Raw genomic sequence first — 57,671 nt, forward strand, 5'->3', positions numbered from 1 at the left:
ACGTACTATAGCAAAAAAATCTTAAATGGATGTGAGAGCAATGAATCAACCAAAAATTGTTATCCTAGGAGCAGGATACGGAGGCTTAACTACTGTTAGTAAGCTGCAAAAAGAGTTAGGTGTAAATGATGCACACATTACATTAGTCAACAAGCATGATTATCACTATGAGTCTACTTGGCTGCATGAAAATGCTGCAGGAACACTTCACCATGACCGTAGTCGAGTTAAAATTAGTGATATCATTAATTCTGCAAAAGTTAACTTTGTACAAGACACTGTAACTGCAATTAAACCAGACGAAAAGAAAGTAGAACTGGAAGACAGTGTTTTGGAGTATGATTACTTAGTAGTAGCGCTTGGTTTTGAAGCAGCAACATTTGGTATTCCAGGCCTATTAGAAAATGCCTTTACAATTGGAAGTATTAATAAGGCACGACTTATTCGTCAACATATTGAGTATCAATTTGCTCAGTATAATAATGAGCCAGAGCCGAAAGCAGAGCGATTAAATTTCGTTGTCGGTGGTGGTGGTTTTACAGGTATTGAATTTTTAGGAGAGCTTGCGAACCGTGTTCCAGAGTTATGTGAAGAATACGATATCGACCGCAGTAAGGTTCGTATAATCAACGTAGAAGCAATGGACACGATTATGCCAGGATTTGATCCAGAGCTAATCGAATATGCGATGAACTCATTAGAAGCACGTGGCATCGAATTTAAACTAGGTGCTTTCTTAAAAGAGGTCAGAGAAGATGGTATTACCATTGAACAAAACGGTGAGAAAGAAGATATTCCAGCAATGACAACTGTTTGGGCAGCTGGTGTCCGTGCTAACCACTTAGTTGAAGAGTCTGGATTAGAACACAATCGTGGTAAAGTCGAAGTGAAATCAGACTTGCGTGCACCTTCTCATGAAGATGTATTTGTAGTAGGGGATTGTGCTTTAATTTGGAACAAAGAAATTGATCGTCCATATCCGCCAACTGCACAAATTGCGATGCAAGAAGCTGAAGTATGTGCACATAACCTAACAGCATTGGTTAAGGGTGGCGAACTTAAAGATTTCGCATTTATTAACCGTGGTACAGTATGTTCATTAGGTGAGAATGATGCGATGGGATCTATCTTTGGCGGTAAAAAGCTATTTGGATGGTCTGCAAGCTTTATGAAAAAAGTCATCGACAACCGTGCTTTATATAAAATCGGTGGCTTAGGTCTAGTATTGAAAAAGGGAAAGTTTAATGTTTTTTCATAAATAGAGCTTAGAAAGCAGAGGCATTTCCTCTGCTTTTTCTATTAAAAAAACTGTGTTATATATCGCTGTTAATATGTTGCAAAAATGAATGGAAATAAGCTTAGAGAAATGAATTCGATATCATGAACTATACCTATAAGAAGAGGTTAATAGAAGCTATTTTTATAGTTGCAACGAGGCAGAGGGCGTAATAAAATATGATTGTTATAGTATTTCAAAATTGAGGGAGAAATATCATGATTCAGTTAACTATATCTGTATTATTGTTTTTCGTGTTGTTTTTTGGTATTAGCTTTATTTTAAACATGATTTTACGGCAAACATGGTTAATGGCAGGCGTGTTTCCATTAATAGTTATATTAATAGTTGATAAACTACCGTTTTCTACATATTTCACTGATTTTCCTTATTCGGTCCAAAAAGTATGGAACGAAATTCTCTCATTGGGGATTCAAGATATCATCATTCTTTCTTCTGGATTTATCGGGACTATTGCAGCAGGAATGGTTATTAAATTCTTAAGGAAAAATGGTTATCAAATGTTTTAATGATGTATAAAAAGTATTCAAGTGGTTAAGATGACACCTAGAAAGGTGTGATCTTATATGAATCTGTTAAAATGGTTGAAAAGAAGCCTTTTTATCATTTTATTTGGTATGGCTGCATTAACTAGCTTTTCATCTGTTTCAAATGTGTCAGCAAAAGAAGTGGCTGAAAGCATTGGTTCCAATGCAGACAACCAATGGCAAGCTTTTCATCATTCGTTGGACAAATGGTTAGCAGGGAAGAAAAAATTTGTGAAAGATATTCAAAGTAGAGTAACTTATATTTCTAGTGAACAAGTAACAGAGCCAACGACACTAGAAGAAACAATAGACTTCTCAGAATATGAAACAAAAAAAGTCGTAGCGACTGGTTATACAGCAGGTGTTGAGTCTACGGGTAAATCTCCTGACCACCCGGCATATGGTATTACCTATTCAGGGGTTAAGGTTACCCGTGATTTATACTCTACCATTGCTGCAGATTTAAGCGTTTTTCCAATCGGCACCATTTTGTTTATTCCAGACTATGGTTACGGAGTAGTAGCAGATAAAGGTGGAGCGATAACAGGAAATAAAATTGATTTATATTATCCAACGGTAGAAGAGGTCTATGAGAAGTGGGGTAAAAAAGAAGTTTCCGTTTATGTGATTGAATATGGAGATGGCAACTTAACAGAAGAGGCTATTACCGATCTAAATGAAACGGAAGCATTACAAGTATTCAGACACCAATATAAGTCAGAGTAAGAACAGCTCCTTAACGATAAGTTAAGGAGCTGTTTTATTATTTTGTACGTTGTTCTTTTATTAAAAAATAGGAAAAAGTAGAAATGCGAGAATAATGCCTGTTAGTCCGCCAAAGAAAACTTCAATTGGTTGGTGGCCAAGTAATTCTTTCAATTCTTTCTGTTTTTCATATTCCCCTTTTTTCTTCCAGCCTTTTGCTTCTGATACAAAATGATTAAAATCTTTTACTAGCATATTAATTAAAATAGCTTGTTCACCAGCTTGTCTTCTGATTCCAGTCGCATCAAACATAATAATGATGGCTACTACACAAGAAACAGCAAACAATCCGGATGAAGCTCCGTGCTCTATACCGATACCAGTTGCAACGGCAGTCACAGCAGCAGAGTGACTACTAGGCATTCCGCCAGTGCTAAATGCTAAGCCGGGTTTAAACTCCTTTGTTGCAATAAAATGTAAAGGGACCTTAATTGTCTGTGCAAAGACAATGGCAATTAATGCGGACCATAGTGGAAAATTAGCGAAAATCTCCAATTAGAACATCCTCTCTATATGTAAACTGGCAAAAAACCAGTCGATGTGTATGGTAGTGATATATATTGATCAAAATGATATGTATGTTATGTTTATTCAAGTATTTAAATAAAGGCTGTTTTCTAACAGATTGTTGCTTTTTATAAAAAGTCTAATTGCACAATGTCCATATAATACGCAATAAACTTTAAAAGTTTTCCTCTCACTCTGTTCACGATGAGTGCTTAATCGACGCTGCGGGAAAAACACTCGCTTTCACCCAAGGGTACAAGTGTGACATCTATTCAAGCTTCCTTTGGTCGCTTTCGCAGTGTCTTCTTTGCCGTGGGGAACGCTTCAGCCTCCTCGGAAGCAAAGGACGCTTCCTGCGGGTCTTCAGACTGTTCCTTTCCCACCGGAGTCTCATAGTTTTCCGTAGCTTGGATGGTGCTCGTTTTTAGTAGAAAAAATACATTTTCCTACTACTCACGAGCAGAAGAAATATACGTAGACTCCTGGGGGAACAGCGCGAGCTGAAGATCCCGCAGGCAGCTTGCTGCCGAGGAAGCTGAAGCCGTGCCCCCGGAAAGCGAAGTATATTTCTGGAGCGGTATTCAGAGCTTTTTTAAGGCTTATGTCGCAGTATTGTTCAACTGTGTAGTAAAAAAACAACAAAGAATACGAAAAGAGCCAATGAAAAATTCATTAAAATGAAAGTTGCTAATATTGTAAGTATTTCCTTTATTATAGCATAGCACTTTTGGAATTTATAATGTAAACGATCTTTTTTACAGCACCTTATCATGAGATAAGAAAAGGTGAGATCAGTCAGATCATCACCTTTAATCGTCAAAGGAAAGCCGCGGTGTTGCTCCGAGGCTTGTCCGATATACTACTTTTTAATCGCAGCGTCGAGGGATACTTCGATCATATCATTAAATGTTGTTTGTCTTTCTTGTGCAGAAGTTTCTTCTCCAGTAATAATATGATCAGAAACCGTTAGAACAGATAAAGCTTTTCGATTAAATTTAGCGGCAAGTGTATATAGAGCTGTTGTTTCCATTTCTACTGCTAATACATTATACTGATCTAATAATGTTAATAACTCTTTCATATTATCTCGATAAAAACTATCACTTGTAAAGACGTTTCCAACACGAAGGGAAAGGCCTTTGTCTTCTCCTGTTTCATAAGCCTTTTTTAGTAATGAAAAATCGGCTGTTGGAGCAAAGTCAATCCCGCCAAACACCATACGATTCATTTGAGAGTCTGTTGATGAAGTACTTGCTAAAATAACATCACGTACATGAACGTCTGTAGAAATAGCTCCACATGTGCCAACACGAATCAAGTTTTGTACATCATAGCTTTGAATCAATTCATTCACATAGATCGAAATTGATGGTACACCCATTCCGGTACCTTGAACCGAGATTTTCTCCCCTTTATATTGACCTGTATAGCCATACATTCCACGAACTTCATTATAACAAGTCACATTATCTAAAAAATTCTCTGCAATATATTTAGCTCGAAGCGGGTCACCCGGTAATAAAATAGTATCTGCAATATCACCCTTATTGGCGCCTATATGTACACTCATCTGTTCGACCTCCTTCATAATATAAAGAGAAACTTCCATCAGTGGGGGGCTTCATCCCTAACTGATGATTAGCGAAACTTATCAGGGTTCTAGCGTCCGTTCTGCCCACTTCTACTTCTTTCATTATTCTAAGTCTTGAAGTGAGGGTCTTACGACGGTTGTTCACCGTGATAAATTGAAAATACCATAAACAATAAGGAAATACAAATGTAAAAACATTTGAAAAACATTAGCTTATTAGTTTCTAAATCACCTTTAATCGTATATAATGTATCTAGTTAGTTTATTAGAATTGTATAGGCTTTCACAAGATGGTAAGTCTTTTGATTGGAAGGGGAGGAATATCGATGAAAGAACAGACATTTACTATTCAAAGTGATACTGGTATACATGCTCGTCCAGCTACATTGCTTGTTAATAAGGCGGGTCAATATGAATCACATGTTGAGTTGCATTATAATGGGAAAACAGTCAATTTAAAATCTATTATGGGTGTTATGTCACTAGGTGTTCCAAAAGGGGCAGAAATTCGAATCACGGTTGATGGCAGTGATGAGGATCAAGCGCTTGAAGGAGTAACAGAAACGATTAAAGAGCACTTAGGAGAATAACGAACGGTTTAGAAAGGGGTTGTCTCATAAGTTCAGTTTACGAGTGTTAAATTCCAGTTATTTGTACAGTGAGCTGACTTTTGGACAGCTCCTTTCTTTATACTATCAGAAAGTATTGGGTTAATGATTTGCTTCTCATTTGAGAAAAAGCTTTGAAGAGGTGTTCTGATGAATATACAAGTTTCACAGCTCCCAGGAATTGGGCAAAAGATTAGTATGCGTACAGCAGAAGAAAATATGCTGGTGGTTGTGGTTCACCATTCTGGAAAACGAGAATTATATTTTTTTCATGACGCAGATGATGATGAAGCTGATTTTGCAATGGATTTAACTCCTGATGAGACAAGAGAGTTAGGTGCTCAGTTACTTGGGGCCACTTATCAACCAGTGAATCCAGAGCAATTACGAATGTTTAAAAAGCAAATTGTGATCGATTATATTACACTATCCTCCAAGTCTAGGCTAGCCAATAAAGCCATTGGTGAAGCAGAAATTCGTAAGCACTCCGGTGCAACGATTATTGGTATCATACAAGGAGACGAAATGGTGGCTGTACCTGATATAAATCATGTCATTCAACCTGGAGATGTTTTAATGACAATCGGAAAAAAGGAACAAGTAGCAGCATTAGAAGCACTCTGTAAGGGAGAGGACTGAATATATTGCTAGGAGATTTTCCCACACTGCTTGGTGCAGGATTAGTATTATTAGGTATTTTTTATCTTGGATATCTAAGCCTGAAAATTAATTTTCCCAATGTCATCCTATATATTATTTTTGGTGTCATTTGTGCAGATATTTTAGTGGATAATGAAGTTTTACATTTTGCAAGTGAAGTAGGAATCGTTTTATTATTCTTCATTTTAGGTCTTGAGTTTAGCATAAGCAGGCTTGGAGATATTGCTAGAAAAGCATGGTCTTCAGGCTTGCTTGATGTTTTTTTAAGCTTAGGCGTTGCCATGTTTATATCCATTGGCTTTGGTTTGGATTTGCTTAGTTCCTTTGTTGTGGGCGGTATCGCTTATGCGACCAGTTCATCGATTACAGCCAAAATGTTAGATGACAAAGGAAGAATGGCTAACCGCGAAACAGAATTTATACTCGCTATTCTGATATTTGAAGACCTTGTTGCACCAATTGTTATTGCTGTTTTAATTGGAATAACCAGTAGTGGAGCATTTTCTGTCACCGATTTATCTATTGTGTTAGCCAAAGTTATTTTATTAATTATGGCCGCTGTTACAATCAGTAAAATAGTGCCAGAACCTTTAGAACGGTTCTTAAATAAAATAGATGATGAAGATTTCCGCTTTGCCTTATTAATTGGAATTGCGATTAGCTTTGGAGGCATTGCGTTGTGGTTAGAGCTCTCCGAGGTTTTAGGAGCGTTTCTAGCAGGCATGATGTTGGCAGAAATGAGCAAAATTGAGAGGGTGGAACAGGCTGTTATTCCGATTAGGGATTTAATGCTGCCAACCTTTTTTGTTTATTTTGGTACCACCATTCAATTTGGACAGGGTATACCGATGCCTCTGTTATTAATTAGCTTAATTATTTGGTCCATTATAGCTAAAATACTTGTGGGAGTAATCGGTGGTAAATGGTACGGTTTATCGAAAAAAGTTTCGTTCCGGGCAGGACTATCTCTTTGTGCTAGAGGAGAATTCTCCGTTGTCATTGCAAGCATTGCATCTGGACCAATTAAATTGTTAGGTGGATTCTATGTGATTGTAGTTGCCTTTATCGGTATGTTATTATTTGAATATGCTCCAAACATCGCAGATAGATTTTACGGGAAGAAAGTGAACAAACAGAGAAAGCTAAAGGTTCCTGGATCCTGATAAAGAGAGGTTTCCATCAGCGGGGAGTGGGGGCTTACGGACGATTGTTCACCGTGATAAACGAATGCTGACAAAAAGGAAGTGTATTTTAGTGGAATTTCTTTATTTTCCTGAAGACAAAACGCAATATATTCCCTCTGTCCTCATGTTGGTCGTCTTCGTTATCGGTGCCATTGTTGCTATGTATCTTGTTAAAAAAGCATCGAAAAAAGAAGAAGAAAAATTTAATAATGAATATAAGGATTTATAAGATAAAAGGTTTATGATTAATCTCTCATCTTTTGGTCTATACTATGGATGGACACATGAGGAGAGGTAGATTATCAATGAAATTTCATAAGTATTGGCTTTGTTTAATATTATTAGTTTTGGTGTCTTGTCAAGAAGAGGAGAGGTCGCCATTAGATGTAAGATTGTATAATAGTGATGACGATGCCGTTGGAACGGCTACCTTAAATGATCAGGATGATAAAGTGACAGTAAAGGTAAAAGTAGAGGGACTGGAACCAGGGATGCATGGAATACATATTCATGAATATCCTAAATGTGAAGGTCCCGACTTTCAATCTGCCGGTAATCACTTTAATCCTGAGGGAAAAGAGCACGGGCTTATGCATCCAGATGGGGCTCACTTAGGTGATATGCCTAATATTCAAGTAGAAGGTGATGGCACGGCTGATGTAGAACTCGAACTTTCTGGTGCTACTTTAATGGAAGGCACAAAATCTTTATTAAGAGAGGATGGCACTTCTATTATTATTCATGAGAAAGTAGATGACGGTGTTTCACAACCGGCAGGTGATGCTGGTAAGCGAATGGTTTGCGGCATTATCTCATTGGATGAAGCCACACAAGATGAAAAGCCTACTGATCCAACCGAAACGAATAAGAAAGAAGAAGAGTAAGGGTGTAACCCTTACTCTTCTTCTTTTATTTTATCTAAAGCTTGGATGATTCGATGGATGCCCTCTTCCACTCTTTGCGTTGGACAAGCGATATTTAAGCGCATAAACCCTTCTCCATCTTCTCCGAATGAAGCACCATCATTTAGTCCTACTTTGGCCTTTTCTTGTAAAAAGCTTTTGACCTTTTGATGAGACCATCCGAGACCTCTAAAGTCCAGCCAAATAAGGTAAGTGCCTTCAGGTTGAATCACTTTTACGTCATTCCTGTTTTGCAGAGCTTCTAAGACATATTGAATGTTAATTCGCAGATATTCCGTCAACTGATTTAACCATGTCTTTCCTGATGTATAGGAAGCTTCTAATGCGGTAATACCCATTGTATTGATCATATGCATACCTTGTTTGTGAAACATTTCTTTCAAAGTATCACGCATCTTTTTGTCCGATACAATGACATAAGAAACTTGCAGTCCTGCTAAATTAAAGGTTTTTGTAGGAGACATGCATGTGATAGTATTTGGTTGTATTTCCTCATCTAAAGATGCGATTGGAATATGTTGATGAGGTTTGTAAACAATATCTGCATGAATTTCGTCAGATATAATCAGCACCTCATATTTTTTGCATAAGGTGATGATATGTTGTAATTCTTCTTTTGTCCATACACGTCCAACTGGATTATGTGGATTGCATAAAATAAATGCTTTAACGCCTTGCTTTAATTTTTCTTCCAAATCTTCAAAGTCAATCTCATACTTCTGATCATTTAATTGGAGAGGATTTGTTACTAGTGTTCGTTCATGTTTTTTTATAATATCATAAAAAGGAGGATATACTGGTGTTTGAATAAGCACTTTATCCCCTTTATTTGTAAATGATTGAATGGCCATATGTATAGTGGAAATAACACCTGGACTATATAAAATCCATGCTTTCGATAGTGTCCAATGATGTTGCTCTTTTACCCAATCTACTACTATTTCATTTAATTGTTTATCTGTATACGTATAACCAAAAATGCCATGAAGGGCACGTTCACTTAATGCGTTTGATACAGCTTTAGGTACTTGGAAGTCCATATCGGCTACCCACATGGGAAGAACATCTTTTGATCCATAAAGTGTTTCTACTAAATCCCATTTTACAGAACGAGTATCTTGACGATTGATAAGTTGTTGAAAATCATGCTCCATAATTCCACTCCTTTTTGCCAATTCCTTCTACTCTATCTAACCATATTGTTTTAGAGATGTAAAAGCTCATGCACCACTTTTACTTATAACTCGTAATAAATGTGAGGCGACGAGTTTCGGAGACTCTTCTGGTATTAGATGGCCTGTTTGATTTAAAAGGATAAGATTTGCATTTGGTAAAAACTTCAGCAGTTCATAGCCTAAAAGATAAGGAAGGATTAAATCCTCTTTCCCCCAGAAAATGGTGCAAGAAGTGGTGAGTTTTTGTAATTCATCTTCATCTAAATCCTTTTGGTGATCCTTTAAAATATTGACGAGACAAGGATATATCATTTTATTATGAACAAAGGGCTTTTTATAGTGTTCTAACATTTCCTCGGTGATGAGATCATCGTCATACATAGAATGACGCAGCATCTCATAGACACCCTTTCGCTTTAATAATTTCCTAATGAAAAAAGGAGCGAATGGGTTTAAGGAAACAGATTTAGCAAATATCTGTGATTGATTCATAAAACTGCATGGGGAGAGGACTGTTAGAGAATGAACGCGTTCTGGATAATAATAAGCACATCTCAGTGCAATTTGCCCTCCCATAGAGTGTCCTAAAATATGGGCTTTATCAATATTCAATTGTTCCATTAAAAAGATGACAGATTTAGCTATATGATCAAAGGTGTATGTACATTGTTTGTTTTTGGTACTGTCACCAAATGGCGGGATATCAAGAGTTACAATCTGACATTCCTCTTTTAATAAATGGATGAGGTGTCTAAAACAATATCTCGAAGCTAAAAATCCATGTAACATAACGATTGAGAATGGGTTATTGTTTTGGGTTGTAGGTGAATATATTTCATAACAGATCGTATGACCTTTGAAGGGAATTGTTTTCTGCATTTTTCTTAACCTTTCTCTGGATAAAGGTAAAAAAGAAGCAAAGCGAATGGATTCGCTTTGCTATCCAGGGGGAATACGAGAAAGTCTTACGTTTTTATATATTACCCATCTCGTTATTTTTTAAACATTTTTTTAAAAAAACTTGTCGATTGACGAGTCTTTAGTGAAGTTAGAGACATAGTTGCACTTATCTATCTTCCTAATCGTGGTATCTGCGTTGAATTCGGCTCATCTATAACACGATATAAATAAAAAAAAGATAAGAGATAAATCTTTGCGCTAGTTAGATGATCTATGCTAATATTACTTATTGTTCAAAGCGAGTTTAAATTTAATTTTTTACTGTACAGATTATAATTGCAGGAGGTGGAACTGTGTCTGATAAACCTGAAATTGGCGATGTTTTAGAAGGAGTTATTACGGGGGTACAGCCTTATGGTGCATTTGTCACTATTAATCAAGATGTACAAGGTCTTATTCATATATCAGAATTAACTGATGGTTATGTAAAAGATATACACGATTATGTTAGCGAGGGGGATAGTGTAAAGGTAAAGGTTATTGAAATCCATGAGGAAGATCAGAAATACGCACTATCGATTCGAGCGCTTGAGACAGAGAAGCTCTCTTTTAAAACGAACAAACATACGATACATCCAAAAGAAGGAGAAAATGGTTTTCATACATTGAAGGACAAGCTAGCCGAATGGATTAAACAGTCAGAGTAAAACGAGTAACGGGAATATCCTTGTTACTCGTTTCTTCTTTTATTTAATAGTGGAATACAACTTATCCCAGCAATTCCCATTAGACTATAAATAATTCTCGGCAAAATAGTATCCATATTTCCTGCACCAAACAAAGTGGCTACTAAATCGAATTGGAAAAATCCAATTAATCCCCAATTTATGGCACCAACAATGGTGAGAATGAACGCAATTTTTTTCCATCTCTCCATATAAAAGCTCCTTTCAACTTTATACTGTGTCATAAAAAGGAAAATATGTGGTGTTTTTATAGGGGATATGTCGGAATTTTCATTTAATTTGGATTTTCTCTACGCGATTGGCTTGATTTAAACGACAGGATTCGGTACATTAAAATAGTGATAAAAATTTTTTGGAGGGTAAAACATGACACATGTACGTTTTGACTATGAGAAAGCGTTAGCCTTTTTTGGGGAACATGAATTAGAATACTTAAAAGAACCGGTTAAGCTTGCCCATGAAGCAATACATAATAAGACAGGCGCTGGTAATGATTTCCTAGGATGGGTAGATCTGCCGACTGATTATGATAAAGAAGAATTTTCTCGTATTAAGAAAGCAGCAGAAAAAATTAAATCTGATTCCGATGTTCTTTTAGTTGTAGGGATTGGTGGTTCTTATTTAGGTGCTCGTGCAGCGATTGAAATGCTGAACCATTCTTTTTATAATGAATTATCGAGTGAACAGCGTGATACGCCACAAGTATTTTTCGTAGGTAATAGCATTAGTGCGCCATACATCAATGACTTATTTGATGTATTAAAGGATAAAGATGTTTCTGTAAACGTTATTTCTAAAAGTGGTACGACAACAGAGCCAGCTATTGCTTTCCGTATCTTCCGTAAATTTTTGGAAGAAAAGTACGGTGCAGAAGAAGCAAAAGGTCGTATCTATGCTACTACAGATAAAGCAAAAGGTGCATTGAAAACTCTTGCAAATGAAGAAGGTTATGAAAGCTTTGTTATTCCTGATGATGTAGGTGGTCGTTATTCTGTCTTAACAGCTGTAGGTTTGCTACCGATTGCTGCAAGCGGAGTGGATATTGATGAAATGATGAACGGTGCACAAAAAGCACAAGAAGAATTAGCAGTAGCTGATCTTGACCAAAACCCAGCTTATCAGTATGCAGCGGTTCGTAATATCCTTTATAACAAAGGAAAAACCATTGAAATGTTAATTAACTATGAACCATCATTGCAATATTTTGCTGAGTGGTGGAAACAATTATACGGCGAAAGTGAAGGGAAAGACTTTAAAGGGATTTATCCTTCTTCAGCTAATTTCTCTACAGATTTACACTCATTAGGTCAGTATGTTCAAGAAGGACGTCGTGATATTTTGGAAACAGTTCTACACGTAGAAGAACCAAGGTCAAATATTACGATAGAGAAAGAGGAAAATGATTTAGATGGCCTAAATTATCTAGCAGGGGAAACTTTAGACTTTGTAAACGAAAAAGCTTTCCAAGGTACTCTTCTTGCACATACAGACGGACAAGTACCTAACCTGTTGGTACATTTACCTAAACTAGATGCTTACACATTCGGTTATGTGGTGTATTTCTTTGAGAAAGCATGTGCGATTAGTGGATATCTATTAGGTGTGAATCCATTTGATCAACCTGGTGTAGAAGCATATAAAAAGAATATGTTCGCTTTATTAGGTAAGCCAGGATTTGAAGACGAAAAAGAAGAATTAGAAAAACGCTTATAAAGAAAAGCTAGGCTTAATCATGCCTTTAGGCGCAGTGCGGTAGTCTAGTTACACTTATCTACATTCCTAAAAATAGGGCCTCGTTCCATTTATGGACGAGGCTTTTTCTATGTATCCTTTTACATATTTTCAACTTAACAGGATAAATTATGTGCAGAGGTGATAAGAATGCATGAAATTGATTCAGTAGTGGAAAATAAACGATTTCCTTTTAGGCATATCAACGCTCTTTTGAGCAATCAGGGTTTCGTTTTAGGTGGTGCATGGGATTATGATCACGGCTTATTTGATAAGAAAATAGAACATAACGATGGCTATCATTTTTTACGGATCCCTTTTCAGACTATTGAGGGAGATATAGAAGTAAAAGATGCCATTATTCAGTTGGGAAAACCTTATTTACTTACTCATTTGTATCAGAATGATGTGGAAGGACACGCGGATAGTGGTGTTTTTCAAGGGCCTTTTAATCAATTTCAATCACCCGTAGAAAAAGATGCAGATATTCCGAGTGATTGTATTGAGATAGGGGAACAAGCTTTAGAGCAAGTGGAAAAGGCAATAGCTCAGATAGATAGATGGTAAAGAAAAAGACAAAACTTATTATTTTAGATAAGTTTTGTCTTTTCATTTATCACGGTGAAAAATCGTCCGTAAGAACCCCAAAGAGTTAGAATGATGAAAGAAATAAAAATGGGGGTAATGGACGCTGGAACCCTGATAAGTTTTTCTAACTCATCAAGAAGGGGATGAAGAACCCCCTCACTGATGGAAGTCTCTCTTTATCCGTTTTAAATAAATCAATTGATCGCCTTTTTGTAAAATGGTGGTAAAAGAGGGGTGCAGTAAATATTCATCATCACGAATAATTCCGATTAAAAATTGTTCTTGTTCGAGAAAATGCAGAGCACAAGTATAAAAATCTTTTTGAATAAAAGGTGGATCGATGGGAGCAGAACAAAATTGCTGCATTTCTAAGCTTTTTGCTATAATATCTATAGTTGAAAGAGAATTTGTTTGGAATAGGGATTGAAAAAAAAGTGAGCTCATAAACTGGTTAGATTTAATTATTTCATCTGAACCTGCTCGAGTGGCATTTTTCTTTTGAACATCTGTGAGAATTTCAGCAATCGTATAGACATTCACATTATTTCCCTTTGCAGCAATAATGTTTAAAATGGTTTGCCTATCAGCTTCTTCTTCTGATTTATCGGGGTCTGACGTAATCACAACACACTTTGCTTGTTGAATATTTGCTTTTTCTAAAATATCATCAGATGTAGGTTGACCATGTATAAAATGAACATGGTTTTCTTGATAGGATACTCGATTCAAACTATGATCGATTAGTACAATATCAGTAGGAAGATTGGGAATATCGTTTGATTCAAACATTTTTAACAATTGTCTTGTTCTCTCGTTCCAGCCAATAAGTATAAGGTGGTCAGAACCTTTAAAAGCTATTTTTCCTTCTGATAAATCTTTTTCATATTTGATCGTACCTGCTGATAATGTAGCCATATAAAAAGTGACAAGACCACCTCCAGCTAAAATGAGAAGAATAGCAACAACTTTGCCGATTGTGCTAAGTGGTACATAATCTCCATAACCAACTGTTGAACCTGTTACAAAAGCCCACCAAATTCCATCAAATGCAGATGGGAAATGCTCAGGTTCAATGAAATGAATAATAAATCCAAATAATATCATTAAAAAACAAACAGTCAGTAGAAGACGGAGAATAATCGGCATGTGAAAATAAAACTGTATACATTTATTCAAAAGCATAATAGATCACCTTGACGAATTTTTCCTTAGTTTATACGTATCAATCCATCATTATGCTTAAATTTAAGATATTGGAAGGAGAGGGTTATCCAATGAACGATCAATCAAAAGATTTTTTACTAGACCTTTTAGAAACTCCATCTCCATCAAGTTTAGAGATGGAAATTCAAAAGAAATGGATTGACTATGTCAAACCATATGCTGATGAAATACAAACAGACAATGCAGGGAATGCCATCGCCATTTTAAATAAAGATGCTGATTTTCACTTATTGCTGGCGGGACATTGTGATGAAGTAGCTTTTGTTGTCAATCGTATTGATGAAAATGGGTTTATTTACATAGAAAAAATGGGTGGCATTAATCCAAAAGCTGCCATTGGGATGAAAGTGGATATAATTGGTGAGTCAAAAAAGCTTCCTGGTGTGATTGGTGTTAATGCGCAACATCATGGCGGAATTAAGGGTGATTTTGATGCTGAGGATTTATTCATTGATTGTGGTGCATATTCAAAAGAAGAAGTAACAGCGCATATTCAAGTAGGTGATTTAGTGGTGTATCGCCGTTCTTCTGAAATATTGATGGATCGATATATTTCAGGAAGAGGCTTGGATAATCGAACCGGTGCATTTATAGTGGCGGAAGTATTAAAACAACTAAAACAAAAGAATATTCAAATTGGATTGTATGCTGTTAGTACGGTAAATGAAGAGACAAATATGGGCGGTGCATATTTTGCTGCGGCAGGCCTTGAGCCAAATGCGGCGATTGCTTGTGATGTCACTTTTGCTACCGATTATCCATCCGTTGATAAAAAGCATGGAGATATTCGTTTAGATAAAGGTCCGGTTCTAGCTAAAGGGGCTCCCATTAATCGCAAACTAAATCAATTATTAGAAAAAGCAGCAAAAGAATTAGAGATTTCCATACAGTATGAGTTAACGCCAAGACATACGGGAACAGATGCAGATCGCATGCGTCTTACTGGAAAAGGAGTACCTGTTAGTTTGGTATCTTTGCCTTTAAGATACATGCATTCTCCAGTAGAAACAGCAAGCATCAATGATATTCAAGAAAATATTGATTTAATTGTCGAATTAGTGGAAAACATGACAGGCGAGGAAAGCTTGAAGCCTTTAGAATAGAAAAAAGTTAGCTCTTTATACTCACAACTGGAATATATTCGCTTCTCAACGAGAGTCTCGTATATTCCAGTTGATTTATTCACAATCTATTTGTGGGTTCAAAGGGAGGGGATTTAATTATTTAGCAATATCCATGACTCCTAAAGTACATCTAGATACTGCAATCTTTTTATCTTTTTCATCCAAAATTTCTATCTGCCAAATCATTGTTGTTCTACCGATGTGAATAGGCGTTGCGATACCTTGTACGATTCCGTCTTTTTTTGCTTTAATATGATTACAATTGATTTCGATGCCTACAATGGTTTGACAATTTTGATCAATATGTTGTAATCCCCCGATACTAGCAGCTGTTTCTGCTAAAGCAACAGAAGCTCCGCCGTGTAAAAATCCCATAGGTTGTTTAACAGCATCCGTTACTTCCATCGTTAAACAAACCTTATCCCGTGAAATCGTCTTTGTTTCTATTCCTAATGCATCCATTAAACTCGACGGTGTCATGATCCATTCCTTTCTTTTTTATAGACTGCCTTCTAAAATAAACCCCATTGCACAATATCCATAAACTGCGCATTAACTTATAAATATTTTCCGCCCACTCGTTTAAAGATGAGTGCTTAATCGTCGCTGCGGAAAAAAACTCGCTTTCCGTGGGGAACGCCTCAGCCTCCTCGGAAGCAAAAAAACGCTTCCTGCGGGGTCTTCAGACTGTTCCTTTCCCACAGGAGTCTCGCATTTTTCCGCAGCTTGGATTGGTGCTCGTTTTAAGTGAGAAAAAAACATATTCTTACTACTCACTAGCGGAAGAAATATACGTAGACTCCTGGGGGAACAGCGCGAGCTGAAGATCCCGCAGGCAGCTTGCTGCCGAGGAAGCTGAAGCCGTGCCCCCGGAAAGCGAAGTATATTTCTGTAGCGGTATTCAGAGCTTTTTCGAGGCTTTTGTCGCAGTTTGGTTATACTGTGTAATAAAACAACAAACTATACGAAAAGTTATACAACGCTAATGGCAAATGGGAAAAAAATGTGTAGAACCAATGATATCCCGATAAGGCCACCATAAAAGGTGTTGGTTTTTGCTGTTGCAATCATGGCAGGAATCATGCCGACATTTGTATCATTATTCTGAAAAGTTACAATAGCTTTTTTCGCCTTTGGGATGCTTAGAAAACTAATCACACAGTAAATCGGCAGCAATCCTGTAATAATTAAAATCGTTGTAAAGACATAACTAAAAAGCATCAAAATAGATAATAAACGAATTGCATTCATCCGGCCGATAAGGATGGCTATCGTTTTTCTGCCATTTTCTTTATCCCCTTCTAAATCCCGAATATTATTGGATAATAAAATTGTGCCAATTAAGATGGCGATAGGAATAGAGATTAGAACAACATTCGTTGTTAACGTTAAAGTATGCACGTAATAACTAATACTAATTAACACTGTTCCCATTAAAAAACCCGAACATATTTCACCGAAAGGGGTATAAGCAATAGGGATAGGTCCTCCTGTATATAAATATCCTATCAACATGCAAAAAGAACCTATGACCGCCACCCACCAGCTCGACTCGAGGCAAATGTACACACCTAAAAGTACAGCAAGTCCAAAAAAGGTGAACCCCAAATGTTTGACAATGATAGGTTTAACTCCATCTCGTACGATGGTGCCACCTATACCAACAGATTTTTCATTGTCTAATCCTCGGACATAATCGTAGTATTCGTTAAACATGTTGGTTGCTGCTTGAATAAGTATAGATGCGACAAGCATTGCTAGGAATAATAAGGTATAAAAAGTACCATCTAAAATAGCAAGCATCGAGCCAACAAAAACAGGAATAAAGGACGCTGTTAGTGTATGCGGTCTTAATAAACGCCACCAAACATGGAAGCCAGGTCTTTCATTTAAATGGTTTGCTTCTTTAGATTTGCTCATTCCCATGATATGTGATCTCCTTGATTTAAGTATAAGTAATATTTTAACATACTTAGTTTATTGAATACTGGTTGTTGTGTCAATAAATTGTCACCATTTCAAAGCTTCTGACAGCATTTTGTAACAATTTTTTGTTATACTGGTTAGAGTAGATTTTATCAGGATATACACCTATTATTTAAAAAAATGAAGAATTATACTATAATGAATAACGTTTAAGATTTATTGCCCTATAACATTGGAGGGTTACAGAATGATTGAAACAAAGGATATAAATATAGATGGTGCCTTACAATCAGCGAGAACACGAGCAAAGAAGGATGGAACACCGACCTTTGTTAGTGTAACAGAACAGTTAGATTCGATCGATCCGTTCCATTTCTTTCAAAAAGGAAAAGATTTAGGCTATAAACGAATATATTGGTCCAGTGCAGATCGGGAGGTAAGCTTTGTTGGAATAGGGGATGCCTATACGATAAAAGCATTAGATAAACCGTATCAAAATGTAAAAGAAGAATGGGAACACCTCATGACTCGGAGCATTATATCTAATGATTCGCGATGTCCTTTTACTGGCCCTATAGCATTGGGAGGCTTTCCTTTTGATCAAAAAAATCAATCGAATCAACTTTGGGCGGGCTTTGAAGGAAGTCAGTTTCGAGTACCAGCTTTTTTGCTAACAATAAATGGTTCATCTACTTATTTGACATCAAATTTTATGGTAGGTGAAGAAGACGATATTCAAACATTGTCCAAGGAAGTTTATCACATAAGAAAGAGTTTATTAAATGGCCGATTGACTCAAACGGTACAAACCAATCTGATCCTTCAGCATGAGGTTGACCCTAATGCTTGGCAGGATATGGTTCGACGGGCAACGGAAGAAATCGACGAGCATCATGTAGATAAAATTGTTTTAGCACGGGAACTGCAAGTAGAGTTTACACAAGATTGTGATATAACGGATGTCTTGGAGAAGTTACTCGTTCAACAGGAAAACAGCTATGTTTTTGCATGGGAGACAGAAGACGCCTGTTTTATTGGTGCAACACCAGAACGGTTAGTTCAAGTTGATAATCAAGAGCTGTTATCGACATGTTTAGCGGGAACTGCGCCAAGAGGAAAGACTAATATAGAAGATAAAAAAATTGGACAAGCGCTTTTAGATGATGCGAAAAATTTAGAGGAACATCAATTTGTGGTAGATATGATAAGAGACGCTGTTACATCGTGCGCAGCTTTTGTTGATATACCAAAAAAACCTATATTATACCCTTTAAAAAATTTGCAACACCTTTATACACCTGTACGAGCTATGTTAGCTGAAGGGTATACCATTCTAGATGTAGTGGAGAGATTACATCCTACACCAGCTCTTTGTGGCTATCCAAGAAAGGGTGCGCAACAATTTATTCGCGAGCATGAGCCTTTAGAAAGAGGCTGGTATGGTGCACCAATTGGCTGGTTCGACCAACATTTTAATGGTGAATTTGCAGTAGGCATTCGGTCTGCTTTAATTCAAGGGAAAAAAGCATCTTTATTTGCAGGGTGTGGCGTGGTACGTGATTCAGATCCTGCGACGGAATATGCTGAAACGGAAATAAAATTTGCTCCAATGTTACATGCTTTAGGAGGATCTTAATGAATTATAAGGAATCATTAACGAGATATGTGGCACAGTTTGTGGCACAACTATATAGCAGTGGTGTAAAGCATGTGGTCATTTCACCAGGGTCTCGTTCGACTCCGCTTGCTCTAACTTTTGCCGAATTTGGTTCTTCTAAGGTTTGGGTAGATATTGATGAAAGGTCTGCTGGTTATTTTGCTTTAGGATTAGCTAAGCAAACCAAAGAAGCGGTAGCACTTCTTTGTACATCTGGTACAGCAGCTGCTAACTATTATCCAGCCGTTATTGAAGGTTATTATAGTAGAGTGCCGCTTATCGTATTAACAGCGGATCGTCCTCATGAATTGCGTGAGGTAGGGGCTCCTCAAGCAATTGATCAGATTAAAATGTACGGTGACTATGTCAAGTGGTTTCATGAAATGGCATTGCCAGATAGTGATTCGAAAGTTTTGCAATATGTTAGAAATCAAGCTAATCGGGCAGTAACGACGGCTATGCATCCTAACAGAGGACCAGTTCATTTGAATTTTCCTTTTCGCGAACCGCTCATACCAGATTTTGCAATCGATGATATTTGGCAAGAGGAGAAGCGTTTGGGCTTTTTACAAACTAATAGTTCGTCTTATTTAGCAGAACAGGATTTAAATGGTATTGCGGACAAACTAAAAAATAAACGAAAAGGTATCATTGTTTGTGGACCTGCTGATAACGAAGGACTTGCACAAGCGATGGCTGCTTTAGCTCAGTCTTGGAACATACCTATATTAGCTGATCCATTGTCGCCATTGCGCAATGGAAAACACGACAAGGATTACGTAATAGAATGTTATGATGCTATCTTGAAATCAGAAGAAGTGCGTCGTGAGATTGATATAGATTTTGTTATTCGTTTTGGAGCCATGCCTGTTTCGAAACCTTATTTACAATGGATTCAATCTAAAACTGGTGTAGAACATTTTATTGTAGAGGAAGTAGAAGGGGATAGAGACCCAACAGGTATTGGTGCACATTATGTATATGGAAAGCCGGATCATATTGCAAGATCACTAGCAAGCAGAAAAGATATCGTAATGCCAAGTGAATGGCTCCAATCTTGGCAGGATTGGAATGCGAAAGCAAAAGTTATTTTACAGAAGGTAAACGAAGAGGAGCTATTGACTGAAGGAGATGCAGTACTTGGTATACAAGAAACCATTCCAGCTGATTCTGTGCTTTATGTTGGCAATAGTATGCCGATTCGTGATGTGGATACGTTTTGGCACACCTCAGATAGAAGTCATCAAGTGCTAGCAAATCGAGGAACTAATGGGATTGATGGCGTTATCTCAAGTGCACTCGGTGCCGCAGTTTCAGGGAGACGTGTTACGTTATTAATAGGAGATATTTCTTTCTTGCACAGCATGAATGGCTTATTATTAGCCAATCAATATCGATTTGATTTAACCATTGTGTTAATTAATAATGCGGGTGGAGGTATTTTTTCCTTTTTACCGCAGGCCAAGCAGGAAAGCGACCATTATGAGCATTTGTTTGGGACACCGCAGCAGATTGATATGAAAAAAGTATCGGAGATATATCACATGAATTATAATCAACCTACGAAGTGGAAGGATTTCCTTGCAGCATTAAACAAATCGTATCAGTACCACGGCGTGAGCATGATCGAAATTCGAACCGACAGGAAACAGAATGTAGAGTGGCATAGGGAAAAATGGGGCAAAGTAAAGGATGCCATATTAGACTCTTTCGAGGATGAGAATCATGTACTATAAAGTAAAGGAGCAAAACTACTGGGTTGAGGTATTCGGTACAGGCGAGCCAGTAGTATTTTTGCATGGTTTTACTGGCTCAACTGAAACATGGAGAATACCAAGCTCTTATATGAATGATTCTTACCAGCATATTTTGATTGATTTACCAGGACACGGGAAAACAGAGGCTCCCTATATCGACTCCATAAAAAGTTGCTGTTATGATTTACGACAGATCTTTCATCAATTAAAATTATCTCGAGTTCATCTGGTTGGGTATTCCTTGGGTGGGCGAACAGCTTTATCGTTTGCTGTGTATTTTCCTGAATTTATTGCTAGTTTATTATTAGAGAGTGCTACACCGGGTTTAGAACAACTAGGTGAAAGAAAAGAACGACAAGCTCGGGATCAAGAGTTGGCAAATTTTATCGAAAATCACCCTTTACAAGATTTTGTTGATAGATGGGAAAGCATTCCTTTATTTGAATCCCAAAAACATTTGCCTTTAGAGGTGAGGAAGCAAATAAGACATGAAAGAATGAGTCAATCCAGAAAAGGACTTGCGCAATCATTGCGTACAATGGGAACTGGGAGTATGCCATCTTGGTGGAGTGAGCTAAGTAGCATAACATGCCCTGTTTTACTGATCGTTGGGGAACTCGACCAAAAGTTTGTGGAAATCGCAAAAAAGATGGAGTATATATTTCCAAATAGTACTTTGCAGACTATTTTTGGCTGTGGACATGCAGTTCATGTGGAACAACCAAAAATTTTTGGTACAATAGTAAATGATTTTATCAACCAAAGGAGGTCATCAAATTGACAGTAGAATGGATCAGTCAACGATCTTATGAAGATATTTTATATGAAACATATAATGGAATTGCTAAAATTACCATTAACCGTCCAGAAGTACGTAATGCCTTTCGTCCTCAAACCGTAAATGAATTAATTGATGCTTTTACATATGCACGAGATGATTCTAGTATCGGTGTCATTGTTCTTGCAGGTGCAGGGGATAAAGCATTCTGTTCAGGCGGTGACCAAAAAGTTCGCGGTCATGGTGGATATGTCGGAGATGATGAGATTCCAAGATTAAACGTCCTTGACTTACAACGTCTGATTCGTATGATTCCAAAGCCAGTTGTAGCGATGGTATCAGGATACGCTATTGGCGGTGGACATGTCTTACACGTAGTCTGTGATTTAACGATTGCTGCAGACAATGCGATTTTCGGTCAAACCGGGCCAAAAGTAGGAAGTTTTGATGCTGGTTATGGTGCTGGATTGCTAGCACGTATCGTTGGGCATAAAAAAGCACGTGAGATCTGGTATTTATGCCGTCAGTATAGTGCACAAGAAGCATTGGATATGGGGCTTGTTAATACCGTTGTGCCGTTAGACAAGCTAGAGGAAGAAACGATTCAATGGTGCGAGGAAATGTTAGAAAAATCTCCAACTGCCTTGCGCTTCTTAAAAGCATCTTTTAATGCAGACACAGACGGCCTTGCCGGCTTACAGCAAATGGGCGGAGATGCCACATTATTATATTACACCACAGACGAAGCGAAAGAAGGGCGAGATGCGTTCAAAGAAAAACGCAAACCAGACTTCAAACAATTCCCGCGCTTCCCTTAATATGGAACCAATGGCCAATACAGATTTATGTGTTGGCCTTTTTAAGTAATTTAAGTAATTTTGACAACAATGGTTACTTTTATGATTTTAAAACAGCTGAGGAAAGATGCGAGACTCCTGCGGGAAAGCGAGTGTCTTTCCTCAGCGTCGATTTACCTCTCATCTAAGTAAGGACTGATAATTAAGTTAATAAATTTATTTTCAACTATGGCCAAAAGCAGGTGAAAATATGAATCAAACAATGGAGCATTGGTTAGATAAAAGAGCAGCTTTAACACCAAATGATATCGCTATAGAAACACCAGATCATCGTTCCTGGACTTTTTATCAGCTGCAACAGCACGTGCATGCTTTTGCTAAGAAATTGGCAGGGATCTCATTAACAGATCAAAGACCTCACATTGCAATTTTATCCGAAAATTCGATAGATATGGTGACGGCATTTCTAGCATGCACTTATCTACGTATACCTGTCGCTTTTTTAAATACAAGACTTTCCCCTTCTGAATTACAGAAACAGTGTCTGACAGCAGACGTGGGATTTATGTTAACTTCTAAAAGATGTTTTTCAAAAGGAATGGATGCAGTAGAAGGAGTGAAAGACATAGCTGTGGAGTCGTTTGCCATGGTAGAGGAAAAAAAGGAAGAGCCAGGTTCCCTTCATAAATTAATTTATCTTGATGATATTTGTTCTATGATGTTTACTTCTGGAACAACGGGTACTCCTAAAGCAGTCATGCACACCTACGAAAATCATTGGTCTAGTGCGATTGCTTCTTCTTTAAATTTAGGCCTTTTGCCAAATGATAAATGGCTCGCTTGTTTGCCGCTTTTCCATATTGGTGGGTTGTCTATTATCATGAAAAGTCTTATTTATGGGATGCCTGTCTATTTGTTAGAGAAGTTTGATGAGTCGAAAGTGCATCAAGCGATCATGGATCACGAGGTAACGATTGTATCTGTTGTTGCGGTTACTTGTAAACGATTGTTAGATACACTTGGCGACTCTCGCTATCCTAAAGCGTTTCGTTGTATGTTGCTTGGAGGAGGCCCTGCACCAAAGTCACTGTTACAACAAGCAAAAGCTGTGGATGTGCCGGTTGTTCAGACATACGGCATGACAGAAACTTCTTCTCAAATTTCTACACTGAGTGCAACAGATGCGTGGAAGAAAATCGGTTCAGCAGGAAAACCTTTATTTCAAGCTTCTTTACAAGTTTGTCGTAACGGAAAACCATTAGCGTGTAATGAAATTGGCGATATCATGGTAAAAGGACCAATGGTGACAAATGGCTACTATAAAAGAGAAGATGCGAATCAACAAGCTTTTCAAAATGGATGGCTTATAACAGGAGATTTAGGATATATAGATAAGGAAGGTTTTTTATATGTTGTGGATAGAAGAAGTGATTTAATTATTTCTGGTGGAGAAAATATTTATCCAGCGGAAGTTGAAGAAGTGTTGCTCTCTTACCCTGGTATACAAGAAGCTGGCATTGTGGGAAAAGAAGATGTCACATGGGGAAAAGTTCCTGTTGCTTTTATTGTGGCAGGAGCTGATTTAGAGATAGAATCATTGCAGGATTACTGCAGCACACATTTAGCAAGTTTTAAGGTGCCTAAGTCCTTTTTTGTTGTTGATGCTTTGCCGCGTAATGCGACTAATAAGCTGCAGCGACATAAGTTAAAGGATTGGCTGCAGGATGATATATAATCTCATAATACGAGGATATCTAGCATAAATGGTAACTCATTGATTAAAGAGAGTGGTACATTTACAAATGGGGGGGTGAGGATAAAAGGCATGATGGAAGCAGTGTCTTTATGCTTTTTTATATCGTTAGGCTTGGGCTCTAAGGTTTATAAATAAATATCTGACACGTTATCCATTATTTACTGGTAGTAATGTTGTCAAATACAAGTAACTCCTATTGTATAGGGAACATGTATTCGTATATAATATATATATACGAATACATGTTCTTTTTTGTTTAGGAGAGTATGATAATGAAAAAAGTCATTTTTTTAGCAGATATGCTTTCATTCTATGCTTCCGTAGAAAAAGCGGATCACCCACACCTGCAAGATAAACCTGTAATTGTAGCAGGTGACCCCAAAAGGAGAAGCGGCATTATCTTAGCCGCTTGTCCATTGGCTAAGAAACTTGGTGTGCAAACAGCAGAGACACTATGGGAAGCACAAATAAAATGTCCAAAGGCAGTGATTGTTCAACCGCGTATGGAGCGATATATTGAAGTTTCCTACCAAATTACACGAATATTAGAGCAATTCACAGATCTTGTGGAGGTTTTTTCAATTGATGAGCAGTTTATGGACGTAACGGGCAGTCAACGATTATTTGGTGATCCCATTACCATTGCCCGAAATCTCCAAAAGGCGATTATGGAAGGAACGGGTGTATATAGCCGGGTTGGCATTGGTCCTAATAAATCATTGGCGAAAATAGCTTGTGATGCTTTTGCGAAGAAAAATCGAGAGGGAATTTTCCAGTTAGATGATACAAACATGAAAGAAAAAATGTGGTCTCTGCCCATTGGTAAAATGTTTGGTGTTGGAAGGCGAATGGAACATCACTTAGAACGGATGGGCATTCAAAAAATTGGCCATTTAGCCCAATTTCCTGTTCATATTCTTAAAAAACGGTGGGGGGTTAATGGAGAAGTCTTATGGCAGACCGCTAATGGTATTGATCATGCCCCTGTAACAGTGAATACCCATGAACACCAAAAGGCGATTGGACATCAAACCACTTTGCCAAGGGATTATGAAAAAATGGAGGAAATAAAGGTTATTTTGTTGGAACTAAGTGAGGAAGTAGCACAGCGTGTGCGATCTAAAAATTATAGGGGAAGCACGGTATCGGTGGGGGTAAGGGGGGCGGATTTTAAGCATCCTACCGGCTTTCACCGTCAAATGAAATTAACCTCATCTACTGATTTTGGAATGGATATTTTTAAAGCTGCTTTTACATTATTTTGTGCACACTGGGATGGTTTGCCGATCCGTAGTGTTAGTATCACATTATCTCAACTTCAGCCTGCAGACTCTTATCAATTAAGCCTTTTTGATTTTTCTTTAAGAAAAGAAGGGTTGAGTCAAGCAATGGACCGCATTCGTTCTAAATATGGCCAAACAGCTATTGTGCGAGCTTCTTCTTTGACTAAATCAGGTCAAGCATTTAATCGAGCTGCCAAAATTGGCGGTCATTATAAATAACCTTGAAAGAGGAGGTGTTAACATGAGACCTAATAAACTAACGCCTGGATCCAATTTATTATGGGAGTCGAGCCGTATGATGTTACCCGAACATAAACAGGTACTTCAACGCCACCAAAAAGAGCTGAATCAAAAATCAAAACCTACTCTGGATGAACAACAGATGGATTTATTGTCACAAATGATTTCGGATGCAATGGAGCAGAACTGCATCGTTAAGGTTCACCTTTTTCATCTGTATCAAGATAAATACATGATTGGAAAAATACAGAAAACAGCGCCAGAGCGTGGTGAAATACAGTTAAGTTCCAAAAACAATAGCAAATGGATACACTTTGGTGACATTTTAGATATTTCTTTTCCTTCTAATGAGGAGATGAACATAGATCACCCATGATGTAGAAATGGAGCAATAAAAGTGAGAGAAAATCTAATAGTTTGTTGTTAGAGCAAGGATTTACCACACCCTTGCTCTGTTTTAATCAAATATGCTATTTACCATCGTGATATGCTTAAACAAAAATATGTAAAATTAGACAAAATATCAAATATTTGAAAGGGATTCGACATTATAGATAGAATAAGGGTATAAAAACATAGAGAGGAGAATATGTAATTAAGAAATTGCTTTTATTGCTCTGTGCCTTTTTATTAGCTATCTCGTTTTTACCTCAGCATGGAGAAGCCGCAAAAAAATTCCCTGATGTAAATCAATATTCTGACCATATTTCGAAATTGGTAGATCTAGGAATCATTAATGGTTATCCAGATGGAACTTTTAAACCAGAGAATGACATATTACGAATTCATGCGGTGAATATGATTTTACGTGAGATGGGGGTAGATGTAGAGAATAGTAATGCACCAGACCCAGAATTTAAAGATATATCTCCAGGAGATAGGGAATTTAAGGCTGTTGCTAAAGCAGTTGAATTAGGCTTTATCAAAGGTAAACCAGATGGTACGTTCGACCCCAGAGGTAACTTAACAAGAGGGCAAATGGCATCTATCTTAGTTAAAGCTTATGAACTTGAAGGTAATTATAATGGAGAATTCACGGATATAAGTGATAGTCACTGGGCCCACGATATCGTATCCAAATTAGCTGCAAATGGGATCACTACTGGATATCAAGATGGTACTTTCCGTTCTAATGAAAAGCTATCAAGAAAACATTTCGCTGTATTTTTATCTAGAACAATTGTAGAAGATTCAGAAGAAGAAAATACAGGAAATGAATATAAAACGGAAAAGAATGTCTGGATCTGGGATCGTACCGCCATCTCTGAAACGCCTGATGAAACCATTAACTTTTTAGTCCAACACCACGTTGATAATCTTTACTTGCATTTTAATCCGCTAATTAAAGAAAGCTATCCTTATTTCATCCAAAAGGCGACAGAAAATGGGATGAAAGTCCATGCCTTAATGGGAGCTCCTAAATGGGGTCTTGAAGCTAATGTTTCGGATGGGAAACATCGAATCGATTTAGTGAGAGAGTATAACGAAAATGCTCCAGCTGATGGAAAATTCATTGGGATTCATTTTGATATTGAACCGCATGTACTGGATGAATGGGATCAGGATCGTGCAGATGCTGTACAACAATGGGTTAACGCCGCACAAGAATATATTGAGTATGCGAAGGAGTTTGGATTTACTGTAGGTACTGATTTGCCTTTTTGGACGGATGGGCCAAGTGTGGAGCCATATTATCCTCACTTTTATCAAAAAATGATTGATATGAATGATTATGTAACGGTGATGGCTTATCGAAATACTGCGTTAGGATCCAATAGCATCACTTCTCTGTCTGAAAATGAAGTGTTATATGCGGATTCGCCGAAAGTAGAGATTGGGGTTGAACTAAACCCTCATTATTTAGATTATGTAAGCTTTGATAACAAAACGAATCTCGAAATGGAAGAAGAACTTGCCTTAGTAAGAGATTATTACAAAGACTTAAAGGCGATTGGTTTTAAAGGTATTACTTACCATAGCTATCGAGGGTGGAGAGATTTAACCAATCGATAAGGAGAGACTTCCATCAGTGGGGGTTCTTCACCCCCTTCTTGATGAGTTAGCAAAACTTATCAGGGTGCTAGCGTCCGTTATCCCCCGCTTAATTACTACTTCTTTCATTATTTTAAGTCTTAAAGTGGAGGTCTTACGACGATTGTTCACCGTGATGTGATAAAGTGATTTCAATAAAAATTTGCTTCATAAAAATAAGTATATCATCACCACTACCAGAGTGTAGAGGTGATTTCTTTATTCATTATTCGTATTTATTAGGGTTTTGTGTGTAATGCCTAATTGAGAATGTGTTTTATAATTATTTTTAAACAACCCCTATATTTAATGAGAAAAGAGACGTTAAGAAAATGTGAGAATTTATTGAAAGTGATTATCAAAGTCATTGACTTTTGCCAAAAAAACAAATAAACTGGACCCAGGTGAAAAAAAAGGATCGTAAATATATAGTGTATGTATTGCGTCAAAAAGTGTGATTTAAGGGAGAGGTTCCGAATGGAAACATTGGTCACCAAAGATTTAACGCTTGGTTACGGGGACGAAGTCATTATAGATGAATTAGATATCACTATTCCTAAAGGGGAAATAACAGTATTTATAGGTGGAAACGGTTGTGGAAAATCAACGCTTTTACGTTCACTAGCACGATTATTAAAGCCGAAGCAAGGAGATGTTGTGCTAAATGGGGAAGATATTGCGAAGGTTCCAACTAAGGAAGTAGCAAAACAATTAGCTATTTTACCGCAAAGCCCAGTTAGTCCAGAAGGTTTAACCGTTGAAGACTTGGTGAAACAAGGAAGACATCCATATAAGACGATGTTTAAAAGATGGTCAAAAGAGGACGAAGAAGCGGTGAATGAAGCATTGCAAGCAACCAATATGGTTGATCTAAAAAATCGAGCAGTGGATTCTCTATCTGGAGGGCAGCGTCAGCGTGCATGGATTGCTATGACGCTTGCACAAGGAACGGACACGATTTTATTAGATGAACCGACTACTTATTTAGATATGACGCATCAAATCGAAATATTAGACTTGTTATTTGAATTAAATGAAAAGCGAAAAAGCACGATCGTGATGGTTCTGCATGATTTGAATTTAGCATGTCGATATGCTCATCACATTGTAGCTATTAAAAATAAGAAAGTTTATGCGCAAGGCAGACCAGAAGAAATTATAAATTGCGGTTTAGTCCATGACGTTTTTCAAATGAAATGTGATGTGATGTATGACCCAATGTTCGGAACACCAATGTGTATACCTCACGGACGTGGACGATGCTTAATTAAAGAAGCTGTAGAGGAATCAAAACAACAACACGCCTATACTTCCTAATCAAAAGCTCTTTATTCTGTTTTACAGTTACAGAATAAAGAGCTTTTTTTATATGGAAACCACCACAAGAAGCCTTCTGATGAATGAATTATTGTCCTATTTCCAACATATTATGGAGCTTTGAATACATTAAATTATTGTAAAAACATACACTATCGTGAAGGAGTGAGGACGTATGGAGAAGAAAAAATACTATGTAAATATTGGAACACAAGAAATTTCACAAATACCCTACGGAAATAATGATCATATTGTGATTCATGCAACAGACGAGGAAGTGTTTAACCTCAGAGAGAAATTTAATGAGATGCACGATGCGGAAATCGGAACTTTTGTCCGTGCGCATATCCCATTTGTTCCCTATCATCATGATACACAAAATGATGATTATGACCGCGGCATACAAGAAGTGATGCAAATGATTTATCAATTAGCAGATGCAGAAACAAAAAAAGCTATGGAAAGTAGTATGAATGTGGAAAAAAAGTGAAACAAAAAGTAATGTAGAAACGTCCAATATATAAAGATGTTTAAGGTGAGAATAAAAGAGGAATAGATCTATAGGAGAAATGGAGGGAGAATCCTTATGAGGAAAATGTATATCCTGATAACCATTCTAGTACTTATAGCCTTTACTATCATTGTGACTAAACAGATAAATACAACATATGCAACTGGAACGCATACGGAACAAATACAAAAAGCAGCGGTTAGCGAAAAAGTGGAATGGGAAGGTGTGGGACAAGCAGCTGAAAACGAAAAGGCAGAAGCCTTATCTCATGAGACGATAGTACGATTGACAGATCAATTTATGGAGCTGCTCGTACAAGAGACAGATGACAATTATCGCGTTAAGCATTATGATACAAAAGAAGCATTATTAGATGCTTTCGATCCCTATGTTAAAAGGGAATCGGCAGAACCATATATCGATTATTATTATGAAGAAAAGGCAGACGGCTTATATATTATACCAACAGAAACCCCTCCATGGTTTCAAAAAGATCAAGAATATGAGAAAATAGTAAAAGATAAAAAAACAGTAGAAATAAAACAAACAAACCAAACGGACTTATACGGTCCTTATACTATTATAATCGAATTTCAAAATATAGATGGCTCATGGATCATAGCAAATATTCGCAATTAACAGCCGTAAAAGGTAGTATGGTATTATGAAAACATTTTATGATTATTACAACAATAAAGTACAATTAGATTTTGAAAAACAACCTTTTGACAAAAACCCTAAGCATGTATGGGTAATATGTCGTTATCGGTCACAATGGTTGTTAACACACCACCGTAATAGAGGTATAGAGTTTCCAGGTGGAAAGGTGGAACCAGGAGAAACTCCGAAAGAAGCAGCTATTCGTGAAGTACTTGAAGAAACAGGAGGAATTATTGAACAAATCACCTATATTGGTCAATATTTTGTATCAGGAAAAGGTGGAAAATTAGCTAAAAATATTTATTTTGCCACCATTGAGAAGCTGGAAGAACAAGACACTTACTTTGAAACAGAAGGGCCTATCTTACTTGATGCAATACCAGAAAACATTCTATCCAATAAAGCGTACAGCTTTATTATGAAAGATAAAGTATTAGCGTATAGCATGGAGTATATACAAAAACATCTATCCCCGACATATAGCTAATCTAAAAGGGTTAGCTATTTTTTTGTTGTATATATGCTCTCGTTGACTTTCTGGTATGAATTGGATAACATACATATAATGAGCATGGTCGAAAATGAACAATACTGAAATTAACTCGTGCAATTTTCCGATAAACATTGTATAGTTGAACATGATGATATTTTTTTATAAGATAAAATTATTCGTTAAATTGACGTGATAAAATGAGACTTCCATCAATGGGGTTTTCTTCATCCCCGACTGATGATTAGAGAAACTTATCAGGGTGCTAGCGTTCGTTATCCCCCACTTATCCTTTTTTTATCAAGCGAAGAAGTAGGGGGGCTTACGGACGATTGTTCCCCGTGATAAATAGAGTTGTATAGCTTTTTTATGGTAGGTTTTAAGGGAGGAAAGAAATAAAATGACTCAAAATAGACGTTTATTCACATCAGAATCGGTTACAGAAGGACATCCGGATAAAATTTGTGACCAGATATCTGACGCAATACTAGATGAAATTGTTAAAAATGATCCAAACGCAAGAGTAGCATGTGAAACAACCGTGACGACTGGTTTAGTTTTAGTGGCTGGTGAAATTACCACTTCTACATATGTAGATATACCGAAAATTGTCCGTAACACGATTAAAGAGATAGGTTATACAAGAGCAAAATACGGATTTGATGCAGAAACATGCGGTGTATTAACTGCTATTGATGAACAATCAGCAGATATTGCTGGAGGAGTAAACACAGCATTGGAAGCAAGAGAAGGGCAAATGACAGAAGACGAGTTAGAAGCCATAGGTGCAGGGGATCAAGGGTTAATGTTCGGTTATGCTAATAATGAAACCCCTGAATTGATGCCTTTACCGATCAGTTTAGCACATAAGCTTTCAAAGCGATTGTCTGATGTAAGAAAAAATGGCACGCTCGGCTATCTGCGACCAGATGGGAAAACACAAGTGACGGTTGAGTATGATGAAAATAACAAGCCAGTACGTATTGATACTATCGTCATTTCGACGCAGCATCATCAGGATATTAAGTTAGAACAAATTCAAAAAGATGTTAAAGAACATGTGATTCAGCCTATTGTACCTAAGGACTTATTACAGAATACAAAATATTTCATTAATCCAACAGGAAGATTTGTGATCGGTGGCCCACAAGGGGATGCAGGGTTAACAGGAAGAAAACTTATTGTTGATACCTATGGCGGATATGCTCGTCATGGCGGTGGCGCATTTAGTGGCAAGGATGCAACCAAAGTAGACCGTTCCGCAGCGTATGCAGCACGATATGTGGCAAAAAATATTGTCGCAGCAGGTCTAGCAGAAGCGTGTGAAGTACAATTTGCCTATGCCATTGGTGTGGCACAGCCAGTGTCTATCTCGATTAATACATTCGGTACAGGAAAATATACAGAAGAAGAATTAGTGAATGCAGTCCGTCATTTGTTTGACCTTCGACCTGCTGGGATTATTAAAATGCTTGATTTAAGAAGACCTATTTATCGTAACACAGCAGCATATGGACATTTCGGCAGAACAGATGAAGCATTCCCTTGGGAAAAAACAGATAAGGTAGAGCAATTAAAGGCATATTTAGCTAATTCATAAAGCATGATATGTAAATTTAAGACCAAGTACGGATAGGTGCTTGGTTTTTAAAATGGTATAATAAATGATGATAAGACGTAACTTAGACAACAGTTATTCGTCGAATATATAGAAAGAAAAAATTGAAAGAGGGAACATAACATGTGTGGATTTATCGGGATATTAAAGAATGAGAAGAATTATTGGCAAAAGCAACAGAGGGAACAGTTTGAAAATAGAAATGCAGCCATCTATCATAGAGGACCTGATGATGAAGGGTATTATGAAGATGAGGATGTGTTATTTGGGTTTCGTCGTTTAAGTATTATTGATATCGAAAGTGGACATCAACCATTCACCTATAATGATGAACAATATTGGATGGTGTTTAATGGAGAAATATACAATTATTTAGAGTTGAAAAATCAATTACAAGCAAATGGCTATTCCTTTACAACGGACTCTGATACAGAAGTGATATTAGCAATGTTTCAGGAATATGGAGTAGATGCATTTAAGCAACTTAGAGGTATGTTTGCGATTTTAATATGGGATAAAACAAATGAAAGCCTGTATGGCGCAAGAGATCCATTTGGAATTAAGCCTTTTTTCTATAAAGAAGCAGAGGAAGGTACCTATTTTACTTCTGAGAAAAAGAGTTTATTAGCATTAGATGGAGAAAGCGTGGATGCAGAATCACTGCAACAATATTTAAGCTTTCAATATGTACCAGAACCAAATACAATGCATCAATCGATCAAAAAGATAGAACCAGGGCATTATTTTGTGAAAAAGCAAGGGGAAGATTTCCAATTCCATCGCTATTTCCATGCAACTTTTCACCCTATTCAACGAAAGGAAAGCTATTGGGTGAAAAGGATACGAGAAGTAATGTTTGATTCTGTAAAGGTACACATGCGCAGTGATGTTCCAGTCGGTTCTTTTTTATCTGGAGGGATTGATTCATCATTAATTGTGGCAATGGCAAAACAATATCATCCAGATATTAAAACTTTCTCTGTTGGTTTTGAGCAAGAAGGGTATTCGGAAGTTGATGTTGCCAAAGAGACAGCTGAAAGACTTGGTGTGGAAAATATATCGTATATGATTTCACCAGAAGAATATGTGGCCAAACTCCCTAAAATCATTTGGCACTTAGATGACCCGTTGGCAGATCCGGCTTGTGTGCCATTGTATTTTGTAGCAAGAGAAGCGAAAAAACATGTTACTGTGGTATTGTCTGGGGAAGGATCAGATGAATTATTTGGTGGTTATAACATTTATAGAGAGCCGGAGTCTTTAAAAGTTTTTGATTCGATTCCAACTCCTGCAAAAGATTTACTAGCTCGAGTTGCACAGGTTTTACCAGAAGGGGTAAAAGGAAAAAGCTTCTTAGAACGCGGTACAACTCCATTGAGAGATCGTTATATTGGAAATGCGAAAATTTTAGAAGAGAAGGAGAAAATAGATTTATTACAAAAATATAATCCAAATGCTTCTTATCAACATATTACGTCACCTTTTTATGACCGTGTGATCAATGACCCATTAGTAAATCAAATGCAGTATATCGATATCCAAACATGGCTGCGCGGAGATATTTTACTAAAGGCGGATAAGATGACGATGGCCCATTCATTAGAATTACGTGTACCATTTTTAGATAAAGAAGTGTTTGATGTGGCTAGAGAAATACCAGTCGATATGAAAATTGCTAATGGAACTACAAAAGATATTTTAAGAAAAGCTGCAAGAGGTGTAGTACCAGATCATGTCCTAGATCGTAAAAAACTAGGCTTTCCAGTGCCAATTAGATATTGGCTCAAAAAGGAATTAAATAGTTGGGCAAAGCAATTAATTCAAGAAAGTGAGACAGACCATTTATTAAATAAAGAGGTCATTTATCAATTGTTGGAGGATCATTGCGCAGATAGAGCGGACAATAGCAGGAAATTGTGGACAGTTTTTATGTTTATGATTTGGCATCAAGTTTATATGGAAAACAAATATGATATGAACGAATTGCAAATAGAAGATCAAGCAAAAAGCAAGCTACCTTCGTCTTAATGGACGGTAATAGCTTGCTTGCCCATTTGCTCCCAGGCAGCAATAAATGGTTGTTTGGGAGCTTTTTTTGCTTTGCCATCATAAGGATCATTAAAATAGATATATGAGGAATCATACCCAGTCACTAAAACGGCATGTTGCTTATGGGTAATTTCAACAGGTCCTTGAGGCGTTTGCCATGTTTGAAACTGTTCCTCCTCTAATGGTTTATAGGTGATATTAGTAATAATAACAACAGGTTGCTTATTAGCAATAAATTCCATAACTTCGGTAAACGGTTGACTTGTTAAATCCTTAGCACTATTCCCCATATAATCTTTTGTTAATTGATATAAAGGCTCATGATAAACGCCATATCCAGGTTCATCAAGAGAAAACATACTCCCGACGAAACCTTTATTAGGGTTGCCAAAATAAATTTCTCCGTTTTTTTCTTGATAGGATGTGGTATCTTTTTTTATTTGATCAGCCAAAGTTAATTTATCGATTTCTAGTCCATGAAATTGTAATAACATCGCTAAAGAAGTGACTTCACATCCACGCGGTAATTCAGGATATTGTTGAATGGATGGGGCTTGATTGTTTGCTTTCAAAGGTACTTTTGGGATTAATTGCTTTGCTTGAGAGTCGTGATAAGTAATGATATATTTGTTTTCTTCCTCAGCATAGACCCATTGGATGTTCAAGTTCGAAAGTATGAAGCTTACTAATAAAACTCCTATGGTGATAAATAAATAAAGGTAAAACATGGCAGCATATCGTAAAATTTTCCTTTGATATAGCTTGTAATAATACAAAAGAAAAAAGACCATTATGAAAGATATACTAAAAAGGAAAATTAACATAGGTAAACCTCCGAAATCGGACCAACTCTTTATATGCTTTCATCAGTAGATGAAGATGTTTTTTCTTTGTAATATTGTCCTTTTTTGACATAATCTAATTGAATCCGTTTCATTTCTTCTTTATCTTTATCGGTTAGTTCTCGTATAACTTTAACAGGACTACCAAACGCCAAAGTATTTGGAGGTATTTTTTTGCCCGGTGGTACAAGACTTCCTGCACCTATGAATGCACCTTCACCGATTTCTGCACCATCCAAAATGATAGATCCCATACCAATCAGGGCATTTTTTCTTATGATAGAGGAATGCAAGGTCACTTGATGCCCTATCGTTACCTTATCCTCAATGATTAACGGAAGCTCAGGACTTTGATGTAAAAGAGACAAATCCTGCACATTAGAATGTGCACCAATTTTTACTGGTGCTACGTCTCCTCGAATGACAGTTTTAAACCATATACTAGTAAATGGACCTATTTCGACATCACCAGTAATGACAGCATCTTTTGCAATAAATGCGTTTTGATCGATGCTGGGAGTTTTTCCTTTATAATCGCAAATCAATGTGATAACCTCCTATTATCATGATAATAATATGATATCATAAATTTAGATAAATTGAATATTTGAGAGAAGTGAGGGAACAAGATTGTCTGTAAAAATCCCAACGAATGCTCCAATTTTAATGAAAAATGTGTATCAAAAAATATTCCCCCAAGTAAATAAAGAGTTAGCTTATTGGAAAAAGAGAGCACAGGCTATTCCAAATCAAGAATTGAGAACACAAGCATTAGCAAGTATTCAAGCAAAGAAGTTTCACTGCCAAGGCGGAAGCGTTTATAGCATTCTAGCAAGACATAATTGGAAAGAAGCTATTCAGTTTATTGTGGCTTATCAAACCATCAGTGATTATTTAGATAATTTATGTGATAGAAGTACGTCATTAGATCCGCAAGATTTTAGGCAGTTACATCAATCGATGGAGGACGCTTTATCACCTGAAAATATGATGAAAAACTACTATCGATATCGCGAAGATCAAGCAGATGGAGATTATTTGCAGGATTTAGTCCAAACCTGCCAAAAAGTATTGCGGTCCATTTATAACTTTGAGGACATCCATCCTTATGTTCTTCAGTTGGAAGCACTGTATAGTGATTTACAAGTACATAAACATGTTTGTCATGAAGAAAGAATACCTAGACTGGAAACATGGTTTCAACATTATCAAAAACAATGGCCGATGCTTAGCTGGTATGAGTTTTCAGCTTGTACAGGTTCGACTTTAGGCATCTTTTGTATGGTTTCTTATGGGTTAAATAATCAAATGAGTAAATCTTTAGCTAAAAATATTTTTGATAGTTACTTTCCATATTTGCAAGGATTACATATTATGCTGGATTACTTTATTGATCAACAAGAAGATGAAGAGGAAGGCGATTTAAATTTTTGCCATTATTATAAAGACGAACAGGAATTAGAGCAACGGTTGGTTTATTTTGTAGAACAAACGAATCAGCAGGTGAAAAAATTACCAGACCAAGCTTTTCATGAGATGATTCAACACGGTCTTGTTGGTTTGTATTTAGCAGATCCAAAAGTAAAAAAATTAAAAGATGGATATCAAACATCAAAACGCCTTATAAAAGCAAGTGGGAGAAAATCGCAATTTTTTCATTGGAATATCAAAATGTACAACAGGTTAGCAGGAAGATATTAAAGAAATACTGGCTAGCGCCAAGCCTTTAGGAGCAGTGTGATAGCATCTGAATTCTTAAAATTGTTCACTACGTCGGATAACTTCCTTGCTGATAATTTATGCTTTCCTAAATGGTAAAAAAGAGACCCTTAGTTGGTCTCTTTTATTTTTTCTATAGCTAAAATGAATGGAGGGTTATTCACTTGGTTTATAAATTGATATTGTAGAACTTGAAAATATTGTTGATCTAGCTGAGTACAATAATCCAATAAAGCTTGTTTTTCTTCTGCTCCACCAGTATGCCCGTGATAAACAACTAAAACAATTCGCCCCTTCTTTTTTAGTAAAGTTATAAGTGCTTGGATAGCTTGGATCGTTGCTTTGGGTTTTGTGATGATGGAATGGTCGCCTTTTGGTAAATATCCTAAATTAAAGATCGCTCCTGCGATCTCCTCTGAAACATAGTGTTTTACTTGTTCATGTCCATCTAATATGAGTTGCACATTGTGACATTGATGATGTTGCAAATGGTTTTTTGTTTGATTAATTGCCTGTTCCTGTATATCAAATCCAAACACTTTACCTGTATGGCCTACTAGCTGGCTTAAAAATAAGGTATCATGTCCATTTCCGCAGGTTGCATCAATGACAATTTCTCCTTTATCAACCACTTCACGAAGTATAGTATGTGCATAAGGAATAATTTTTTGCATGTTTTTCACACCTTGCAATTTTTTATCACGGTAAATAACCGTCCGTAAAACCTCACTTCAAAAGTGCACAAAAGAAATTCGAGTGGGGATAACGGACGCTAACACCCTGATTGAGTTTCACTTTATAAGCTTATTGTAGCAAATTGTTGTAGTACTGGAAATAATTCGATTCAGCCTACTAGGATAAACGAATATGTTTGGTTAAAAATAAAAGAGAGGTGATAAAATTGGCTACAAGAGATTCTGTTGAACATTTACTAACAAAAGGTCATCAAATTATAGAGCAAGCAGAAGAACAGCTGCAAATGTCTAATCGAAATCATTTTAATTTAAATGAAGATTATACCAACGCTCATTTAGAATTAGAGAAATTAGTGCAAGATATTGATAAAATGATGAATAGTGCAAATGAACAACAACGGGAACAATTGCATCGCTTCTCCCTAGTCGTTAACGAAAAATTAAACGACATGATCCTAGACGAAGTAGACATAAACAGATATGAATAATTGTGGAGAACGGGTGGTATCTGGCACTGCCCGTTCTCATACCTTTATAGCAGTTGTTGGTGTTTTTTTAACTTTTGATAAATAAGTATACAAGCAATCATGCATAAGAATGCGGTGCTTGCAATGAAAAAATAACCTGCTTGGATCCCCAGCTGATTGCTTTGTTGATATGTAGGATAAAAAGATAAGTAAGTCACCCAATCAATAATATAACCAATTAGCAAATTAGTTATCACTGTGCCTATCCCGATCAGTGTGACCGTAAAGGTTATGGCAGTATCGACTCCATTTGTATATCTTTTAGCTAACAGCGCCATAATGGTTGGATATATTGGACCGATACCTAAGCCTGCAATCGCAAACAGAATGGCAAAAGCATCATCTAAAAAAATGGCAAGCGTACTTGTGATACCAGCAAACCCGGAAAATAGAATGATAGATATGGTATAACCAAATTTATCTGTAACAGGACCTAAACATAATCTTGCTAACATAAAACAAAAGAAAAAGATGGCTAACATATTAGAAGCATCAGTCAATCCCCATTCATCCACTTTCACTAAATAATGTACAAGCCATGCAGCCATTCCTAATTCAGCAGTCACCCCCATTGTTAATGCTAAAACAATTAACCACGCAATCGGGTCATGTGTTAGTTTATGTAAAGAAGTTTTATCTTCCTCATCACTCTCTTCTTGAGGGAATCGGCTTAGCATAACGGGAATAATTGGTAATAAAGATAAAGAAAGCATGATCATATACATACCACGCCATCCTAATACGGTTGAAGACATTTCCCATCCCATCATTTGTGCTGCTACAATGGGGGCAATAGTAGAACCGAGGCCATAGAAAAAATGAGATAGATTTAACATAGTTCCTGTATTTTTTGTAAACAATCGTGCCGCAATAATAGCTAAACCAATTTCTAACATCCCATTTCCTAAGTATAGTAAAAAATAGGCTCCGACTAAGGAAACGAAATTAGTTGAGAGATAGATGAAAACACCTGAAAGCGCCATTAAAATAAAGGTTAGAATACTGATCGTTTTAGCGCCTATCTTGCTGATCAACCATGAAGTATATGTACAGGCAAGTAAAAAACTAAATGCATTGATTGCTAATAACAATCCTAGTTTTCCTTCGGTGATAGATAAATCCTGCTGCATATCAGGTAATGCCGGTCCTTTAATATTCTCGGATACACCAAAAATGAAAAAACCACCGAATATGACAAACAATAAAACATAATAATTTTTTCTCTGTTTCATTTTTAGCCCCCCCTAAAATCACAACTATTACACTATTGTAACGCAAGGTTGACTATTTGTAATTTATGATTACTTTAATCGAACGCAAGAATTTAAAACTGAAAACATGAACTTTACTTAAATACGAAATATTAGAATTAAGTTGTATTATTTATAAGGCTGTTTTCCATGGGGGTGTTGCTGATTTAAATAAAACTTTATTGCACCATATCCATAAATTGCGCAGTAATCTTAGCATAACTTTCTACCATTCTTCCGAAGCGTCATTTAAACTCTCGCCCCACAGTATTGCGCAGTTTGGTTCTATTGTGTAATAAAAAACAAAATATTAAAACGAGATAATTTTAACGTGCATATTTGGTACTCTCTATATATTTTCTCTCCCAAAAATATGTTATGATAACGTTATAACCAATAATTTTTATGTTTTGGTATCCTGATTCAGGAGGAAGAAGATGATCGATTTTACAGAGCGACAACAGCATATTATGGAAATTTTAAAAAAACATGAGCCCATTACAGCTGTACAAATAGCTGAAATGCTTGGAGTTAGCAAGGGAACGATCCGCTCTGACTTAGCAGTGCTTGTCATGACAGGGAACATTGAAGCAAAACCGAAAGTAGGCTATTATTTAGCAAAAAAATCGACTGCAACCACACAACAAAACCTTTGGCACCATCAGTTAGTCAAAGATGTCCAAGGATTTGCAGTAACTGTACAGGGTACAACAACTGTAAATGATGCTGTTATTTCTTTATTTATAGAAGATGTAGGATCGTTAATCGTCGTAGATGAAAATCACTGTTTAGAAGGGATTGTTTCTAGGAAGGATCTTTTAAAAGTGACATTAGGAAATCCTCAAGCAGCATCTATGCCTGTTCAGTTAGTCATGACAAGAAAGCCGAAAATATACACGGCAACACCAGAAGAAACACTTATAGAGGCATCAAAGAAAATGATCCATTATCAAGTAGATAGCTTACCTGTTGTAAAACAAGCGGAGCATGATAATGAACAAGCATTAAAAGTAGTGGGTAGAATCACCAAAACTAGCATAGTAAAAGCGTTGATAGAATCTGAAGCATAGAACAAAGGGGAGCTTATATATGGTACATAACGAATCATTTATATATGTTTGCTCAGATGCAGTGGGGGAAACAGCAGAAGCGGTTGTTCAAGCTACTATTAGACAATTTACAAATGATCACGTTAAAGTTAAAAGGCATAGTCACATTCAATCAGAAGAAGAAATTGAATCCATTGTACATGAAGTAAAGCAGAACTCTAGTTTTATTGCATACACGTTAGTGCAACCAGAATTAAGAGCGAAAATGCAGCAAGAAGCGATTCGTTATGATTTACGGGCTGTTGATGTGATGGGACCCATGATGCAAGCTTATATAGACACATTTAACGATGCACCTAAGCCAGAACCTGGCCAGCGCCAGGTACTAGATGAAGAGTATTTTAACCGTATCGAAGCTGTTGAGTTTGCAGTCAAATATGACGACGGAAAAGATGTAAGAGGTTTGTTGCTCGCAGATGTCGTATTAATTGGGGTATCGCGTACATCTAAAACACCTTTAAGCATTTTTCTGGCACATAAAGGCATTAAAACAGCTAATTTACCAATATTACCTGATATGGAGGCACCAGAGGAACTTTTTAAACCAGAGGATCGTATGATTATTGGATTAACGATTGATCCTAGTCACCTTTTAAAAATTCGAACAGAACGTTTGAAAACACTTGGTTTACCACCACAATCTAAGTATGCATCGATGGACCAAATTAAAAAAGAGTTAAAAACAGCAGATGCATTAATGAAAAAGTTAGACTGTCCAATCATTAATGTTTCCGATAAATCCATCGAGGAAACTGCTGGTGTCATTATGGATATGCGTGCTGAAAGTTAGAAAACTAATGGGCGGCTGTCTCTTAAATTTTCGAATGGATGAGCATTTTTTTTGGACAGCTTTATAAGTTGAAACAGCAGAATATGAGGATGAGAAAAATGCTTCTTCCTTCACGAGGAAGCATTTTTCTTGTTTAATACTCGATTTTATCTGTTGTGTTTTTCCACAGTTCAAACGGTAATAATTTTGTTTTGCATTCGATTTTTTTCATATGTAAACTTCTCTTATTTATGGCTAAAGCAAGCTGATCATAAATATATTGATCGTCAAAGCCAATTTCCGCAGCTTCTTTTCTTGTATTGTAATAGTATACGGCTTTTGGGCGTGCCCAATAGATGGCGCCAAGACACATTGGACATGGTTCACAACTTGTGTAAATGTCACAGTCTTTTAATTGATAATCTTCTAAGTGCTGACAAGCATTTCTTATCGCTGTTATTTCAGCATGAGCTGAAGGATCATTGGTTGTTGTAACAAGATTTGTACCTTTTCCAATTATTTTACCATTTTTTACAATAACTGCCCCAAAGGGACCGCCTTTTTTATTTTTTACATTATCGTATGCTATTTGCAATGCTAATTTCATATAATCTATATTCATCTATATACCTCCTATATTTTTATACTATCATTTATAATGCAATAGGAGGAGAATAAAAATAATTTATTCTGAATTTTTCGAATAAAGAAGGAAAACATGTTAAGATAAATAAAAAGAATAGAGAAGGAGAGTATATATGGGTAAACGTGTATTAGTAACAGAACTTATTCCACAATCTATCAAAGAATTATTAGAGCAAGAAGTAGAAGTAGAAACTTGGGATTCATCGGAGCAAATGCCACGGGAGCTGCTGCTTCAAAAAATAAAAGATAAACATGGCTTTATTACAGGAAAAGATAAAATTGACGATGAGCTTTTAGAAGCAGGTAATCAATTAGAAGTGGTAAGCAATGTTTCAGTGGGCTATGATAACTATGATGTGGATGCCATTAAGCGTCATCAAATATTGGCAACGCATACACCTTATGTCTTAGATGAAACCGTAGCTGATTTAATCTTTGGTTTGATTCTGTCAGCTGCTCGTCGAATTACTGAATTAGACAAGTATGTAAAAGACGGTAAGTGGCAAGCATCAATAGATCAATCTTTATTCGGTCATAATGTACACCATAAAAAACTAGGAATTATCGGCCTTGGCAGAATTGGGGAAAAGGTAGCCAAACGTGCAACATTAGGATTTGAAATGGACGTATCTTATTATAATAGAAGTCGTAATGATCAAGCAGAAAAGGAATTAGGTGTTACATACGCATCTTTTCAAGATATTATAACAAACTCAGATTTTATTTTACTAATGACACCGCTAACAAAAGAAACTTATCATTTAATTGATCAGGCAGCATTTGAACAAATGAAAAAGACTTGCTTTTTCATTAATGCATCAAGGGGAGCAGTTGTAGATGAAAAAGCGTTGATTCAAGCGTTATTAGATAAGAAAATTGCTGGAGCAGGTTTAGATGTTTTTGAAAAAGAGCCAATAGACCCTAAGAATCCTTTATTAGAAATGGACAATGTTGTTACATTACCTCATATTGGTTCCGCTACAGCAGAAACGAGGAAAGCAATGAAAGAATTTGCAGCCAATAATTGTTTGCAAGCGCTTCGTGGAGAAGAGCCAGAAGCAGTGATAAAAGAGTTGAAATAATAACAAACTATGCTTGTTATAATAATTTAGATGTCGAAAGCCTAATAATTATTTACCACGGTGAACAACAGTTCGTAAGCCCTCACTTCAAGACTTGGCAATAAGTAGAAGTGGGGGTAACGGACGCTAGCACCCTGATAAGTTTCGCTAACTCATCAAGAAGGGGATAAAGTCCCCCACTGATGGAAGTCTCACTTTATTAGATACATAACATGTTAAACATGTCGACCGTAAAAAAAACTGAGGCTATCGCATCTGCGGTAGCCATTTTTTAATGCCCGAGGACAAAAAAATTGGAAAAATAGGTTTCATATACATTAAAATATTGTATGATAGTATTTGTGTGGAATGACTATGGGAAATGAACGGTATTAACGAGGTGGAAAAAGTGATAAATATAATAAAAGAATCATTAGAGATGCCTGTAGATAATTTTTTAGGAATGTTGATTTACGCCATTATTTTTATGTTTTTTGCAGGTGTAATTGCTTTACTAGCATTAAAATTTATTCCTAATCGATTACCATATGGGGCAAAAAGTGCGATCGTTTTTGCGGCCATTCTGATCAGCCTATTTCTTTGGTGGCAAATATTAATAAGACCTTCCATATCATAAAGTGGAAGTTATAGGGGGCTGTCTCATAAGATCAGTGTAAACTGATTTTTGGGGCAGCTTTTTTTACCGTATCAGAAAATAAAAATAGTCAGCAAGGAAGAATTCTCGACGTAGTAGACCATTTTAGGAAGATGATAAGGACAACTACGTCACTGACCTCGCCAATGGCTCGTCAATCTATGAGTTTTCTTTATGAAGTCATAAAAATGTGCATAGTGGCAGGATAGAGAAATCATCAATTCGGAAAGGAATGGAGTTATTATATTCTATTACATACTTATTGAATAGTAATTTGTCGAACTGAAAAATTATGTCAGATAAAATGACAAGTTCATAGATTAACCGTGCCAGCCTTTGTATGATGAAAACAAGTTAAATTTCCAAGGAAAAAGTGGGGGACAACAAATGGAAAAGCAAAAACTTGTGTTAATCGGAAATGGTATGGCAGGTATTCGAACCATCGAAGAAATCTTAAAACTATTACCTGACCAATTTGATATTACGGTTTTTGGTAAGGAGCCTTACCCAAATTATAATAGAATACAGTTATCCAAAGTGTTGCAAGGTGACACGGAATTAAAAGATATTACGCTAAATGAGTGGGATTGGTACGAAGATAATGGTATTCGTCTTTATCCTGGTGAAACAGTAACGAAAATTGATAAAGATAATCAGGTTGTTTATACCGATAAGGGAAAAGAAACAGCTTATGATAAGCTGATTATCGCAACAGGATCCAATCCATTTATGTTGCCATTACCTGGAGTGGATAAGGAAGGTGTTACGGCATTCCGTGATATCGAAGATTGCGAAAAGATGATTGAATATTCCGAAAAGTATAAGCGAGCAGCTGTTATCGGCGGTGGTTTATTAGGTTTAGAAGCAGCACGTGGTTTACTGAACTTAGGAATGGAAGTCGATGTCATTCACATAGCTGACTACTTAATGGAACGACAACTGGATCGTGCAGCAGGTAAATTATTACAACAAGAATTAGAAAAACAAGGTATGAACTTCTTATTAGAAAAACAAACCGCAGAGATTACAGGTAAAAAACGTGCAACAGGATTAAAGTTTAAAGACGGTGGAAAGATTCCAGCTGATTTAGTAGTAATGGCTGTCGGTATAAAACCAAATGTTGCTATGGCTCAAGAATCAGGTATTGAAGTAAATCGAGGCATCGTAGTAAATGACCACATGGAAACAAATGTGCCAAATATATATGCGGTTGGGGAATGTGCTGAGCATGATCAAATGGTGTATGGTTTGGTAGCACCATTATATGAACAAGGGCAAGCATTAGCGAAGCATATTTGTGGTATGAACCATCAAGGGTACAAAGGCTCTGTTTTATCTACTCAATTGAAAGTATCAGGTGTAGATGTTTTCTCAACAGGTTTAATTAATGAGACAGAAAACACGAAATCTATTAAAGTGTTTGATGAATGGAGAAACACATATAAGAAAGTATTAGTTGAAGATGACAAATTAACAGGTGCCGTATTATTTGGCGATACGTCAGAGGGTTCAAAACTATTAAGCTTAATCAAAAAAGGTGCAGATGTTGAAGAATATCTAGAAAGTGAATCAAGCGCTGATGATGGCGCAGATGTGGTAGCATCTATGAGTGATGATGAGCTCATTTGTGGTTGTAATGGGGTTTCAAAAGGTGCTATCGTGGATGCTATTAAATCAGATGGACTTACTTCTGTAGAAGAGATAAAAGGGGCGACAAATGCTTCTCGTTCTTGTGGTACATGTAAATCTCTCGTGTCTGACTTGTTGACACATACACTTGGTGATGAGTATGCAGGAAATGAAAAAGAAACGATTTGTGCTTGTACCGATTTATCTAGAGATGAAGTCATCGCAGAAATCAAAGAAAAAGGCTTAACTCATACAAAAGAGGTTATGAATGTACTTGAGTGGAAGACAGAAGAAGGCTGCTCTAAATGTAAGCCTGCTCTAAACTATTATCTTGGCATGGTATATCCGAAAGAGCACGAAGATGAAAGAGAATCCAGATTCGTTAATGAGCGTTTACACGCAAACATTCAAAAAGATGGTACGTATTCTGTTGTACCAAGAATGTACGGTGGTGTAACGAACGCTGAAGATCTTCGTACGATTGCAGATGTGGCAGAAAAATACGATGTTGGCATGATTAAATTAACTGGTGGTCAACGAATTGATTTACTTGGAGTTAAAAAAGAAGACTTACCAGATGTTTGGAAAGACTTAGGAATGCCTTCTGGTTCTGCATATGCCAAATCCGTTCGAACTGTCAAAACATGTGTTGGTGCTGAATTCTGTCGATTCGGTACACAAGATTCAACAGGAATGGGTATTCAGTTAGAGAAAAAATTTGAAGGCTTAAACACACCGCATAAAGTAAAAATGGGTGTATCTGCTTGTCCACGAAATTGTGCAGAAGGCGGTATTAAAGACGTTGGAGTTGTCGGTTTAGATGGTGTTTGGGAAATACATGTTGGCGGTAATGGCGGTACTGAATTACGTCAAGCAGAACTGCTGGCAAAAGTGAAAACACAAGCTGAAGTACTAGAATATACAGCTGCATTCTTGCAGTATTATCGTGAAAATGCTAGTTATTTAGAACGTACCTCTCACTATGTAGAGAGAGTAGGTATCGAGCATGTTCAGGATGTTGTTAATAATGATGAAATGAGAAAAGAATTAAGTGAAAGAATGGATGAGGCGTTATCTGTATATAAAGAGCCTTGGAACGATGTTATAGAAAGCGAAACAACATTAAAAGATCTATACGAAAAAGTAAATGCAAATTAATAGATGGGGGATATAGGGATGGAACAGACTGTGCGTAAAGTATATGTTGGCAACTACAGCGATTTACCAGAACGTATTGGAAAAACGGTTGTACTCGAAGATAAGGAAATTGCTGTATTTAAACTAACAAGCGGCAAATTACATGCTATTGAAAACCGCTGCCCACATAAAGGCGGTGTCCTTTCTGAAGGAATGGTTAGTGGAGAACATGTTTTTTGCCCATTACACGATTGGAAGATCAATATGACAGATGGTTTAGTACAAGCACCTGATGAAGGTTGTGTACAAACCTTCGATGTCGTTCAAGAAGGCGAAGAAGTGTATGTGAAAGTACCGGAAAATGAAGCATAAAGCATGATATAGGTACGCCTAATACTAGGCGTACCTCCATTGTAAAGAAGACTTGGTCATGGTACCAAGTTTTCTTTACAATATCAAAATTCATATCGTGTTACAGACGAAGTGAATCCGACGTAGATACCACGATTAGGCAGATAGATAAGCGCAACTACGTCTCTAACTTCGCCAAAGGCTCGTCAATCGACGAGTTTTCTTTAAAAGGGTTGAATACATTCATGAGGGATGTCATCCGCAGAAGCACAAAAATTGGGGGAGTAACAATGGGAAAAGTCTATTTGGTCGGAGCAGGACCTGGTGATCCAGATTTAATCACCGTCAAGGCATTAAAATGTATACAAAAAGCAGATGTCATTTTATATGATCGATTAGTCAATACTAAATTACTGGAGGAAGCCAAGGAACATGCTGATCTTATATATTGCGGCAAGCTTCCAAAATTACATTTGATGAAACAAGATACGATCAATCATTTGCTTGTCAAATATGCGAAGCAAAATAAAATAGTTGTACGACTGAAGGGTGGCGACCCATTTGTTTTCGGAAGAGGAGCAGAGGAAGCAGAAGTTCTTGCTAAACAAGGATTAAGCTATGAAGTGGTTCCTGGTATAACATCAGGTATTGCAGCACCAGCATATGCGGATATTCCGATTACTCACCGTGAATTAGGACGATCATTTGCCGTGGTTACAGGTCATTGCAAAAATGGACAGCCCACAGACATTCATTGGGAACAGTTGGCGAATTCAGTAGACACGTTAGCTATCTATATGGGAATCAGCAATTTACGTTTTATTACCCAAAAATTAATGGAATGTGGGAAATCCCCTTCAACAAAAATAGCAATTATACAAGAAGGAACCACAGACAGTCAAAAAGCAGTTACAGGAACGTTAGCAACTATTCTCTCCATTGTAGAAAGACATAAAATTGAAAACCCGGCTATGATTGTAGTGGGAGAAGTTGTTCAAGTGGGAGAGAAGCTGCAGCGGTTAAAAGAGATTCATCAACACACGATATCCTCACATGTCGTAGAAGCTAATTAGGAGCGGATATACGATGCGATCGGTTATATATATTTGTCATGGCAGCAGATTGCCCGAAGCAAAGGAAGAGGCTTATCAGCTTATTTCAAAAGTGAAACGAGTAGTCGAAGAACCGATACAAGAAATGTGTTTTTTGGAATTACAAGATCCTACATTATCAAAAACAGTAGAGAACGTAATTAGTCAAGGAGCAGAACAGGTAATGATTGTTCCAGTTCTTTTACTAACGGCTGGACATGCAAAGCATGATATTCCAGAAATGATAGAAAAAGAAAGATGGAAGTACCCTGAAGTTTCCTTTCATTATGGCAGGCCAATTGAAGTTGAGCCAAAAATGATTGAAGTATTAGTAGATCATATCCGTAGAGCAACTACCTCACATGTAGAAGACTATGATATCCTTTTAGTAGGGAGAGGAAGCAGCGATCAACAGGCTGTAAGTGACACAGAAACGATTCTTCAAATGTTAGGAGACTACTTTCCTGCTCAAACGATTGAAAAGTGTTTTCTTGCTGCAAGCAAGCCTAAATTTGAAGAGCTTTTAAGTGAAAAAGTGATACACCAAGAAAAATCTGTTATGATAGTACCATATTTACTTTTTACTGGTTTACTCATTACAGGGATTAAGCAGTATGTGGAACACTTTTCATTAAAACCTGATCAGCAGATTATCCAAGCGGAATATCTGGGACAACATGATCATGTAGTTAAAATTTTAAAAGAAAGAGTGATAGAAGTTAGAAAGGAAGCTGATGTAGTGTGCAACAATGGCTTAAGGAAGTGGCAAGAGGAAAAAAGGGTTCTAAAGATCTAAGCTACGAGGAAACCAAACAAATTGCTGAAACAATTGTTTCTAAGAAAGCGACCGATGCTCAAATCTCAGCATATTTAGTGGCAGAGAGAATAAAAATGGAACAGCCAGAAGAGTTACTAGCTTTCATTGACGTACTAAAGGAGCATTCTCAGAAATTAGATATAGATAGAGACATCCAAGAAAAAATGATTGATTTTGCTGGTCCGTATAATGGAAGAAATTCTTTTGCTGCTACCATACCTGTATCCATATTATTAGCAGATTATGGGGTTCCATCTTTTATCGGTGCTAGTGATACACTCCCTCCAAAGTACGGTACTTCATTAAAAGATATTATGAGAGAATTAGGATGGGAACAAGAAAACTCTAAAAAAGAAGTAGAAAAGCAAATGCATGAAACTTCTTTTGCGTTTACGGATACGGAGTACTATTGTGAACCGTTAAAACAAATAAGACATATTCGGAAAGAAATCGGTGTTCGGACATTATATAACACAGTAGAGAAACTGTTGAATATAGGAGGCGCCAAAAATGTAATGCTAGGTGCTTTTCACCGAACTGCGATCAATAAATTAAATGATGTCTTTCAATCATTGCCGTATCAAAATGTTTATATTGTGCAGGGATTAGAAGGGTCTGAGGATGTGCCTGTTCATCGTAATAGCTTTGTTTTTCATTGGACAAAAGAAAGCTTAGACTCTTTTATTGTGAAACCAAAAGAATATGGTTTGGAATGTAAAGATTTCGATAAAACAGCAAAGTTATCCGCTTCAGAACAAAAAGATATTATCATATCGTTATTATCTGGAGAAAAACAAGAGAAATATCAATATTATTATAATCAAGTTTTATTGAATGCAGGATTACGTTATTACTTGTTCGGGATAACAAGCTCGATTGAAGAAGGTATCGAGGTTGCTAAAAATCAATTACAAAAAGCAAGCGGAATGAAACGTATAGAATATTGGAAGGCATTACCGAATACGAATTAAAGCAAATGTGAGTATCCTTTTCACATTTGCTTTTTTAATTTTTCTAAAAAATTAATTTGATCATTTTCATCATAAATCGGATGATCTATGATTTCATTTAAAAGATTTCTTTTACGCTCTTGATCCCAATTCGTTTTTTTCACCAACTGACGAACGTCATATAAAAAGTCAATATATCCTTCATAGTCTACAGGAAATTGATCTTCTAATTGCTTTTTAATTCTTTTGGCAAGTATAGGGCTAGCTCCATTTGTTGAAATAGCAATCTTTAATTTTCCTCTATCTAGAAATATCGGGAAATCGATGTTTCCATAATCAGCATGAAAGGTTGCATTCATCAAACAAGAAGTTGGGGCATGCTCTGCTATCATTTGATTAAACGTTGGATCATTACTTGCTATAATTATTAAGTTATAGGATTCGATGTCTGTCAGTTTTCCGTCACGTTGTATCCAATGAATGCGATGTTTGATTGCAAGCTCTTTTAACAAATCCGTAACAGTTGGACTAATAATCGTAATGTTTGTTGTATATGGCAGGAGAGTGGTCACACGTCTTTCTGCAACCGTGCCGCCACCGAACACTACTATTTTCCTATGTATTAAATCAATCATCAATGGTATTTTGGTCATTTTCGATCCCTCTCTAAACCAAGTTATAATCATTGTAATATGCGAAAAATGTATAAGCAAGGTGAATAAACGCCCAACGTTTAATTGATATAAAAAAGGGGAACTTTATCAAGTGATTAAAAATAGTTGAACTATTTATTTCGAATTTGAGATAATAGATGTATTAGAAAGAAAGGGTGTTAATATGAAGCATATATTTAAAGAAGGTAAAAACTTAAATGGGCCAACTCTATTATTACTACACGGGACAGGTGGAACAGAAAATGACTTATTGCCACTAGCAGATATTGTAGATACAGATGCTAATATTTTAAGTGTACGAGGCAATGTTTCAGAAAATGGAATGCCACGCTTTTTCAAGCGATTAGCGGAAGGGGTGTTTGATGAGGAAGATTTAATTCATCGAACCGAAGAGCTATATCAATTTATAGATGAAGCTGCTGAAAAATATGGTTTCGACCGAAATCAAGTGATTGCAGTTGGATATTCCAATGGAGCCAATATTGCCGGCAGTTTACTTTTTCATTACCAAGACAGCTTAAAAGCAGCTGTGTTGCATCATCCAATGGTACCAAGACGAGGAATAAAACTACCTGACTTATCCAATGTTAAAGTATTTATTACGGCTGGAATCAATGATCCGTTATGTACAGAGCAAGAGTCAAAAGATTTAGAACAAATTTTAGAAGAGAATGGTGCAGAAGTTCGTATTCATTGGGAAAACACTGGACATCAACTCACAAGAACGGAAGTAGAAGCAGCTAAAGATTGGTATGAAAATACAGTTAAATAAGCAAAAAAATCGGGAGGTAGCATAAGTCGCCTTCCGATTTTTTAATGTTAAAAAAGGGTTGCTTTTTTGCTATTTTGTTCTATAATTAAACTGTATTAAATATACTAATACAGTTAATACAATTAATACACACCATACAGATAAGCGGGAGGGGTGTTATGCTTGTTTGAGCTGGATTTAAGAAGCCGAAAACCGATATATGAACAATTAGTAGAAAAATTAAAGCAATTAATTATAAATGATGTGTTAAAGCAAGATGAAAAACTGCCATCTGTTCGAATGTTAGCACAACAGTTATCTATAAATCCTAATACGATCCAGAAAGCATATCGTGAGTTAGAAACACAAGGCTATATATATTCCGTTAAGGGGAAGGGAAGTTTTGTGAATCATATGGTAATCACCGAAAATACCGAAGAATTAAAGCGAATAAAGGAAGAATTGCGAAAAAAACTGGCGGAGGCATTTTTTATTGGCATCACTTTAGAGGAGCTAGAAGAACTAATAGAAGAAGTCAAACAACAGATAGCAAGGGGGGAACAAGATGATTCAAATAAGTAATATAGATAAGAATTTTGAAAAAGAACCTGTGCTTCAACAGGTGTCATTAACGATTCAAAAAGGATCCATATATGGATTATTAGGTTCGAATGGAGCAGGAAAAACGACCCTTCTAAAAACGATAGCGGGCATTATCAAACAAGATGACGGAACGTGTCAAATAGAAAATCAACAGGTTTTTGAGAATACCAGCTTGAAAGAAAGAATGATTTTCCTTCCAGATGCTCTTTATTTCTTCTCCCATTATACGGTTGCACAAATGGCTTACTTTTACCAAGACATGTATCCTCATTGGAACCAAGAACGGTTTGTTCAGATGCAAAAAGCGTTAGATTTACAAGTGGATAGAAAGATACATCGTTTTTCAAAAGGGATGCAAAGGCAGGTGGCCTTTTGGCTTGCATTATGTGCAATGCCTGATTATTTAATCTTGGATGAACCTTTTGACGGTTTAGACCCTGTTATACGTAAAAAAATCAAATCGTGGATCATACAAGATGTAGCAGAGCGTGAAATGACGGTCATGATTTCTTCTCATAACTTGAGAGAAGTAGAGGATATCTGTGATGCAATTGGAATTATACATCGAGGCAAACTCTTATTAGAAAAAGACTTGGATGATTTAAAATCAGACATCCATAAGGTACAACTTGCCTTTAAATCGCCTGTAGAAGATTCCATCTTTAAAGGGCTAAATATCTTACATCAGGAAAAGCGAGGAAGTGTATATGTTTGTATTATCAAAGGGCATATCGAAACCATTGAGCAAACATTACAACCCTACAATCCAGTTGTATTTGATATTTTACCATTAACGCTTGAGGAAATCTTTATATATGAGATGGAGGGTGTAGGATATGCAATCGAAAACATCTTACTTTAAAAAAGAATTGCTAAAGCAAGGATTTAAATCCTCTGGTTGGATTGGTATTGCTTATTTTCTTGCACTTCTATTAATCCTGCCACTTCAAATATTTATGATGTATACCGAAGACTCTTTGGATAATAGTCGTAATTACAACCATATTGATCATTTATTTGAGGTAAACTCAGAGTTTCAATTGGTATTATTATTTATCATTCCTGTAATAGCAGGGATTTTCACTTTTCGTTTTATGCAAGTGAAAGGTTCTGCTGACTTTATGGCTAGTTTACCATTAAAACGGGGCAATCTGTTTAATCAGCAATTCCTGATTGGATATATTTTAATGGTTGTTCCACTGTCGGTTATTACAATCATTTTACTGGTTATGCAAGGAATGATGGATGTTGGATATATATATTCCTATGCAGATATAAGTAAATGGCTGCTCATTACCTTTGTTTATCAATCTTTCATTTATGTCTTTACCGTATTGATTGGTGTCTTAACAGGGATTTCAGCTGTACAGGCTGGGCTAAGCTATATTTTTTTGCTGTTTCCGGCAGGGATTATAGCACTTGTTATTATTAACTTAGAGATGTTATTAAAAGGTTTTTATGTAGGATTTTTTTGGGAGGAGGAAGTTGCCAAATATTCTCCACTTTTAGACGCTATTCAAATATATGAGGATGATATTTCCTATTTAAGGTTAGGTGTATATATTGTATTAACGATCATTACTTATGTTCTGGCTAAGTTATTTTACCAAATTCGGTACGTAGAATCGGCATCCCAGGCACTGGCTTTTCCTAAACTAAAACCAATATTTAAATTCGGTGTCACGTTATGCTTTATGTTATTAGGTGGTGCCTATTTCGGATTGATGCAAAGTAAATTAATTGGATGGATTTTATTTGGCTATCTGTTTGGAGCTTTTATTGGCTATTTACTAGCAGAAATGCTTATTCAAAAAACATGGCGAGTTTTCCATTATTGGAAAGGTTTTTTAGCCTATATTGGTGTATCCTTTATCGTAATATTAACCGTTATATTGGATTTGTACGGATATGAAGGTCGTGTACCAGAAGCAGATCAGATTGAATCAGTATTTATCAATAATGGAGGGTACAGCTATTATTACCGGGAGGACTTAGAGGAAAGTGATTTACCAACGATAACAGATCGTGAAACGATTCGATATGTTACCACATTACATGAAGTTTTAGCAGACTCAGACCAAACAGAACTACAACGTAGACGTATATTTAAACCTGATTCTGTGAATATACAATTTATTTACTTTTTAGAAAACGGACAAAAACTAAAACGTAAATATTTTGTACCAAGTACAGAGTCAATGCGAGAGTATTTCCAACCTCTTTATGAATCAGAAGGGTATAAGGAGATACAAGAAAGTTGGTTATTTGAAGAGGAACTTGAAGTGAGTCAAATTAATATCCATGGCTATGAGGATGTAAAAGAAGTGTATGATGATCAACTAATTGAACAGATTACAGAAGCTATGAAGAAAGATTATCTAACGGCTAGCTTTGATGAATTGAACAAAAATACCTATAGGTCAGCTTCCTTAGAGTTTATTAACTCTCGAGAACAGAAACATTACCATATGCCATTGAAACCAAGCTACCAGAATACAATGGAACTATTAGAAAGTAGTGAGTTAGACGATCATGTCATTCTTGAAGTCGAAGATTTAACAAGAGTTGCTGTCAAACAGGGGTTAAATAACCGAAACGAAATTTACGAGCTGCCAACAATGCCAAAGGAACAGCAAGATAACTGGTTTATAACGGAAGGACAAGAGGAAATGAAGCAGTTATTGGAGTTAAAGGATAAGGCTGATTATTCTGGAGAATGGACGATAGGACTGTTTGGATCTAATAAACATCGGTTATTGACAACCTTCATCGTGACCGATGAACAAATACCTGATTTTGTCAAACAATATTTTGAAGGTCAATAGGGGATGTGAGATATGTATGAAGTAATGGAAAGAAAGGAATCGAGTATTTGTTTGGAAGATATCTTTTTAAAGTATAAAGATATGATGTATTATAAAGCAAAAGATATATTGCATGATCCCCAACTAGCTGAAGATGCAGTACAAGAAGCTTTTATAAAAATGTACCGAAGAGGTATTCAGGTCGAAAATCTAAATAAAATACCGGCATGGTTAAAAACAGTGATTACCAGAACTGCAATTGATATGCTGCGAAAAGAGCAACGTTCTCATGCTATCTTACTACAGGAAGATATCTATTTAGAGGAGCTGATGATTTGCTCAGCGTACTCAGTGGATGAAAAGGTGGATTATCAAGCAACGGTTAAAGAGATAACTGGCTGTATTGGAAAATGCAGCAGTAAAATTAAACAGGTTTTTTATTTGAAATTTGTAAAAGGTTATAAAGTTCATGAAATTGCAGAAGCGCTTCACATTTCACACGCAGCGGTAAAAACTAGATTGTTTCGGGCAAGGCAAATACTAAAACAGCAATATCAGATAAACGTTGAAAAAAAATCAGAACAAGTAAAACCAGGAGCATAAAAAGTTTCTGGTTTTTTCTTTTGCTAATTAAGTATATAATGGGGGAAGATATAAAGTATTTTAAAGGATGTCGGATATGAGTTTCATTATTTATGTTGTCCTTCCATGGATATTTTTATGTGTATTTTTAGTTGGTGCTATATTAAGCTTGTGGAAGAGGCTTCCATATATGTGGGGGTTCTTAAGTTGTATGATAGGTGTCGTGATATATTTAGTTGGAAATGAATTAGTGGGTGGTTTTAATGGGATGAGCCTAAGTTTAATTGGAGCACTCCCATTTACTATTGGTTTGTTTATCTTGTTTTTCTTATTTATCGGCAATAAATTTCAGTAAATCATCCAATATTTACTCCGATTAATGGACGAAAGGATAAACATAATAAGAAGGTATTCCATTTTAATTGGAGGGATATTGAATGAGAAGACGTAATGCTTGGCTACCAGCACTAGCATCAATTGGAATCGGTGCTTACTGCTATTATCAAATGCGCCGAGGTAACAACAACCCATTTAACATGCGTTAACAATAAAAATGAGAAGAGCTGTCTTTTGGGACAGCTCTTTTTTATAGTGATTAGGCGTATATTAGATTGTTTATTTTTTCTTTGCTATAATAATGGATGATTAAAATTTAAGGTAGAAAGGATTTTGATGATGGGGAAGAGTCGTTATATTGGATATGTAGGTACATATACGAAGAAAGAAAGCAAAGGTGTTTATCGATTTGAATTAGACTTAGATGAAAAAAAATTACGTAATGTAGAACTAGCAGCAGAACTGGATAATCCGACATATCTTACGGTGAACCAAGATAACTCATTATTATATGCTGTTTCTAAAGAAGGGGAAGAGGGGGGATTAACTTCTTTTCGTTTAGATCAACAAACTGGAGACTTACATCAATTAAATAGTCAAGCCTCCCCTGGATCTGCCCCTTGCCACGTTAGTGTAAGAAGTGATGATAAACTTGTTGTTTCAGCGAATTATCATACAAAACAAGCAGAGGCTTATCTTACCAATGAAGATGGCTCGTTACAGCCTGCTAAACCAGTAATCCATGAAGGATCTGGTCCGCACGAACGTCAAGAAAAGCCTCATTTGCATTACGCTGGTTTTACCCCAGATGAAAAATATGTAATAGTAGTCGACTTAGGAAGTGATACTATTACAACATATCAACCTAATGATGGACAACTTGAACAAGTAAGTATCTGGAATGCAAAACCAGGAAGCGGGCCAAGACATATTGTGTTCCATCCAAATGGAGAGTATGCTTATGTAATGACAGAATTAAGTAATGAAGTGATTGTGTTACAATATAAAGAAAATGGTACTTTTGAGGATGTACAATATATTTCAACTATTCCGGAAGATTTTACGGAAAATAATCAAGGTAGTGCCATTCATATCTCTTCAGATGGAAAGTTTGTTTATGCTGGAAATCGTGGTCATGACTCGATTGCAATATTCAAGGTACTGGAAGACTATACTGTTCAATTTGTAGACTGGACAAAGACAGAAGGGGATTGGCCTAGAGATTTTGTATTAGATCCGACGGAACAATTTGTGATTGCCTCCAATCAAAACTCTAACACTTTAGTATTGTTTGAGAGAAATCACCAAGACGGTACTTTAAGTTTATTACAAAAAGATGTATACACACCAGAGCCAGTGTGTGTCAAATTTTTGACAAAATAAAGGGGAAAATTTAACAAAGAAACAGAGCTGTCCCATACAATTACTTTTAATTTTTGGGACAGCTCTTTGTTTGATTTATTCTAATGTGCGGTTGTTTTGATCCATTTCCGTTAAATCTGGTGTTGCGCTTTCTTCAAATTTAGAAACAAATCCATCACCATTACAAATCGTGCAAGTATAGTGCCATTCTTCATCATCCATTAATAATCCTGATCCTTCACAGGCTTTACACTTCATTTCTTGTGAACCCATCTTAACTCCCTTTCTCTTATATTAATTGGTCGATTTATTTTTAATCCAGTTTATGACGCCGCCTTGTAAAATAATATCAACATGTCTAGATGTTAAATCATGTTGAACCGAAATGGTTTCCTTACTATCTTTTACGGATATATCAAAAGTATGATGTTTTTTTATTTTTTCATGAATATTTTCAAATTGTAGAACAGCACCATCTTTTATTTTTTTATAATCGTTCTCATCACTAAAGCGAAGTGGTAAAATACCAAAATTGATTAAGTTTTGTAAATGTATACGAGCAAAATCTTTCACCAGGACAACCTTTAATCCAAGATATCTCGGAGCGAGAGCGGCATGCTCACGGCTAGAACCTTGTCCATAATTCACGCCAGCCACCAACGCATGTCCGCCATCATCTCGTGCCTTCATCGCATTTTCATAATAGTTGTCATCAACGATTTCAAAGGCAAATGTACTGATTTTTTGAATATTACTTCTATATGGTAAAACACGTGACCCGCCAGCTAGAATTTCATCAGTCGAAATGTTATCCCCCATTTTCAACAGTACGGGAACCTCAAAATTATTCTCAATAGGGGTGAAATCAGGTATTGTTGTAATATTTGGTCCT

The 57,671-nt window shown here is 36.5% G+C and carries 60 protein-coding genes (1 of these 60 only partly in view); 44 read left to right on the plus strand and 16 right to left on the minus strand.

Annotated features, from left to right (window positions below):
- Window positions 1–40: 40 nt before the first annotated feature.
- The 3 genes from GHD00_RS02750 (at window position 41) to GHD00_RS02760 (ending at window position 2,550) form a co-directional block, all read left to right on the plus strand.
- Window positions 41–1,258, plus strand: a complete 1,218-nt coding sequence (locus tag GHD00_RS02750) for an NAD(P)/FAD-dependent oxidoreductase (protein ID WP_163536580.1) — start codon at window positions 41–43, stop codon at window positions 1,256–1,258.
- 236 nt (window positions 1,259–1,494) lie between these two features.
- Window positions 1,495–1,806, plus strand: coding sequence for a YuiB family protein (locus tag GHD00_RS02755; protein ID WP_163536581.1), 312 nt, complete (start codon window positions 1,495–1,497; stop codon window positions 1,804–1,806).
- 57 nt (window positions 1,807–1,863) lie between these two features.
- Window positions 1,864–2,550 (plus strand): 3D domain-containing protein, encoded by a 687-nt coding sequence (locus tag GHD00_RS02760; protein ID WP_163536582.1) that lies wholly within the window; start codon window positions 1,864–1,866, stop codon window positions 2,548–2,550.
- Window positions 2,551–2,610: 60 nt separating this feature from the next.
- On the opposite strand, the gene GHD00_RS02765 is transcribed toward GHD00_RS02760, so the two are convergent.
- Together GHD00_RS02765 and deoD are read right to left on the minus strand one after the other, a co-directional pair.
- Window positions 2,611–3,084 (minus strand): divergent PAP2 family protein, encoded by a 474-nt coding sequence (locus GHD00_RS02765; protein ID WP_163536583.1) that lies wholly within the window; start codon window positions 3,082–3,084, stop codon window positions 2,611–2,613.
- Between the two features lie 871 nt (window positions 3,085–3,955).
- A complete protein-coding gene (gene deoD / locus GHD00_RS02770; protein ID WP_163536584.1) occupies window positions 3,956–4,666 on the minus strand; it encodes a purine-nucleoside phosphorylase in 711 nt (236 codons plus the stop codon).
- A gap of 347 nt (window positions 4,667–5,013) precedes the next feature.
- Between deoD and GHD00_RS02775 the strand changes: the two genes are divergently transcribed.
- From GHD00_RS02775 to GHD00_RS02795, 5 genes are all read left to right on the plus strand, one after another.
- The gene (locus GHD00_RS02775) at window positions 5,014–5,277 is read left to right on the plus strand and encodes a phosphocarrier protein HPr (RefSeq protein WP_163536585.1); all 264 of its coding nucleotides are present in this window, start codon (window positions 5,014–5,016) and stop codon (window positions 5,275–5,277) included.
- A 168-nt stretch (window positions 5,278–5,445) separates the two neighbouring features.
- Entirely contained in the window at window positions 5,446–5,934 is a 489-nt protein-coding gene (locus tag GHD00_RS02780) for a cation:proton antiporter regulatory subunit (protein ID WP_163536586.1), read from the plus strand.
- Window positions 5,935–5,939: 5 nt separating this feature from the next.
- Window positions 5,940–7,118 carry a cation:proton antiporter gene (locus GHD00_RS02785; RefSeq protein ID WP_163536587.1) on the plus strand — a complete coding sequence of 393 codons (1,179 nt, stop codon included), beginning with the start codon at window positions 5,940–5,942 and terminating at the stop codon, window positions 7,116–7,118.
- A 91-nt stretch (window positions 7,119–7,209) separates the two neighbouring features.
- Window positions 7,210–7,368, plus strand: a complete 159-nt coding sequence (locus GHD00_RS02790) for a hypothetical protein (RefSeq protein WP_346427597.1) — start codon at window positions 7,210–7,212, stop codon at window positions 7,366–7,368.
- 76 nt (window positions 7,369–7,444) lie between these two features.
- On the plus strand, window positions 7,445–8,023 hold the full coding sequence (locus tag GHD00_RS02795) for a superoxide dismutase family protein (protein WP_163536589.1): 579 nt from the start codon (window positions 7,445–7,447) through the stop codon (window positions 8,021–8,023).
- An 11-nt stretch (window positions 8,024–8,034) separates the two neighbouring features.
- Here the strand turns inward: GHD00_RS02795 and GHD00_RS02800 are convergent, their stop codons facing one another.
- Window positions 8,035–9,216 (minus strand): MalY/PatB family protein, encoded by a 1,182-nt coding sequence (locus GHD00_RS02800; protein WP_163536590.1) that lies wholly within the window; start codon window positions 9,214–9,216, stop codon window positions 8,035–8,037.
- Window positions 9,217–9,282: 66 nt separating this feature from the next.
- On the minus strand, window positions 9,283–10,116 hold the full coding sequence (locus GHD00_RS02805; protein WP_163536591.1) for an alpha/beta fold hydrolase: 834 nt from the start codon (window positions 10,114–10,116) through the stop codon (window positions 9,283–9,285).
- A gap of 374 nt (window positions 10,117–10,490) precedes the next feature.
- Here GHD00_RS02805 and yugI point away from each other — a divergent pair, with 374 nt between their 5' ends.
- Complete coding sequence (gene yugI / locus GHD00_RS02810; RefSeq protein WP_163536592.1) at window positions 10,491–10,844, plus strand: S1 domain-containing post-transcriptional regulator GSP13; 354 nt, start codon at window positions 10,491–10,493, stop codon at window positions 10,842–10,844.
- A gap of 23 nt (window positions 10,845–10,867) precedes the next feature.
- On the opposite strand, the gene GHD00_RS02815 is transcribed toward yugI, so the two are convergent.
- Window positions 10,868–11,074 carry a DUF378 domain-containing protein gene (locus tag GHD00_RS02815; protein WP_163536593.1) on the minus strand — a complete coding sequence of 69 codons (207 nt, stop codon included), beginning with the start codon at window positions 11,072–11,074 and terminating at the stop codon, window positions 10,868–10,870.
- Between the two features lie 175 nt (window positions 11,075–11,249).
- On the opposite strand from GHD00_RS02815, the gene GHD00_RS02820 reads away from it, so the two are divergent.
- Together GHD00_RS02820 and GHD00_RS02825 are read left to right on the plus strand one after the other, a co-directional pair.
- Window positions 11,250–12,596: a glucose-6-phosphate isomerase gene (locus GHD00_RS02820; RefSeq protein WP_163536594.1), complete on the plus strand. Its 1,347-nt coding sequence runs from the start codon at window positions 11,250–11,252 to the stop codon at window positions 12,594–12,596.
- Between the two features lie 168 nt (window positions 12,597–12,764).
- Complete coding sequence (locus tag GHD00_RS02825; protein ID WP_163536595.1) at window positions 12,765–13,181, plus strand: YugN family protein; 417 nt, start codon at window positions 12,765–12,767, stop codon at window positions 13,179–13,181.
- A gap of 177 nt (window positions 13,182–13,358) precedes the next feature.
- On the opposite strand, the gene GHD00_RS02830 is transcribed toward GHD00_RS02825, so the two are convergent.
- The gene (locus tag GHD00_RS02830) at window positions 13,359–14,384 is read right to left on the minus strand and encodes a potassium channel family protein (protein ID WP_163536596.1); all 1,026 of its coding nucleotides are present in this window, start codon (window positions 14,382–14,384) and stop codon (window positions 13,359–13,361) included.
- Window positions 14,385–14,476: 92 nt separating this feature from the next.
- On the opposite strand from GHD00_RS02830, the gene GHD00_RS02835 reads away from it, so the two are divergent.
- Window positions 14,477–15,529 carry a M20/M25/M40 family metallo-hydrolase gene (locus tag GHD00_RS02835; protein WP_163536597.1) on the plus strand — a complete coding sequence of 351 codons (1,053 nt, stop codon included), beginning with the start codon at window positions 14,477–14,479 and terminating at the stop codon, window positions 15,527–15,529.
- A 117-nt stretch (window positions 15,530–15,646) separates the two neighbouring features.
- On the opposite strand, the gene GHD00_RS02840 is transcribed toward GHD00_RS02835, so the two are convergent.
- Window positions 15,647–16,030: a PaaI family thioesterase gene (locus GHD00_RS02840; protein WP_481810372.1), complete on the minus strand. Its 384-nt coding sequence runs from the start codon at window positions 16,028–16,030 to the stop codon at window positions 15,647–15,649.
- Window positions 16,031–16,522: 492 nt separating this feature from the next.
- A complete protein-coding gene (locus tag GHD00_RS02845; protein WP_163536914.1) occupies window positions 16,523–17,470 on the minus strand; it encodes a 1,4-dihydroxy-2-naphthoate polyprenyltransferase in 948 nt (315 codons plus the stop codon).
- A gap of 253 nt (window positions 17,471–17,723) precedes the next feature.
- Here GHD00_RS02845 and GHD00_RS02850 point away from each other — a divergent pair, with 253 nt between their 5' ends.
- The 14 genes from GHD00_RS02850 to asnB all read left to right on the plus strand — a co-directional run bounded on the left by GHD00_RS02850 (window position 17,724) and on the right by asnB (window position 34,399).
- Window positions 17,724–19,112, plus strand: coding sequence for an isochorismate synthase (locus GHD00_RS02850; RefSeq protein ID WP_163536598.1), 1,389 nt, complete (start codon window positions 17,724–17,726; stop codon window positions 19,110–19,112).
- A complete protein-coding gene (gene menD / locus GHD00_RS02855) occupies window positions 19,112–20,869 on the plus strand; it encodes a 2-succinyl-5-enolpyruvyl-6-hydroxy-3-cyclohexene-1-carboxylic-acid synthase (RefSeq protein WP_163536599.1) in 1,758 nt (585 codons plus the stop codon). Before GHD00_RS02850 ends, menD begins: the two co-directional genes overlap by 1 nt.
- Window positions 20,859–21,671: a 2-succinyl-6-hydroxy-2,4-cyclohexadiene-1-carboxylate synthase gene (menH, locus tag GHD00_RS02860; RefSeq protein ID WP_163536600.1), complete on the plus strand. Its 813-nt coding sequence runs from the start codon at window positions 20,859–20,861 to the stop codon at window positions 21,669–21,671. Before menD ends, menH begins: the two co-directional genes overlap by 11 nt.
- Window positions 21,668–22,486 (plus strand): 1,4-dihydroxy-2-naphthoyl-CoA synthase, encoded by an 819-nt coding sequence (menB, locus tag GHD00_RS02865; RefSeq protein ID WP_163536601.1) that lies wholly within the window; start codon window positions 21,668–21,670, stop codon window positions 22,484–22,486. Before menH ends, menB begins: the two co-directional genes overlap by 4 nt.
- A 229-nt stretch (window positions 22,487–22,715) precedes the next feature.
- The gene (locus GHD00_RS02870; RefSeq protein WP_163536602.1) at window positions 22,716–24,200 is read left to right on the plus strand and encodes an o-succinylbenzoate--CoA ligase; all 1,485 of its coding nucleotides are present in this window, start codon (window positions 22,716–22,718) and stop codon (window positions 24,198–24,200) included.
- Window positions 24,201–24,490: 290 nt separating this feature from the next.
- Complete coding sequence (locus tag GHD00_RS02875) at window positions 24,491–25,723, plus strand: DNA polymerase IV (RefSeq protein ID WP_481810374.1); 1,233 nt, start codon at window positions 24,491–24,493, stop codon at window positions 25,721–25,723.
- A 22-nt stretch (window positions 25,724–25,745) separates the two neighbouring features.
- The gene (locus GHD00_RS02880) at window positions 25,746–26,120 is read left to right on the plus strand and encodes a YolD-like family protein (protein WP_163536604.1); all 375 of its coding nucleotides are present in this window, start codon (window positions 25,746–25,748) and stop codon (window positions 26,118–26,120) included.
- A 227-nt stretch (window positions 26,121–26,347) separates the two neighbouring features.
- Complete coding sequence (locus GHD00_RS02885; protein WP_163536605.1) at window positions 26,348–27,757, plus strand: S-layer homology domain-containing protein; 1,410 nt, start codon at window positions 26,348–26,350, stop codon at window positions 27,755–27,757.
- A gap of 495 nt (window positions 27,758–28,252) precedes the next feature.
- Window positions 28,253–29,092 (plus strand): ABC transporter ATP-binding protein, encoded by an 840-nt coding sequence (locus tag GHD00_RS02890; protein WP_163536606.1) that lies wholly within the window; start codon window positions 28,253–28,255, stop codon window positions 29,090–29,092.
- A 175-nt stretch (window positions 29,093–29,267) separates the two neighbouring features.
- Window positions 29,268–29,582 (plus strand): hydrolase, encoded by a 315-nt coding sequence (locus GHD00_RS02895; protein ID WP_163536607.1) that lies wholly within the window; start codon window positions 29,268–29,270, stop codon window positions 29,580–29,582.
- Window positions 29,583–29,678: 96 nt separating this feature from the next.
- Window positions 29,679–30,242 carry a hypothetical protein gene (locus GHD00_RS02900; RefSeq protein ID WP_163536608.1) on the plus strand — a complete coding sequence of 188 codons (564 nt, stop codon included), beginning with the start codon at window positions 29,679–29,681 and terminating at the stop codon, window positions 30,240–30,242.
- Window positions 30,243–30,267: 25 nt separating this feature from the next.
- The gene (gene ytkD, locus GHD00_RS02905) at window positions 30,268–30,750 is read left to right on the plus strand and encodes an RNA deprotection pyrophosphohydrolase (RefSeq protein WP_163536609.1); all 483 of its coding nucleotides are present in this window, start codon (window positions 30,268–30,270) and stop codon (window positions 30,748–30,750) included.
- Between the two features lie 403 nt (window positions 30,751–31,153).
- Complete coding sequence (metK, locus tag GHD00_RS02910) at window positions 31,154–32,353, plus strand: methionine adenosyltransferase (protein ID WP_163536610.1); 1,200 nt, start codon at window positions 31,154–31,156, stop codon at window positions 32,351–32,353.
- A 141-nt stretch (window positions 32,354–32,494) separates the two neighbouring features.
- Window positions 32,495–34,399, plus strand: a complete 1,905-nt coding sequence (gene asnB / locus GHD00_RS02915; protein WP_163536611.1) for an asparagine synthase (glutamine-hydrolyzing) — start codon at window positions 32,495–32,497, stop codon at window positions 34,397–34,399.
- Here the strand turns inward: asnB and GHD00_RS02920 are convergent.
- Both GHD00_RS02920 and GHD00_RS02925 read right to left on the minus strand, forming a co-directional pair.
- Complete coding sequence (locus GHD00_RS02920) at window positions 34,396–35,244, minus strand: C39 family peptidase (protein WP_163536612.1); 849 nt, start codon at window positions 35,242–35,244, stop codon at window positions 34,396–34,398. The two genes, asnB and GHD00_RS02920, sit on opposite strands and share 4 nt — an antisense overlap.
- Window positions 35,245–35,273: 29 nt before the next feature.
- Window positions 35,274–35,807: a gamma carbonic anhydrase gene (locus GHD00_RS02925; protein ID WP_163536613.1), complete on the minus strand. Its 534-nt coding sequence runs from the start codon at window positions 35,805–35,807 to the stop codon at window positions 35,274–35,276.
- 85 nt (window positions 35,808–35,892) lie between these two features.
- Here GHD00_RS02925 and GHD00_RS02930 point away from each other — a divergent pair, with 85 nt between their 5' ends.
- Complete coding sequence (locus tag GHD00_RS02930) at window positions 35,893–36,963, plus strand: tetraprenyl-beta-curcumene synthase family protein (protein ID WP_276208248.1); 1,071 nt, start codon at window positions 35,893–35,895, stop codon at window positions 36,961–36,963.
- 128 nt (window positions 36,964–37,091) lie between these two features.
- Here the strand turns inward: GHD00_RS02930 and mnmM are convergent, their stop codons facing one another.
- Entirely contained in the window at window positions 37,092–37,655 is a 564-nt protein-coding gene (gene mnmM, locus GHD00_RS02935; protein ID WP_163536614.1) for a tRNA 5-(aminomethyl)-2-thiouridylate-methyltransferase MnmM, read from the minus strand.
- A 218-nt stretch (window positions 37,656–37,873) separates the two neighbouring features.
- On the opposite strand from mnmM, the gene GHD00_RS02940 reads away from it, so the two are divergent.
- Window positions 37,874–38,164, plus strand: coding sequence for a DUF2524 family protein (locus GHD00_RS02940; RefSeq protein ID WP_240468589.1), 291 nt, complete (start codon window positions 37,874–37,876; stop codon window positions 38,162–38,164).
- A gap of 44 nt (window positions 38,165–38,208) precedes the next feature.
- Here GHD00_RS02940 and GHD00_RS02945 read toward each other — a convergent pair whose 3' ends face one another.
- A complete protein-coding gene (locus tag GHD00_RS02945; protein WP_163536616.1) occupies window positions 38,209–39,435 on the minus strand; it encodes an MFS transporter in 1,227 nt (408 codons plus the stop codon).
- Window positions 39,436–39,890: 455 nt separating this feature from the next.
- On the opposite strand from GHD00_RS02945, the gene GHD00_RS02950 reads away from it, so the two are divergent.
- Entirely contained in the window at window positions 39,891–40,523 is a 633-nt protein-coding gene (locus GHD00_RS02950; protein WP_163536617.1) for a helix-turn-helix transcriptional regulator, read from the plus strand.
- Window positions 40,524–40,542: 19 nt separating this feature from the next.
- Window positions 40,543–41,352: a pyruvate, water dikinase regulatory protein gene (locus GHD00_RS02955; RefSeq protein ID WP_163536618.1), complete on the plus strand. Its 810-nt coding sequence runs from the start codon at window positions 40,543–40,545 to the stop codon at window positions 41,350–41,352.
- A 133-nt stretch (window positions 41,353–41,485) separates the two neighbouring features.
- Here the strand turns inward: GHD00_RS02955 and GHD00_RS02960 are convergent, their stop codons facing one another.
- Window positions 41,486–41,953, minus strand: a complete 468-nt coding sequence (locus GHD00_RS02960; protein ID WP_163536619.1) for a nucleoside deaminase — start codon at window positions 41,951–41,953, stop codon at window positions 41,486–41,488.
- A 136-nt stretch (window positions 41,954–42,089) separates the two neighbouring features.
- On the opposite strand from GHD00_RS02960, the gene GHD00_RS02965 reads away from it, so the two are divergent.
- From GHD00_RS02965 to GHD00_RS02995, 7 genes are all read left to right on the plus strand, one after another.
- Entirely contained in the window at window positions 42,090–43,058 is a 969-nt protein-coding gene (locus GHD00_RS02965; protein ID WP_163536620.1) for a 2-hydroxyacid dehydrogenase, read from the plus strand.
- Window positions 43,059–43,419: 361 nt separating this feature from the next.
- Window positions 43,420–43,674 (plus strand): hypothetical protein, encoded by a 255-nt coding sequence (locus tag GHD00_RS02970; RefSeq protein WP_240468579.1) that lies wholly within the window; start codon window positions 43,420–43,422, stop codon window positions 43,672–43,674.
- Between the two features lie 405 nt (window positions 43,675–44,079).
- The gene (gene nirB / locus GHD00_RS02975; protein ID WP_163536621.1) at window positions 44,080–46,479 is read left to right on the plus strand and encodes a nitrite reductase large subunit NirB; all 2,400 of its coding nucleotides are present in this window, start codon (window positions 44,080–44,082) and stop codon (window positions 46,477–46,479) included.
- A gap of 18 nt (window positions 46,480–46,497) precedes the next feature.
- Window positions 46,498–46,830, plus strand: a complete 333-nt coding sequence (nirD, locus tag GHD00_RS02980) for a nitrite reductase small subunit NirD (protein WP_163536622.1) — start codon at window positions 46,498–46,500, stop codon at window positions 46,828–46,830.
- A 269-nt stretch (window positions 46,831–47,099) separates the two neighbouring features.
- The gene (gene cobA / locus GHD00_RS02985) at window positions 47,100–47,882 is read left to right on the plus strand and encodes a uroporphyrinogen-III C-methyltransferase (RefSeq protein WP_163536623.1); all 783 of its coding nucleotides are present in this window, start codon (window positions 47,100–47,102) and stop codon (window positions 47,880–47,882) included.
- A 13-nt stretch (window positions 47,883–47,895) separates the two neighbouring features.
- Window positions 47,896–48,696: a sirohydrochlorin chelatase gene (locus GHD00_RS02990; RefSeq protein WP_163536624.1), complete on the plus strand. Its 801-nt coding sequence runs from the start codon at window positions 47,896–47,898 to the stop codon at window positions 48,694–48,696.
- On the plus strand, window positions 48,642–49,688 hold the full coding sequence (locus tag GHD00_RS02995; RefSeq protein WP_163536625.1) for an anthranilate phosphoribosyltransferase: 1,047 nt from the start codon (window positions 48,642–48,644) through the stop codon (window positions 49,686–49,688). Before GHD00_RS02990 ends, GHD00_RS02995 begins: the two co-directional genes overlap by 55 nt.
- Before the next feature lie 20 nt (window positions 49,689–49,708).
- Here the strand turns inward: GHD00_RS02995 and GHD00_RS03000 are convergent, their stop codons facing one another.
- On the minus strand, window positions 49,709–50,320 hold the full coding sequence (locus GHD00_RS03000; RefSeq protein ID WP_163536626.1) for an NAD(P)-binding protein: 612 nt from the start codon (window positions 50,318–50,320) through the stop codon (window positions 49,709–49,711).
- 184 nt (window positions 50,321–50,504) lie between these two features.
- Here GHD00_RS03000 and GHD00_RS03005 point away from each other — a divergent pair, with 184 nt between their 5' ends.
- From GHD00_RS03005 to GHD00_RS03035, 7 genes are all read left to right on the plus strand, one after another.
- A complete protein-coding gene (locus GHD00_RS03005) occupies window positions 50,505–51,113 on the plus strand; it encodes an alpha/beta hydrolase (protein WP_163536627.1) in 609 nt (202 codons plus the stop codon).
- 162 nt (window positions 51,114–51,275) lie between these two features.
- Window positions 51,276–51,674, plus strand: coding sequence for a GntR family transcriptional regulator (locus GHD00_RS03010; protein WP_163536628.1), 399 nt, complete (start codon window positions 51,276–51,278; stop codon window positions 51,672–51,674).
- A complete protein-coding gene (locus tag GHD00_RS03015; protein WP_163536629.1) occupies window positions 51,658–52,557 on the plus strand; it encodes an ABC transporter ATP-binding protein in 900 nt (299 codons plus the stop codon). Before GHD00_RS03010 ends, GHD00_RS03015 begins: the two co-directional genes overlap by 17 nt.
- Window positions 52,532–54,520 carry a hypothetical protein gene (locus tag GHD00_RS03020; RefSeq protein ID WP_163536630.1) on the plus strand — a complete coding sequence of 663 codons (1,989 nt, stop codon included), beginning with the start codon at window positions 52,532–52,534 and terminating at the stop codon, window positions 54,518–54,520. The genes GHD00_RS03015 and GHD00_RS03020 overlap by 26 nt, the downstream gene beginning before the upstream one ends.
- A gap of 12 nt (window positions 54,521–54,532) precedes the next feature.
- Complete coding sequence (locus GHD00_RS03025; protein WP_163536631.1) at window positions 54,533–55,102, plus strand: RNA polymerase sigma factor; 570 nt, start codon at window positions 54,533–54,535, stop codon at window positions 55,100–55,102.
- Between the two features lie 76 nt (window positions 55,103–55,178).
- Window positions 55,179–55,436, plus strand: a complete 258-nt coding sequence (locus GHD00_RS03030) for a hypothetical protein (RefSeq protein WP_163536632.1) — start codon at window positions 55,179–55,181, stop codon at window positions 55,434–55,436.
- A 320-nt stretch (window positions 55,437–55,756) separates the two neighbouring features.
- Window positions 55,757–56,800 (plus strand): lactonase family protein, encoded by a 1,044-nt coding sequence (locus tag GHD00_RS03035; RefSeq protein WP_163536633.1) that lies wholly within the window; start codon window positions 55,757–55,759, stop codon window positions 56,798–56,800.
- 75 nt (window positions 56,801–56,875) lie between these two features.
- On the opposite strand, the gene GHD00_RS03040 is transcribed toward GHD00_RS03035, so the two are convergent.
- Both GHD00_RS03040 and GHD00_RS03045 read right to left on the minus strand, forming a co-directional pair.
- Window positions 56,876–57,052: a hypothetical protein gene (locus tag GHD00_RS03040; protein WP_163536634.1), complete on the minus strand. Its 177-nt coding sequence runs from the start codon at window positions 57,050–57,052 to the stop codon at window positions 56,876–56,878.
- A 21-nt stretch (window positions 57,053–57,073) separates the two neighbouring features.
- Window positions 57,074–57,671 carry the final stretch of an aconitate hydratase gene (locus GHD00_RS03045; protein WP_163536635.1) on the minus strand. The gene runs 1,346 nt beyond the window's last position, so only the last 598 of its 1,944 coding nucleotides appear in the window; its start codon lies off the right edge, out of view; the stop codon is at window positions 57,074–57,076.

The organism is Gracilibacillus sp. YIM 98692 (assembly GCF_010993965.1).
Classification (GTDB): domain Bacteria; phylum Bacillota; class Bacilli; order Bacillales; family Amphibacillaceae; genus Gracilibacillus.

Excerpts from the sequence above, each read along its gene's own strand:
- GHD00_RS02945 (WP_163536616.1), bottom strand. The coding sequence starts at position 39,435 with ATGAAACAGAGAAAAAATTATTATGTTTTATTGTTTGTCATATTCGGT.
- GHD00_RS02890 (WP_163536606.1), top strand. The coding sequence starts at position 28,253 with ATGGAAACATTGGTCACCAAAGATTTAACGCTTGGTTACGGGGACGAA.
- deoD (WP_163536584.1), bottom strand. The coding sequence starts at position 4,666 with ATGAGTGTACATATAGGCGCCAATAAGGGTGATATTGCAGATACTATT.
- GHD00_RS03015 (WP_163536629.1), top strand. The coding sequence starts at position 51,658 with ATGATTCAAATAAGTAATATAGATAAGAATTTTGAAAAAGAACCTGTG.
- GHD00_RS03005 (WP_163536627.1), top strand. The coding sequence starts at position 50,505 with ATGAAGCATATATTTAAAGAAGGTAAAAACTTAAATGGGCCAACTCTA.
- GHD00_RS02880 (WP_163536604.1), top strand. The coding sequence starts at position 25,746 with ATGAGACCTAATAAACTAACGCCTGGATCCAATTTATTATGGGAGTCG.
- cobA (WP_163536623.1), top strand. The coding sequence starts at position 47,100 with ATGGGAAAAGTCTATTTGGTCGGAGCAGGACCTGGTGATCCAGATTTA.
- nirB (WP_163536621.1), top strand. The coding sequence starts at position 44,080 with ATGGAAAAGCAAAAACTTGTGTTAATCGGAAATGGTATGGCAGGTATT.
- menH (WP_163536600.1), top strand. The coding sequence starts at position 20,859 with ATGTACTATAAAGTAAAGGAGCAAAACTACTGGGTTGAGGTATTCGGT.
- GHD00_RS02780 (WP_163536586.1), top strand. The coding sequence starts at position 5,446 with ATGAATATACAAGTTTCACAGCTCCCAGGAATTGGGCAAAAGATTAGT.
- nirD (WP_163536622.1), top strand. The coding sequence starts at position 46,498 with ATGGAACAGACTGTGCGTAAAGTATATGTTGGCAACTACAGCGATTTA.
- GHD00_RS03000 (WP_163536626.1), bottom strand. The coding sequence starts at position 50,320 with ATGACCAAAATACCATTGATGATTGATTTAATACATAGGAAAATAGTA.
- GHD00_RS02960 (WP_163536619.1), bottom strand. The coding sequence starts at position 41,953 with ATGAATATAGATTATATGAAATTAGCATTGCAAATAGCATACGATAAT.
- GHD00_RS03035 (WP_163536633.1), top strand. The coding sequence starts at position 55,757 with ATGGGGAAGAGTCGTTATATTGGATATGTAGGTACATATACGAAGAAA.
- metK (WP_163536610.1), top strand. The coding sequence starts at position 31,154 with ATGACTCAAAATAGACGTTTATTCACATCAGAATCGGTTACAGAAGGA.
- GHD00_RS02950 (WP_163536617.1), top strand. The coding sequence starts at position 39,891 with ATGATCGATTTTACAGAGCGACAACAGCATATTATGGAAATTTTAAAA.
- GHD00_RS02760 (WP_163536582.1), top strand. The coding sequence starts at position 1,864 with ATGAATCTGTTAAAATGGTTGAAAAGAAGCCTTTTTATCATTTTATTT.
- GHD00_RS02835 (WP_163536597.1), top strand. The coding sequence starts at position 14,477 with ATGAACGATCAATCAAAAGATTTTTTACTAGACCTTTTAGAAACTCCA.
- GHD00_RS03025 (WP_163536631.1), top strand. The coding sequence starts at position 54,533 with ATGTATGAAGTAATGGAAAGAAAGGAATCGAGTATTTGTTTGGAAGAT.
- mnmM (WP_163536614.1), bottom strand. The coding sequence starts at position 37,655 with ATGCAAAAAATTATTCCTTATGCACATACTATACTTCGTGAAGTGGTT.
- GHD00_RS02800 (WP_163536590.1), bottom strand. The coding sequence starts at position 9,216 with ATGGAGCATGATTTTCAACAACTTATCAATCGTCAAGATACTCGTTCT.
- GHD00_RS02825 (WP_163536595.1), top strand. The coding sequence starts at position 12,765 with ATGCATGAAATTGATTCAGTAGTGGAAAATAAACGATTTCCTTTTAGG.
- GHD00_RS02970 (WP_240468579.1), top strand. The coding sequence starts at position 43,420 with ATGAACGGTATTAACGAGGTGGAAAAAGTGATAAATATAATAAAAGAA.
- GHD00_RS02990 (WP_163536624.1), top strand. The coding sequence starts at position 47,896 with ATGCGATCGGTTATATATATTTGTCATGGCAGCAGATTGCCCGAAGCA.
- GHD00_RS02900 (WP_163536608.1), top strand. The coding sequence starts at position 29,679 with ATGAGGAAAATGTATATCCTGATAACCATTCTAGTACTTATAGCCTTT.
- GHD00_RS02955 (WP_163536618.1), top strand. The coding sequence starts at position 40,543 with ATGGTACATAACGAATCATTTATATATGTTTGCTCAGATGCAGTGGGG.
- GHD00_RS02805 (WP_163536591.1), bottom strand. The coding sequence starts at position 10,116 with ATGCAGAAAACAATTCCCTTCAAAGGTCATACGATCTGTTATGAAATA.
- ytkD (WP_163536609.1), top strand. The coding sequence starts at position 30,268 with ATGAAAACATTTTATGATTATTACAACAATAAAGTACAATTAGATTTT.
- GHD00_RS02895 (WP_163536607.1), top strand. The coding sequence starts at position 29,268 with ATGGAGAAGAAAAAATACTATGTAAATATTGGAACACAAGAAATTTCA.
- GHD00_RS02830 (WP_163536596.1), bottom strand. The coding sequence starts at position 14,384 with ATGCTTTTGAATAAATGTATACAGTTTTATTTTCACATGCCGATTATT.
- GHD00_RS02850 (WP_163536598.1), top strand. The coding sequence starts at position 17,724 with ATGATTGAAACAAAGGATATAAATATAGATGGTGCCTTACAATCAGCG.
- GHD00_RS02870 (WP_163536602.1), top strand. The coding sequence starts at position 22,716 with ATGAATCAAACAATGGAGCATTGGTTAGATAAAAGAGCAGCTTTAACA.
- GHD00_RS02820 (WP_163536594.1), top strand. The coding sequence starts at position 11,250 with ATGACACATGTACGTTTTGACTATGAGAAAGCGTTAGCCTTTTTTGGG.
- asnB (WP_163536611.1), top strand. The coding sequence starts at position 32,495 with ATGTGTGGATTTATCGGGATATTAAAGAATGAGAAGAATTATTGGCAA.
- GHD00_RS03020 (WP_163536630.1), top strand. The coding sequence starts at position 52,532 with ATGCAATCGAAAACATCTTACTTTAAAAAAGAATTGCTAAAGCAAGGA.
- GHD00_RS02750 (WP_163536580.1), top strand. The coding sequence starts at position 41 with ATGAATCAACCAAAAATTGTTATCCTAGGAGCAGGATACGGAGGCTTA.
- GHD00_RS02920 (WP_163536612.1), bottom strand. The coding sequence starts at position 35,244 with ATGTTAATTTTCCTTTTTAGTATATCTTTCATAATGGTCTTTTTTCTT.
- GHD00_RS03030 (WP_163536632.1), top strand. The coding sequence starts at position 55,179 with ATGAGTTTCATTATTTATGTTGTCCTTCCATGGATATTTTTATGTGTA.
- GHD00_RS02840 (WP_481810372.1), bottom strand. The coding sequence starts at position 16,030 with ATGACACCGTCGAGTTTAATGGATGCATTAGGAATAGAAACAAAGACG.
- GHD00_RS02755 (WP_163536581.1), top strand. The coding sequence starts at position 1,495 with ATGATTCAGTTAACTATATCTGTATTATTGTTTTTCGTGTTGTTTTTT.
- GHD00_RS02775 (WP_163536585.1), top strand. The coding sequence starts at position 5,014 with ATGAAAGAACAGACATTTACTATTCAAAGTGATACTGGTATACATGCT.
- GHD00_RS02965 (WP_163536620.1), top strand. The coding sequence starts at position 42,090 with ATGGGTAAACGTGTATTAGTAACAGAACTTATTCCACAATCTATCAAA.
- GHD00_RS03040 (WP_163536634.1), bottom strand. The coding sequence starts at position 57,052 with ATGGGTTCACAAGAAATGAAGTGTAAAGCCTGTGAAGGATCAGGATTA.
- GHD00_RS02815 (WP_163536593.1), bottom strand. The coding sequence starts at position 11,074 with ATGGAGAGATGGAAAAAAATTGCGTTCATTCTCACCATTGTTGGTGCC.
- GHD00_RS02795 (WP_163536589.1), top strand. The coding sequence starts at position 7,445 with ATGAAATTTCATAAGTATTGGCTTTGTTTAATATTATTAGTTTTGGTG.
- GHD00_RS02845 (WP_163536914.1), bottom strand. The coding sequence starts at position 17,470 with ATGAGCAAATCTAAAGAAGCAAACCATTTAAATGAAAGACCTGGCTTC.
- menD (WP_163536599.1), top strand. The coding sequence starts at position 19,112 with ATGAATTATAAGGAATCATTAACGAGATATGTGGCACAGTTTGTGGCA.